The sequence below is a fragment of the Methylobacterium sp. WL19 genome (assembly GCF_008040005.1).
Lineage (GTDB): Bacteria > Pseudomonadota > Alphaproteobacteria > Rhizobiales > Beijerinckiaceae > Methylobacterium > Methylobacterium bullatum.
Window position 1 is genome coordinate 1 of record NZ_VRVC01000010.1, and the last position, 57,671, is coordinate 57,671.

49 protein-coding genes, 1 tRNA gene and 3 pseudogenes (1 of these 53 running past the window's edge) are annotated in these 57,671 nt (G+C 62.2%); 23 read left to right on the forward strand and 30 right to left on the reverse strand.

Annotated features, from left to right (window positions below; genetic code table 11):
- From FV220_RS03735 to FV220_RS25390, 5 genes are all read left to right on the forward strand, one after another.
- On the forward strand, window positions 1-164 hold a 164-nt coding region (locus FV220_RS03735; protein ID WP_147829732.1), incomplete at its 5' end, for a CsbD family protein.
- A gap of 161 nt (window positions 165-325) precedes the next feature.
- Window positions 326-826: a YidB family protein gene (locus tag FV220_RS03740; RefSeq protein WP_056143909.1), complete on the forward strand. Its 501-nt coding sequence runs from the start codon at window positions 326-328 to the stop codon at window positions 824-826.
- Window positions 827-928: 102 nt separating this feature from the next.
- Complete coding sequence (locus tag FV220_RS03745) at window positions 929-2,062, forward strand: chromosome partitioning protein ParA (RefSeq protein ID WP_147829734.1); 1,134 nt, start codon at window positions 929-931, stop codon at window positions 2,060-2,062.
- A 78-nt stretch (window positions 2,063-2,140) separates the two neighbouring features.
- A complete protein-coding gene (locus FV220_RS03750; protein ID WP_147829737.1) occupies window positions 2,141-2,416 on the forward strand; it encodes a 3',5'-cyclic-nucleotide phosphodiesterase in 276 nt (91 codons plus the stop codon).
- A 25-nt stretch (window positions 2,417-2,441) separates the two neighbouring features.
- The gene (locus FV220_RS25390) at window positions 2,442-2,588 is read left to right on the forward strand and encodes a hypothetical protein (RefSeq protein ID WP_156629521.1); all 147 of its coding nucleotides are present in this window, start codon (window positions 2,442-2,444) and stop codon (window positions 2,586-2,588) included.
- A gap of 217 nt (window positions 2,589-2,805) precedes the next feature.
- On the opposite strand, the gene FV220_RS03755 is transcribed toward FV220_RS25390, so the two are convergent.
- The 3 genes from FV220_RS03755 to FV220_RS03765 form a co-directional block, all read right to left on the reverse strand.
- A complete protein-coding gene (locus FV220_RS03755) occupies window positions 2,806-4,200 on the reverse strand; it encodes an FAD-binding oxidoreductase (RefSeq protein WP_147829739.1) in 1,395 nt (464 codons plus the stop codon).
- An 87-nt stretch (window positions 4,201-4,287) separates the two neighbouring features.
- A complete protein-coding gene (locus tag FV220_RS03760; protein WP_018043743.1) occupies window positions 4,288-4,770 on the reverse strand; it encodes a nucleoside deaminase in 483 nt (160 codons plus the stop codon).
- Between the two features lie 58 nt (window positions 4,771-4,828).
- Entirely contained in the window at window positions 4,829-5,722 is an 894-nt protein-coding gene (locus tag FV220_RS03765; RefSeq protein WP_238254145.1) for an antibiotic biosynthesis monooxygenase, read from the reverse strand.
- Between the two features lie 502 nt (window positions 5,723-6,224).
- Here FV220_RS03765 and FV220_RS03770 point away from each other — a divergent pair.
- The 6 genes and pseudogenes from FV220_RS03770 to FV220_RS03795 all read left to right on the forward strand — a co-directional run.
- A complete protein-coding gene (locus FV220_RS03770) occupies window positions 6,225-6,878 on the forward strand; it encodes a response regulator transcription factor (protein WP_147829741.1) in 654 nt (217 codons plus the stop codon).
- A 13-nt stretch (window positions 6,879-6,891) separates the two neighbouring features.
- Window positions 6,892-8,190, forward strand: a complete 1,299-nt coding sequence (locus FV220_RS03775; RefSeq protein ID WP_187273320.1) for a HAMP domain-containing sensor histidine kinase — start codon at window positions 6,892-6,894, stop codon at window positions 8,188-8,190.
- Window positions 8,191-8,456: 266 nt separating this feature from the next.
- On the forward strand, window positions 8,457-9,710 hold the full coding sequence (locus FV220_RS03780; RefSeq protein WP_147829745.1) for a glutamate carboxypeptidase: 1,254 nt from the start codon (window positions 8,457-8,459) through the stop codon (window positions 9,708-9,710).
- Between the two features lie 387 nt (window positions 9,711-10,097).
- Window positions 10,098-10,187: transfer RNA gene (locus FV220_RS03785), tRNA-Ser, on the forward strand.
- A gap of 284 nt (window positions 10,188-10,471) precedes the next feature.
- Entirely contained in the window at window positions 10,472-11,437 is a 966-nt protein-coding gene (locus FV220_RS03790; protein WP_246689374.1) for an ImmA/IrrE family metallo-endopeptidase, read from the forward strand.
- A 452-nt stretch (window positions 11,438-11,889) separates the two neighbouring features.
- Window positions 11,890-12,715 (forward strand): annotated as a pseudogene (locus tag FV220_RS03795) (IS5 family transposase); the annotation flags it as partial.
- Window positions 12,716-12,736: 21 nt separating this feature from the next.
- Here FV220_RS03795 and FV220_RS03800 read toward each other — a convergent pair.
- Entirely contained in the window at window positions 12,737-15,946 is a 3,210-nt protein-coding gene (locus tag FV220_RS03800; RefSeq protein ID WP_147829747.1) for a metallophosphoesterase, read from the reverse strand.
- A 251-nt stretch (window positions 15,947-16,197) separates the two neighbouring features.
- Here FV220_RS03800 and FV220_RS03805 point away from each other — a divergent pair, with 251 nt between their 5' ends.
- Complete coding sequence (locus FV220_RS03805; RefSeq protein WP_147829749.1) at window positions 16,198-16,743, forward strand: recombinase family protein; 546 nt, start codon at window positions 16,198-16,200, stop codon at window positions 16,741-16,743.
- A 147-nt stretch (window positions 16,744-16,890) separates the two neighbouring features.
- Window positions 16,891-17,265 (forward strand): VOC family protein, encoded by a 375-nt coding sequence (locus FV220_RS03810; RefSeq protein ID WP_147829751.1) that lies wholly within the window; start codon window positions 16,891-16,893, stop codon window positions 17,263-17,265.
- A gap of 121 nt (window positions 17,266-17,386) precedes the next feature.
- Here FV220_RS03810 and FV220_RS03815 read toward each other — a convergent pair.
- A pseudogene (locus FV220_RS03815) lies at window positions 17,387-18,170 on the reverse strand (IS630 family transposase); the annotation flags it as partial.
- Window positions 18,171-18,265: 95 nt separating this feature from the next.
- Window positions 18,266-19,414: a serine protease gene (locus tag FV220_RS03820; RefSeq protein WP_147829753.1), complete on the reverse strand. Its 1,149-nt coding sequence runs from the start codon at window positions 19,412-19,414 to the stop codon at window positions 18,266-18,268.
- A 480-nt stretch (window positions 19,415-19,894) separates the two neighbouring features.
- Between FV220_RS03820 and FV220_RS03825 the strand changes: the two genes are divergently transcribed.
- Window positions 19,895-20,842 carry a hypothetical protein gene (locus tag FV220_RS03825; protein WP_147829755.1) on the forward strand — a complete coding sequence of 316 codons (948 nt, stop codon included), beginning with the start codon at window positions 19,895-19,897 and terminating at the stop codon, window positions 20,840-20,842.
- A 654-nt stretch (window positions 20,843-21,496) separates the two neighbouring features.
- Here FV220_RS03825 and FV220_RS03830 read toward each other — a convergent pair.
- The 3 genes from FV220_RS03830 to FV220_RS03840 all read right to left on the reverse strand — a co-directional run bounded on the left by FV220_RS03830 (window position 21,497) and on the right by FV220_RS03840 (window position 23,485).
- Window positions 21,497-22,276: a hypothetical protein gene (locus tag FV220_RS03830; protein WP_147829757.1), complete on the reverse strand. Its 780-nt coding sequence runs from the start codon at window positions 22,274-22,276 to the stop codon at window positions 21,497-21,499.
- A gap of 259 nt (window positions 22,277-22,535) precedes the next feature.
- The gene (locus FV220_RS03835; RefSeq protein ID WP_210245932.1) at window positions 22,536-22,967 is read right to left on the reverse strand and encodes a superinfection immunity protein; all 432 of its coding nucleotides are present in this window, start codon (window positions 22,965-22,967) and stop codon (window positions 22,536-22,538) included.
- The gene (locus FV220_RS03840) at window positions 22,964-23,485 is read right to left on the reverse strand and encodes a DUF805 domain-containing protein (RefSeq protein ID WP_147829759.1); all 522 of its coding nucleotides are present in this window, start codon (window positions 23,483-23,485) and stop codon (window positions 22,964-22,966) included. Before FV220_RS03840 ends, FV220_RS03835 begins: the two co-directional genes overlap by 4 nt.
- Before the next feature lie 171 nt (window positions 23,486-23,656).
- Here FV220_RS03840 and FV220_RS03845 point away from each other — a divergent pair, with 171 nt between their 5' ends.
- The gene (locus FV220_RS03845; RefSeq protein ID WP_147829761.1) at window positions 23,657-23,947 is read left to right on the forward strand and encodes a helix-turn-helix transcriptional regulator; all 291 of its coding nucleotides are present in this window, start codon (window positions 23,657-23,659) and stop codon (window positions 23,945-23,947) included.
- Between the two features lie 17 nt (window positions 23,948-23,964).
- Here FV220_RS03845 and FV220_RS03850 read toward each other — a convergent pair whose 3' ends face one another.
- The 4 genes from FV220_RS03850 to FV220_RS03865 form a co-directional block, all read right to left on the reverse strand.
- Window positions 23,965-24,336 carry a DUF3768 domain-containing protein gene (locus FV220_RS03850; RefSeq protein WP_147829763.1) on the reverse strand — a complete coding sequence of 124 codons (372 nt, stop codon included), beginning with the start codon at window positions 24,334-24,336 and terminating at the stop codon, window positions 23,965-23,967.
- Window positions 24,333-24,959: a hypothetical protein gene (locus FV220_RS03855; RefSeq protein WP_147829764.1), complete on the reverse strand. Its 627-nt coding sequence runs from the start codon at window positions 24,957-24,959 to the stop codon at window positions 24,333-24,335. Before FV220_RS03855 ends, FV220_RS03850 begins: the two co-directional genes overlap by 4 nt.
- Before the next feature lie 310 nt (window positions 24,960-25,269).
- A complete protein-coding gene (locus FV220_RS03860; protein ID WP_147829767.1) occupies window positions 25,270-25,929 on the reverse strand; it encodes a response regulator transcription factor in 660 nt (219 codons plus the stop codon).
- A complete protein-coding gene (locus FV220_RS03865) occupies window positions 25,926-27,332 on the reverse strand; it encodes a histidine kinase (RefSeq protein ID WP_246689375.1) in 1,407 nt (468 codons plus the stop codon). The genes FV220_RS03860 and FV220_RS03865 overlap by 4 nt, the downstream gene beginning before the upstream one ends.
- A 221-nt stretch (window positions 27,333-27,553) precedes the next feature.
- Here FV220_RS03865 and FV220_RS03870 point away from each other — a divergent pair, with 221 nt between their 5' ends.
- Window positions 27,554-29,356, forward strand: a complete 1,803-nt coding sequence (locus FV220_RS03870) for a methanol/ethanol family PQQ-dependent dehydrogenase (protein WP_147829771.1) — start codon at window positions 27,554-27,556, stop codon at window positions 29,354-29,356.
- 335 nt (window positions 29,357-29,691) lie between these two features.
- On the opposite strand, the gene FV220_RS03875 is transcribed toward FV220_RS03870, so the two are convergent.
- From FV220_RS03875 to FV220_RS03920, 10 genes and pseudogenes are all read right to left on the reverse strand, one after another.
- Complete coding sequence (locus FV220_RS03875) at window positions 29,692-30,801, reverse strand: FAD-binding domain-containing protein (protein ID WP_147829773.1); 1,110 nt, start codon at window positions 30,799-30,801, stop codon at window positions 29,692-29,694.
- A gap of 294 nt (window positions 30,802-31,095) precedes the next feature.
- Window positions 31,096-32,796 carry a DUF927 domain-containing protein gene (locus FV220_RS03880; protein WP_147829775.1) on the reverse strand — a complete coding sequence of 567 codons (1,701 nt, stop codon included), beginning with the start codon at window positions 32,794-32,796 and terminating at the stop codon, window positions 31,096-31,098.
- A gap of 183 nt (window positions 32,797-32,979) precedes the next feature.
- Complete coding sequence (locus FV220_RS03885) at window positions 32,980-33,783, reverse strand: hypothetical protein (protein WP_147829777.1); 804 nt, start codon at window positions 33,781-33,783, stop codon at window positions 32,980-32,982.
- A gap of 159 nt (window positions 33,784-33,942) precedes the next feature.
- Window positions 33,943-34,317 (reverse strand): hypothetical protein, encoded by a 375-nt coding sequence (locus FV220_RS03890; protein WP_147829779.1) that lies wholly within the window; start codon window positions 34,315-34,317, stop codon window positions 33,943-33,945.
- 119 nt (window positions 34,318-34,436) lie between these two features.
- Window positions 34,437-35,207: a hypothetical protein gene (locus tag FV220_RS03895; protein ID WP_147829780.1), complete on the reverse strand. Its 771-nt coding sequence runs from the start codon at window positions 35,205-35,207 to the stop codon at window positions 34,437-34,439.
- Window positions 35,185-36,351, reverse strand: a complete 1,167-nt coding sequence (locus tag FV220_RS03900; protein WP_147829809.1) for a site-specific integrase — start codon at window positions 36,349-36,351, stop codon at window positions 35,185-35,187. The genes FV220_RS03895 and FV220_RS03900 overlap by 23 nt, the downstream gene beginning before the upstream one ends.
- A gap of 652 nt (window positions 36,352-37,003) precedes the next feature.
- Window positions 37,004-37,478, reverse strand: a pseudogene (locus FV220_RS03905) (transposase); the annotation flags it as partial.
- Between the two features lie 202 nt (window positions 37,479-37,680).
- On the reverse strand, window positions 37,681-38,103 hold the full coding sequence (locus tag FV220_RS03910; RefSeq protein WP_056143830.1) for a hypothetical protein: 423 nt from the start codon (window positions 38,101-38,103) through the stop codon (window positions 37,681-37,683).
- 68 nt (window positions 38,104-38,171) lie between these two features.
- Complete coding sequence (locus FV220_RS03915) at window positions 38,172-40,367, reverse strand: TonB-dependent receptor (RefSeq protein WP_147829782.1); 2,196 nt, start codon at window positions 40,365-40,367, stop codon at window positions 38,172-38,174.
- Between the two features lie 150 nt (window positions 40,368-40,517).
- Window positions 40,518-41,453, reverse strand: coding sequence for an AraC family transcriptional regulator (locus FV220_RS03920; RefSeq protein ID WP_147829784.1), 936 nt, complete (start codon window positions 41,451-41,453; stop codon window positions 40,518-40,520).
- 832 nt (window positions 41,454-42,285) lie between these two features.
- Here FV220_RS03920 and FV220_RS03925 point away from each other — a divergent pair.
- From FV220_RS03925 to FV220_RS03945, 6 genes are all read left to right on the forward strand, one after another.
- A complete protein-coding gene (locus FV220_RS03925; protein WP_187273321.1) occupies window positions 42,286-43,488 on the forward strand; it encodes an MFS transporter in 1,203 nt (400 codons plus the stop codon).
- Window positions 43,485-44,696 (forward strand): MFS transporter, encoded by a 1,212-nt coding sequence (locus tag FV220_RS03930; RefSeq protein ID WP_147829788.1) that lies wholly within the window; start codon window positions 43,485-43,487, stop codon window positions 44,694-44,696. Before FV220_RS03925 ends, FV220_RS03930 begins: the two co-directional genes overlap by 4 nt.
- Window positions 44,693-44,872, forward strand: a complete 180-nt coding sequence (locus FV220_RS25770) for a hypothetical protein (RefSeq protein ID WP_210245933.1) — start codon at window positions 44,693-44,695, stop codon at window positions 44,870-44,872. The genes FV220_RS03930 and FV220_RS25770 overlap by 4 nt, the downstream gene beginning before the upstream one ends.
- Before the next feature lie 615 nt (window positions 44,873-45,487).
- On the forward strand, window positions 45,488-46,786 hold the full coding sequence (locus FV220_RS03935; RefSeq protein ID WP_056149733.1) for a carbohydrate porin: 1,299 nt from the start codon (window positions 45,488-45,490) through the stop codon (window positions 46,784-46,786).
- Between the two features lie 172 nt (window positions 46,787-46,958).
- Window positions 46,959-48,647 carry a methyl-accepting chemotaxis protein gene (locus FV220_RS03940; protein ID WP_147829791.1) on the forward strand — a complete coding sequence of 563 codons (1,689 nt, stop codon included), beginning with the start codon at window positions 46,959-46,961 and terminating at the stop codon, window positions 48,645-48,647.
- 58 nt (window positions 48,648-48,705) lie between these two features.
- Complete coding sequence (locus tag FV220_RS03945) at window positions 48,706-49,596, forward strand: substrate-binding domain-containing protein (RefSeq protein ID WP_281406070.1); 891 nt, start codon at window positions 48,706-48,708, stop codon at window positions 49,594-49,596.
- Window positions 49,597-50,757: 1,161 nt separating this feature from the next.
- On the opposite strand, the gene FV220_RS03955 is transcribed toward FV220_RS03945, so the two are convergent.
- From FV220_RS03955 to FV220_RS03980, 6 genes are all read right to left on the reverse strand, one after another.
- The gene (locus FV220_RS03955) at window positions 50,758-50,946 is read right to left on the reverse strand and encodes an Rmf/CrpP family protein (RefSeq protein ID WP_018043730.1); all 189 of its coding nucleotides are present in this window, start codon (window positions 50,944-50,946) and stop codon (window positions 50,758-50,760) included.
- 159 nt (window positions 50,947-51,105) lie between these two features.
- On the reverse strand, window positions 51,106-51,318 hold the full coding sequence (locus FV220_RS03960) for a hypothetical protein (protein WP_018043729.1): 213 nt from the start codon (window positions 51,316-51,318) through the stop codon (window positions 51,106-51,108).
- A 100-nt stretch (window positions 51,319-51,418) separates the two neighbouring features.
- Window positions 51,419-52,195: a hypothetical protein gene (locus FV220_RS03965; RefSeq protein ID WP_147829795.1), complete on the reverse strand. Its 777-nt coding sequence runs from the start codon at window positions 52,193-52,195 to the stop codon at window positions 51,419-51,421.
- Window positions 52,192-52,410 (reverse strand): hypothetical protein, encoded by a 219-nt coding sequence (locus FV220_RS03970; RefSeq protein WP_147829797.1) that lies wholly within the window; start codon window positions 52,408-52,410, stop codon window positions 52,192-52,194. The genes FV220_RS03965 and FV220_RS03970 overlap by 4 nt, the downstream gene beginning before the upstream one ends.
- 115 nt (window positions 52,411-52,525) lie before the next feature.
- Window positions 52,526-52,768, reverse strand: a complete 243-nt coding sequence (locus FV220_RS03975; protein ID WP_147829799.1) for a hypothetical protein — start codon at window positions 52,766-52,768, stop codon at window positions 52,526-52,528.
- Between the two features lie 720 nt (window positions 52,769-53,488).
- Window positions 53,489-55,186: a flagellin gene (locus tag FV220_RS03980; protein ID WP_147829801.1), complete on the reverse strand. Its 1,698-nt coding sequence runs from the start codon at window positions 55,184-55,186 to the stop codon at window positions 53,489-53,491.
- Between the two features lie 241 nt (window positions 55,187-55,427).
- On the opposite strand from FV220_RS03980, the gene FV220_RS03985 reads away from it, so the two are divergent.
- Entirely contained in the window at window positions 55,428-55,841 is a 414-nt protein-coding gene (locus FV220_RS03985) for a flagellar biosynthesis repressor FlbT (RefSeq protein WP_026175923.1), read from the forward strand.
- A gap of 216 nt (window positions 55,842-56,057) precedes the next feature.
- Here FV220_RS03985 and mdoH read toward each other — a convergent pair.
- Window positions 56,058-57,671 carry part of the coding region annotated (gene mdoH / locus FV220_RS03990) for a glucans biosynthesis glucosyltransferase MdoH (protein WP_147829803.1) on the reverse strand (this coding region is incomplete at its 5' end). Its footprint extends 441 nt past the window's final position, so 1,614 of the 2,055 annotated nt are shown.

Consider the following 57,671-nt stretch of genomic DNA (forward strand, 5'->3'; position numbering starts at 1 on the left):
AAGCCGTCGGCAACCTCAAGGAGGGTGTCGGCAAGGTCACCGGCAACGACAAGCTCGTCGCCGAGGGCAAGGCCCAGGAACTCAAGGGCGAGGCCCAGCGCACCGTCGGCGAGGCCAAGGACGGTGTCGCCTCGGTCGTCGACAAGGTCACCGGCAAGCGGTGATCCGCCACCGCTGACCGTCCCACGCCGACCCGCCGTCCAGGACCGCCATCCGGTCATCGCATGATGGCCGTCGCCCTGGCCCGGGCCCCATGCCGGGTCAGACCTCGCCGTTGCCCACGCGGCGGTCAACTCCTCCACCTTCCCACCCACAAGGACGACCGATGAGCAAGGGTTACCCCTCGATGACCGCGCTGCTGGGCCTGCTGGCCGTGGCCGGCTACCAGAACCGCGACAAGCTCGCCGAGCTTCTGAAGGGCCACGACGCCCCGTCGGCCCCCTCCCTGAGCCCGAACCATGGCACCGTCCCGCCGATCCCGAGCACCGGATCGAACACCGGAGCCACGGGTGGTTTCGGCAACCTCGGCGGCCTTCTGGGCGGCCTCGGCACCGCCGGCGTGGGTGGGCTGATCGCCAGCGGCCTGAGCGAGCTCGTCGACCACTTCACCAAGGGCGGCCATGGCGAGACGGCGAATTCCTGGGTCAACCAGGGCGCCAACCGCGACATTCCAGAGGCGGACCTCGAACGCGCCATCGGCCCGGACACCCTCGACCATCTCACCCAGCAGACCGGCCTGAGCCGCGCCGCGCTCCTGTCCCGCCTCTCCCGCGAGCTGCCCTCGGCCATCGACCGCTACGCTGCCGACAGCCGCAGGCCGGCCTGACGACACGCGGCCGGTGCCACCGGGCGCCGGCCCCACACGATTCCGGGCGAGCCCGCGCCGGGGTTCGATCCACAGCCTTCCCCCGACCCTCGCGAGACCCCCATGGCCATCGACTACCGCTCGGAACTGCGCCGCCCCTTGCCCTTCAGCCTCGCGGTCGTGGCCGCAATCCTGCTGGTCTGGCTCATCGTCGCCTCCATCGCGGGCGCGCGCCAGCGCAGCGCCCGGGACCACCGCATCGAGGACCTGCAGACCCAGCAGACGGCGCTCCGCGCCGACCTCGAGCGGCAGGTCTCGACCGCCGGCACCCTGACCGCCCTCCAGGCCAAGATCGCCACCGCCCAGCAGCAGGACCAACAGGCGAGCCAGGCCGCCGAGCAGGCGAAGTCCCGTGCCGCGACCCTGACACAGGAGCAGCAGGCGGCCGAGACCAAGACGGACGAGGCGAGGAAGGCGGCCGAGGCCGAGACCCGTAGGCTCACCGAGCTGCAGAGCCAGGTCGCGCAGGCCGAGGGGAAACTGGCGCCCCTGCAGGAGGCCATCACCGGTGCGGAGACATCCGCCGTCGACCGTGCCCGGGATCTCGCCGAGGTGGGACGCCGCCTCGAGGACGCCCGGGTGCAGGAGGCCAAGCTTCGTGCCGATCTCGCGACCATGACCCAGGAGGCGACGGCCAAGACCGCCGACCTCGCCAAGGCCGAGGAACGTCAGCAGAACGCCCGCGAGGCCGCCGCCGCCGCCCAGAAGGAATTGGCCGACGCGCGGGCTGCGACCGAGCAGGCCACCCGGCAGCGCACGGACACCGATCAGGCGGTCGCCGCGTTGACCGTCGGCAAGGACAAGCTCACGTCCGAGATCGACCTCGCCAACCGCGACGCCCAACAGGCCCGCGACGCCCTGGCGAACGTCCGCAAGGAACTCGCCGAGGCCCAGGCACAGCGTGACCGCGTCGTCTCCGAGCGTGGTCAGGCCGAGCAGGCCTTGCAGACGCTCTCCGCCGACCGCGATGCCGGCGCCAGCGCCCTCGATGCCCTCCGCAAGCGCCAGACCGACGCGCAGGGAGAGCTGGCCGCGCTCACCGAGACCCTGGCCACCCGCAACAAGGAGGCCGCTTCCCTCGACGAGCGTCTGGCTTCCGCCCGGCAGGATCTGAGTACCGCCCAGGCGAAGCTCGCCGAAATCCGCCAGCAACTCGCCGCCCCGCCTGCCCCCGCGCCGAGCCAGCCGGCTCGCTGAGGCGATTTCGACCCACGCGGGCGGCCGCTCGCTCGCGTGGGTCGCCCATCCGGCCCCACCGCACGCAAAGATCTCGCGATGAAGCTCCGTATCCTCACCCTCACGGCACTCGCTCTCGCGGGAGCCACGCATGTCTCCCGGCCATCCGTGGCGCAGGAGGGGCCCGAGTTGGAGACCCTCCGGGCGAATTGCGGGGGCGATTACCTTCGCCTGTGCGCCGGCATGAAACCGGGTGGTCCCGAGGTAAAAGCCTGCTTCAAGCGCAATCGCCCGAACCTGTCGGAGGGATGTTCACGGGCCATCGCCGCCTACGAACGCTCCCGCGGCGGATCCTCCGGCGAGGCCGACGACTGACTCATGGGATGAGGAAGGCAGGTGGATGCGCTTGGCCGGCGGCCGGTACACCGCGGTCGGCGACGCCAACCAAGACGAGAGCCGCGACCCGGACCCGATCTGTCCCGGCCAGGTTTCCGTGCTGCCGAGCGAAGACGTCGACGATGCCGTGCGGGACGAGAAGCGCGGCTGAGGAGAATGCACCCATGACCACGTTCACCAAGACCGTCACCTATGTCCTGGCCGCCGCGGCCGTCGTCACGCTCGTCATCGTCGTCCTTCAATCGACGAGCATGCTGGCGAGCTCATAGCCGCACTGACGGAACGAGAGTGTCGGTGACCTCGGCGGTCGGCCCTTGTGAAGGTCGGGCCGCGGGGGAGGACGGTTCGGGCGTCTCGAGCGACGTGCTTCATTCGTCGCCGAGTGCGTCGAAATAATCGAAAAACACGCCCTCCGGATCGTGCTTGCGTCTCAGCGCACACAATCGTTCCCATTTCTCGGGCGTGAAGGCCTGTGGGACGTTCGCGGGCTGCTCGACCGTATTCGTCTCGCCGATATAGTAACCCGTATTGTAGGGGCGCAGCGTCGTCGTGATCCGGCGATGCCACTCGGTGTTGGCGGCGTCGTCCTCGGCCTTCCACCACATGGTCCATGGGCCGCCATAGACCTTGGCGGAGACGGAATAGGCCATGTCCTTCTGCGCGGCCGGGACATCCGGGCCGCAGAAGATGGTCAGCAGGAAGACGGAGGTCGCGGACGGCGCATCGGGCAGCAGGGGCAGGATGGCCTGGACCAGCTCTCCCGGACTGTGATCGGAATAGGTCGCTTCCACGCGCGAGCGGGCGCCTTCCGGCCAGAAGGATCCCGACGCGTCGAAGAGCTGCTCAAAGGTGAGCGGCGTCGCGAAGGACGATGAAAGGGGTGTGATCGGAGAACGCTCCAGCACCTGCAATGCGGTCCTCGCGGCGTCCGGCGTGTCTTCGAACGCCGTGGCCGTCACCATGCAGAGCCAGCCGTTCTCGGCGGCGGCCTCTTCTCTCAACTCCGGCGGAGCCTGCACGACGAACAGGCTCAACTCGACCGAGGGGGAAATGCCGGGGGCCAGCTTGCCGAGCCAGGTCCCGATCGCCGGAGCGTCCGCGAGGCGATAGTAAGAGGTGCTGCCATGCATGGCTTTCGGCAGCGGATGAAGCTTGAGATGGTACTTCGTCACGACACCGAAGAATCCGGACCCCGCCCCTCGGGCGGCCCAGAAGAAGTCCGTGTTCTGCGTCGCGCTCGCCGTGATCAGGTCGCCCTGGGCGGTGACGAGTTCGATGGCCTCGACGCTCTCCGCTCCGGAGCCCCAGACGGTGGGGTTCCAGGCCATGCCGCCGCCGAGCAGATAGCCGCTGGCTTTCACCTGAGGGCAATGGCCGGTCGGGAAGGCCAGCCCGAGGGGATTGAGCGCCTTCTGGATGTCACGGTTGCTGACGATCGGCTGAATCACCGCCTTCAGGTTATCGGCATCGATGGAGACGATCTGCGTGAGTTGCGAGAGATCGATCAGGATGCCGCCGCGACGCAGGCTCGGCTGGCACCAGTTGTGGCCGCCTCCGCGCACGACGACCTTCAGCCCGCTCGCGCGGGCGAACCGCACGGCCGCGACGACGTCGTCCTCGTCCAAGGCCTTCACGATCGCCTGGGGGGCGCGATCCGGGATCAGCCTGTTCCAGAGATTCCCGTGAATCGCCTCGAGGAATTGCGGATCACCCGCAGTGAAGACCTCGCCTTTGCAGGCATCCCTCAGACCGTCGATGTTCATGGCGTCACGCAGTAGGACGGAGGGACCGCCCGGACGACAACGATCCGGGCGGGAGATCTTGCTTCAGGTGGAATCCGAGCCGTCGGTTCAGTAAGGAACCCGGTCCGCCTTCTGGGCATACTTCTTCCAGACCTCGACGGCTTCCGTGCGCATGATCTGCGTTGTCGGAATGGAACGCTCGGAGACATCCTTCTTGAGCTCGGCATAGATCATGCTGTCGTCGAAGCCGCCGTATTCCAATGCGTCTTCGACCTGGGCGGCGTAGTACACGCGCTTGATGCCGGCCCAGTAGGCGGCCGCCATACACATCGGGCAGGGCTCGGCGCTGGTGTAGAGCGTCGCGTCGCGGAGCTTGAACGTCCCTTGTGACTTGCAGGCCTTGCGGATGGCCTCGATCTCGCCGTGCCAGGTCGGATCGTTTTCCGCGACGACGCGGTTGGCGCCCTCGGCGATGATCTCGCCGTCCTGAACGATGACGCAGCCGAAGACGCCGCCGGCGCTCTCGACCAGTGAGGTTTTCTCCGACAAGGCGATTGCCCGAGCCATGAAATCAGTGTGGTCGTGAGCCATTTCCAGTCTTTCTCGTTAGGTGTGGTCAGCTGATGCTGTCACGGGTGTCGATGAATTGTTAAAACAGGTGGGAGAACAAGAACATTTCGAGCCCGTAGAGGACGGCCAGAATCGTCACGCCCAGTGATTCCGTACGCCAGCGCTTCTGCGGATCCGGTTTCAGCCACCAGCCCAGGCCGAAGATCGCGACCGCCATCAGGGGCCACGACACCAGCGAGACGCTGATGGCATTGCCGATGAAGGTGGAGGCGGCCAGGGGCAACCCGTTCAGCAGAGGGCTGAGGAAGCGGATTTCCAGCATGACGACGGGAAACAGGACGAGCAGGACGAGGCAGGTCTGCTTCCAGGCCGGAGGCGGAGCGAGACGCTGCTCGTTGGCGAACCACCCGGCGAACGGGTTGCTCATCCGGTGGCTCTGCCAGGTCGAGACCTGAGGCGTCGATTCGGCCAGGATGGCCTTCCTCTCCGCCGATTGCAGCCAGGCATCGAGGAAGGCCGGGCCTTCGAAGCGCACCAGCGTGGTCCAGTAGGGGACGTCCGACGACAGGGGCGCCTGGACGAGGGTGCCCATGTATCCGGGAAAGCGGGCCTGGACCTGCTGGATGCGCTCGGCCCAACGCCGGAACGCCTCCTCCTGCCCCGCCTTCACGATGGTCGTGATGACCTCCGTGACGGTGGTCGTCGAATGGTAATCCGGTGCCGCCTCGTCGGCACGGGACGTCTTGCCGTCGCCCTCCAGGGCCGCGAGGTCGCCGAGGAGGGCGGTGCGCGCCTCGTCCTCGATCCATCGGGTCAACGCTTCGGGCGAGCGGAACCGTTGGATGATCTGCCATTCGGACGAGCCGGAGAAGGCGGGGATGATCTCCAGGCTGACGAAGTCGTGAGAGGCCGAGACGACCCGGGTGAACTCGGCCTGCCACGCGGCGAAGCGCGCCTCCATGCCGGGCGGCACGGTGAGCTTCGTCGCGACGGCTTTCGTCGCCCCGACTTTTATCGAACGCGACGAATCCCGGCGGGAGCCCGGAGCTTCGCCTGCATTCGGGACATCGATCGCACCCGTTTCGAACATCGTCGACGAAGCCCTTCCATTGGCAGCTTCCAGAATACGCCACCCATGAGGCCGCCCTGTAGGTCGATGACCTACAAGACTTCGATCCTCACGCCTCTTTCGAAGGCACATCGTCAGCTACGCCCAGAACTGTAAACGGACTACGCCGCGTCGGTTCTGATTTATTGGCGAGACGAGCATGATCGCCGTGATGGTAAACGGCTGGTCTGCAATCCATGCCGCCTTGTCCGGCTGTCCTCAGCGTCTCGCTCCCTGTTCGAAGGCTCGCTGTTCATGATCGCGAGCGATGGGCATTTGCCGGAGGCTGCTGTAGGTCGATGACCGACAGCAGCGGCACGGATTTTATGGAACACTACCCTGGTTGGCCGGCTCGCTCGGGGTAGACATGTCCTTCTTTCGGCTGCTGATCGTCGACGACCACCCGATCGTGCTGGCGGGCCTGAAGCTGCTGCTGCGTGGCGACGGCCGTTTCGACGTGTGCGGAGAAGCCCGATCGGCGCAGGCGGCCTGCATCGAGGCCGAGCGGCTGCAGCCCGACGTCATCATCACCGACCTGATCATGGGAGACGGCGACGGCCTCGCGCTGATCGAGGATCTGCGCGCCATGCTGCCGGCCGCCAGGATCGTCGTCTATTCCAGCCGCGACGAGACGGTCTGGGGTCCGCATGTGATCTATGCCGGCGCGCATGGCTATGTCGCCAAATCCGAGCCGCTCGAAACCGTCGCCGTGGCCCTCGACCGGGTGATGGCGGGCGCCATCCATGTCAGCGAGCCGGTGCAGCAGCTGTTGATGGGCGATCTCGCGCGGCGACGCGACCGTCGGACGGAGATCGGCGACCTGTCCGGCCGCGAACTGCAGGTGCTCCGGCTGATCGGCAGCGGTGCGACGCTGCAATCGCTGGCCAAGGAATTGGGATTGAGCGTGAAGACGGTCGGCACCTATAGGGAGCGCCTGAAGATCAAGCTCGGGCTGGACAGCGTCAGGATGCTCGAACGCCATGCGGCGGATCACGTCGCGGGGCGTCTCGATCCGTCATGAAGGACAGTCCGTCATGAAGAGCTGGCTGGCCCGCTGGGATGTGACCCCTGCCGAACAGGCCGGCATGACGTTCGGAGAGGTGCTGACCCTCGTCAATATCCGACGGGTCGAGATCGCCTGCATGCTGGGGCTGTTCACCAAGGCGATCGAGTTCGCCACCGGACTCAGGACCGTTCAGATCGTCGTGGAAATCGTGCTGGCGTTCGCCTTCCTCCTCGCCTCGCTGGCGTTGCGGCGCGGCGGCGGACCGTGGCTCCGGCGCGGCTTCGTCGCGGTCTTTCTGGTCCTGACCCTGCTCGACACCCAAGGGGCGATCGCCGCGATGGGCGCCAAGGGACGGCTGACCAGCGGATATCCGATGATGCTCCTGTCCCTGACCCTGCTGTTCGTGCTGCCGCCCCTGGCTTTCGCGCTGGCCCTGATCCCGCTGCTGGTGAGCTATTGCTGGATCGTGCTCGCCACGGCGACCTTTCCCGCCGAGCAGGTCGTCGCCATCGTCAATGCCGCCATCGTCTCGGTGATCGCCGTCGTGGCCGCGGCGCTGATCCATTCCGGACGGCGCAGCGATTACGAGCAGAAGCGGACGATCCGTCTCCAGAACGATCGGCTGACGGAAAGGAACAGCGAACTCGACACCCTGATGGCGATCACCGCGCATGACCTGCGCAGTCCCCTCTACGGCCTGCGCAACCTGTTCGACCTCGCCGTCCGGCGCGCTCCGCGGGAGCCGGAACTGCCGCTCGTGGTGCTGCGAGAGGCGAAGGCGAGCATCGACGCGATGCTGGGTCTCGCCACGCGTCTGCTCGACGCGCACGCCGCCGAGCATCGGCCGCTCGCGCGCCTCGCGAACGAGGATGTGCGCAGGCATGTGCTCGCCGCCGTCGACCGGATCCAGCCCCTCGCCCAATCGGCCGACGTCCGGATCGAGGTGGATCTGCCGGACCGGCCGTTGATCGCCACCCTCGATTCGGGCGCCCTCTCGCAAATCCTCGACAATCTCCTCAGCAACGGCGTTCGGTTCAGCCCGACGGGCGGCATCCTGACGATCGGCGCCGCACGGGATGGCGGGTCCGTGGCGATCGAGGTCCGGGATCGCGGACCGGGCATCGATCCGGCCGGGTACGCTCTCCTGTTCAAGAAATTCCATCAGGCCGCCGGGGCACGCTCCGAAGGGGCGCCGAGCACGGGCATGGGCCTGTTCATCGTCGCGACCCTCGCCGACCGCATGGGGGCCGCGGTGCGCTGTGAGCCCGCGACGGATGGGGGCGCGGTTTTTGTAGTGACGCTGTCCGCGGGCGGGACCGAGACGTAGAGCGCCCGATGCTCCGCAGGTTCGCATTGGCACGCCAATGCTTCACCCCGCTTCGGCCTTTTGAAGCGTCGCAGGTTTTGGGACGCAAAACCGGTGACCACTTTTGCTGAACCTGCGCAGTTCCCCATCGAGGGCGAGCGGATCGATCCTGCCCATCGAATTGATGCGTCGGCGTTTTGCGAGCAATGATACGCCATCCCCGAGGAACGCGGACCCGGCGCGTGCGGCATGACGTGCCGCGTCGGCCGCCGACGAACAGGATCTCCATGCGTACGATCGCCTCCTCGCTCGCCCTCACGCTGCTCGCGGCCCTGGCGCCGCTTCCGGCCCTGTCCGCGCCGGACAAGGCCGTTCTGGAAGCGGCCGAGGCCCAGAATGGCCCGTATCGCGAGACCCTGAAGGGGCTCGTCGACGTCGACACCGGAACCGGCGATGTGCCCGGCCTTTCCAAGGTCGAAGCGGTCCTGACGAAGCGCCTCGAAGCGTCGGGGCTGACCGTGAGCACCCGGACCGCCCCCGCCTTCGGCGGCAACACCCTCATCGGCACGCGATCCGGCACGGGCACGCGCAAGATCCTGCTCCTGGTGCATTACGACACCGTGTTCGGCACGGGCGACGCGGCCAAGCGCCCCTATACCGAGCGCGACGGCCGCGCCTACGGACCGGGCGTTGCCGATGCCAAGGGCGGCGTGGCGATGATCCTGCATGTCCTCAGCGCGTTGGAGACATTGCGGTTCGACGGCTACGGCACCCTCACGGTGGTGTTCAATCCGGACGAGGAGCGCGGCTCGCGCGGGTCACGCGACGAGATCGCCAGGATCGCCCGCGAACAGGATGTGGTCCTGTCCTTCGAGCCTTCCTTCGCCGAGGCCGGCGTCGATGCCGTCACGGTGGCGACCAAGGGCATCAACTACGCGAGCCTGACGGTGAAGGGACGCGCGTCCCATGCCGGGGGCGCGCCGGAAGCCGGGCGCAACGCGGTGGTCGAACTCGCCCACCAGATCCTTCAACTGCAGGACCTCGGTGACCCGAGCAAGGGGACCAGCCTGCATTGGACCATGATCCAGGGGGGCACCAAGCCGAACATCATCCCCGAGACCGCCAAGGCGGAGGGCGACATGCGCTACTTCGTGCCGACCGAATACGACCGCATCCTGACGGAGGCCCGCAGGATCGTCGGTGCGCATCGCGTTCCCGACACGCAGGTGACCTTCGATCTCGCCAGGGGCCGTCCGCCGCTGCCGCGCAATCCGGCATCGACGTCGCTCGGCGACCGCGCGAAGGCGATCTACGCCGAACTGGGGGCGGACCTCGCGCTGGCCGAGATCGGCGGCGGCACCGATGCGGGCTACGCCTTCCAGCCCGACAGCCCGGCAAAACCCGCCATCCTCGAGTCGCTCGGCATCGTCGGCGGCCACTATCACAGCACCGATGAGTTCGCGGTCCTCGCCAGCATCACGCCGCGGCTCTACCTCGCGACCCGCCTCGTGATGGAGGCGGCGCAGGACACGGGCCGTTGATCGGCCCGGCCAGGGCGTCGTCCCGAGCAGGTATCGCCGACATGGTCCCGGTTCTGATATAGACGCCCGTGACACATCGAAGAGCCTGCTTGGCTGCCGACAGAGGGCGCGACGCCCACCTCCGCCGTTCGCCGAGTGTCTCTCACACAACTCCCGCTTCCCCGTCTGCCGTGAGCGAGAACCGACGGTGACCGGGCGTGGTGTGAGGCGCTCATGATCGCTTTCCGTTAACCCCGGACCCGCTGCCTTGTGTGTGGCCGCGAAGGTTGACGCTGCCCTGCGTGCCGCCATAGACAAGGCGGCCGGACGATCGGGTCGCGATCCGGTAGCAAGGGCGAGAAACCCAAGCATCGGCAAAGGCAAATTATTCAGCCTTTGCACCAGCTTGGAAGGGTGGCCGAGTGGTTTAAGGCAGCGGTCTTGAAAACCGCCGTGGGGGCAACTCCACCGTGGGTTCGAATCCCACCCCTTCCGCCAGCGATCTGTCATAAGTCATTGTTTTCAATGAAGAACCCAGCTTAGTATTAGGTTGCCGCCCTCAATTTGCCCCACATTTTGTATCGGCTTGTGTCGGCTAAAGTTGGATCGCGCTGGACTTCGCCTCGCGCGCGCGAGGCCGAGCGCTTGGGGTGCATGAAGCGTTCTGATCAACGCGACTTTTCTCACCAGAGGCGCTGATCCCCGGCCAGGAGGTCTCGTTTGAATGGCGAGCAACCGCTCGAGGCACGCGCCTACATCGGATTGCTGCCTGTACGAACTCCATGCAGTTCGGTTTCGGAATCGCGGGTGCGTGGCAGCCTGATGAATCGGCTCAGGGACGGGAAGGGGCTGCGCGGATGGCGATCAGCAGGATAGACCTTGGGGGCGCGGGCTCGCCGGAGGCGCTCGTCAAACGCATCTTACAGGCCGAACCGAACCTGCCGGTGCCCGTGCCGATCCAGCAGCTATACGCGCGCCTCGGAATCCTGAGGATCGACGACCTCGACGCCGATGGGTTCGAAGGCGGCCTCGCGACCGACGCGAAGCGGTCCGAAGGGATCATCCTCGCCAAGCGCGGAGGCGAACCGCGTCGCCGCTTCATCATCGCGCACGAACTCGGCCACTTCCTGATGGCGCACCATGTCCCGGATCAGCCCGGCCGTTTCCAGTGTAAAAGTTCTGACCTGCTGCGCGTTGCGGCGAAGGAGGATGACCAGCGGCAGCGCAGGGAGGTCGAGGCCAACCGCTTCGCCTCACTCCTGCTGATGCACCCGCACCTTCTGCGAGGGGCCATGGCGGCCTTTCGCGAGCCCGATCTGCAGCACGTTCTTACGCTCGCACGCGACTTCGCGGTTGGTAGGGAGACGGCGGCTCGGGCGTACGTGCAGTACCACCCCGAGCGAATCGCCATCGTCGTGGCGGGCAACGGCCGGGTGCAGCGGTGCTACCGCAGCCTCTCCTTTCCGACCATCATCTGCGGGGTTGGCAGCCTAGTCCCGACACGCTCGCGCTATCACAGCAGTTCGCATCGGCCGAACATCGCGGGCGACATCGCCGCGTGCAGTCCCGATCTTTGGATCGATGTGAAGCGGGACCTCCGCGCGCCGGCTCTTTACGAGCAGGTGTATCTCCAGCAGAACGGCTTCGCGATGATCTTGCTGCGTCTGGAAGCCGTCCCGGAGGAAAGCGCGGAGGAGCGCAAGTTGGAGGAGGGCTGGCGCTACCGCTTCCACTCGGGGCGACGGTAGCTGAGAATTATCCAGGACCGGATTGGGCGGGGCGCTGGTTTCTGGCAATTTCGCGTGGCTTGATCGGCCTCTCGTGGGTGTGCGTCTACCTAAGGCGCCCGGTAACGACCTGAAGCCATCATCATTAGCCCCCGTGCTGTTAGACGTGCCGGAGCGACTTTTGTCCCCAGTCGAGGGGCCGCTACCGGCGGCTCCCGGCTAAAACCCAGCGCCCGTATCGTTTGGCCCGATGCTGTTCGTCGTTCCAGATTTCGTAGCCCCTGAACCGCATTCGGCAACAAGGGCGGCCGATCCCAGAGGTGGAAATTTCAACCCTGGGCACCTGGACCCAACGGCAGTGACGGATGGAAACGGGAAGTTCGAGGAACGCGGTGGTAAGGTTCCGATCACGGGGCGAACCATACGGTGAAGCCACATCGAGCTACCGTGCCTGCCACACCCATGTGCTCGGCATGCAACGCTACGAACTGACCGACGGGCAGTGGGAGCAGATCGCCCCGCTACTGCCTCCGCAAAAGCCACATACGGGCCGGCCTGCCGAGGATCACCGTCAAGTCTTGAGCGGCATGCTCTAGATCCTGCGTACAGGTGCGCCCCGGGTCGATCTTCCGGCGCGCTACGATCCGGTTGGGACCATGTCGAACCGGCTCTACCGCTGGCGGCAAGCTGATGTGTTCGAAGGGGTGCTGTGGTGTCTGCAGGCGAAAGCCGATGTCCGGGGCGACCTTGACTTGGGACCTGCACTTCGCTGACGCCACAGTGGTCCGCGCCCACCAACATGCAGCCGGCGAACGCCGGTCCGGCATTATCGGTGGGTAAGAGCACGGTCTAAGGCGTCGGGGAAGCGCTGGGCCATTGTCAGGGTGGGTTCTCGACCAAGCTTTACCTGCGCCTGGAAAGCGGCGGCAAACCCATTGCGGAGGTTCTGTTGGCGGGCGAGAGCCACAAGCAGTTCGCCCTGGATACGCTGATGGACAAGGGAGCCGTACCGCGGAAAGGGCGAGGCCGCCCGCGTCTGTGTCCCTGCCCGACGGCCGGGCATTGGGGCTACTCAAGCCCGCCCGTCGCCTCTTCAGCGCAGGATCTAGCCGGCCATTCCGGTCCGCAAAAAACAACCACATCAGCCCAACACCGACACCGTCGCTTACCGGTAGCGCAACTAAAATCGAGCGGCTGATCTCACACCTCAAGGAATATCACCGCGTAGCCACCCGCCACGAGAAGCGGGCGGCATATTACCTCTTCGTGGTCACGCTCAGCATGACAATGGTCTGGATCAGGAGACATTGTAGAGACGAATTAGAATCGGCCACGCACCTGAGTGAGAGTTGCTGCTTTCTCAACGGCTTGTCTGCTAGTACGCTTCCGAGAGTTTACATCACCGAACTTACCCATGAGGTGATCAACCACACTTGTAATCTGCGCTCGACGGGTATCAGGCTCGTACCGAGTATACAAATCATGCCAAAGCCTGTCAGTAACAAGGTCAAGCATAAATGAGCTTTCATTCAAATCAATCATTTCTTTCAGTTTTTGCACCCAGCCTTCTTGATTAATATCGTACATCAATAGGGCTATAAACAGCCTAGCTACAGATGAATTGAGCGGGTTATCGACAAAATCTCTATAGGTAACTTTTAACTTCTCGGTTGCTAAATCGTCGGTTATCTTTAGCGTCGAGATTGTTGCAAGCACTTTTTGCATTACGATGAGCATTTTGCCCTTAATCGCATCACGCTCGGTCTGGGATAAAGTAGTTGACGTTAATTCGGTATAATCACCAAAAGTATCATTGAAAAACTTCGAGACTAAATCGGCCATAAGTTGTGAGATAAAAACTTGGAATTGAAGCATTCGTTCCATATAAAAGTGAAGGGCCGCGTCTTTAATATCTCCATCATCGAACTCGGAATTTTTGATGATTGAGCCAAAAAGACTTAATTCGTTCATGAATTCTGAGATCGAACGGACATCCGTTTTCGGTTTTTCTGTTGCAGCGCCCGGTTCAGCCTTTTGTGCGGCGATCTCACGCTTGCTCGGAGACGCGACCTCCGTCTCAATCTCTTTTTCAGCGGCATCAAGCAAGTTATCGACTTGATCCGTAGACATTTTTTTTGTTTTAATCGTCGTAAGTTTTTTATGCGATGACGGATCAAAAACGTTCTGATTGGCAATTGTCGAAAATTCCTCACTAGAAATGGAACTTAATCGACTAGGAATATTGGTTTCGAGTCTGTTTTTGAGCCGAATTAATAGATCGAAATTTTTCCTTCGGAGGCCACTCAAGAGGTACAGTTCTCTTGAGTAATTACCCGCACGATGTTCAACGATTTGATCACACATATTTGTATCGTCACGTAGTTTTACAGCGATAAAATATTCTTGAAAGCATTTATACTTAAATTGTATGTCATTGCCACGTTTATTCAATACGCCACAGGTAATGAGTTGATTTATTACATCGATTGCATTAAAGTCTAAAGCCTTTTTCTTAAAAAAACTCAACACAAATTCGTTCAAGCTGTTCATTGAGGATATGTTGTTAGACTCACGAAGAAAAACCGCAATTTCTTGCAAGGTAATTTCAGCAGAAATCGGATCGAATTCCTTTCTTGAAGCCTTTGTAAAATCAGCTTTATTAAGCAAACTATCAATTACAGCGTTTAATAGGAAGGCTTCATTGATCCGTTCCATCTTCTTTTGTTTTTGGTAGGCCCAAATTAGAAGAGAAATCATGTAACCAGTGCGAGGAAGCTGATTTTCTTTCAACTGCTTTACGATAAAGTCATTCGTTTCTGCGTCATTTGTGCCAGTAATTGAACACCAACGGCGCGTCATCTCGCGGATCGACCGCCGAGGAAGCGACTTGACATAAATTATTCGTAGTAGGTTTGATAGGGATTCGCGAGAGGGGTCACCCAGCAGCTTGGAACTATCGGCTAATAAAATAAAGCGCGTTCCTGGATATGATTCGAGTGATTCGAGCAATTTTTTCTCAGCGTGCTGGTCTCCTAAGATCACATCGTCCACAAGTATGAGCAGATCTCCTTGAGCCAATAAATTTGAACAATTCATTTTAAAATCGCTATTTTTGTAATATGAATTGAATTCTTCATAGATGCCATGCCTGCCCTTGTTGAGGTATTGATAGCCTACAATGACTGGCACGCGGTCTTTATCGGACAATCCCTCCGACACTAGAACAGCTATGTGATTTGCTAGACTAGTTTTCCCACCCTCCCTTTGAGCAACAATCAATAGGTTTTCGGAACTGCGAAGCAAGTCTTCAAGCTCGACCTCTTCTGACTCGGTTTCAACTATTGAACGTGTTGATTCAGTGCTGTCTGCAACTGCAGAATGCCGCCGAGTATTAAGCGGAGGACAAACAAAGGTCGTTCGAGCATCCGCATTTAGAGAAGATAGGGCGCCGCCTATATCCAGATGCGATGACTCCTTGCCCCTTATCAATAAGCCAACTTGACGTAAATATCGCCTGATCTCATCATTGTGTGATGTTTTTTTTCGCGCAAAAAAATCGCAGACCAACTGTCCAGATGCGTTTACGTTGATCGCCGCGTCAAAGGCTCGGCGAGGTGAATCATAAAATGTCCTCATGTGTATGACGGCTTGCGATGAATCTGTGTCAACTTCAATTATTTGGTAGCTATTAGGATATTCTCGGCTGTTATATAAGCTTCCAGCTTGGCTGATAATTGCAGATCCAGATGTTGTATGGCGAAGTTCTGGAAGAGACTTATGAATGTGCCCGTGGGTGATTAAGTCAAATTCCGAATAGAGCCTACCAAGAACCGATGACTGATCAAAGTCAGAAAGCCAATCTGTCGGATGGTGAAAAACAGCGATTTTGATATCGCACCCTTCCAGCGCGCTCAGCCCCTGGTCAATATTTCTTTCTCCAATTATTAAGCTATTTCTATCTGCGTCGTTTGCTGCACCGGTGCAACGCCATGCGGAATTGTATAGAGCGATACCAACTTCTTCTCCTGAAACATCAAAACGGAATGCTTGAACCATTAGATTGGAAAGAACATTAGGGGGCTTGTATACCTTGGTACGCATGAATGAGTTGAAATTTTTGAGGCGTTCAAAAGCTACTTTATTAGGGGTGCTGCCCTTGTTTGTTTCGTCGATGAATTGATTTGTCGAATTGAGATCTTTCAGTGAGCTTTTTAAGCCATTTTCCATAAATTTAACAACTTGATTTCGGTCAATATCATGATTTCCAGCGCATATAAAAAGTCTCTCCTTTGGCACTTTTGCCGCCTTAATCACGGGAGCGAGTGTTAGTTCAAAAGCTTTTTCAAAATGCTTGATATCCGTACCGGACTGAACTAGATCTCCGGAAAATATAGCAATATCAATCGATTTATTTTTACTTTTAAAGTCCTCTATATCACGCAGCATGGCATTTATGACAATAGATATATCATTTTCACTATTTGGGTGCCAGTGAATATCAGAGAAGTGTAGTATGGTTATCTTTGTCATGAATTAATATGCCTTACGATGTGCGTCGCCTGCCGCGCTTCTGGCAAGATCATACAATCTTTGCGCCGCGTGGCCAATGCGAACCATATTGCGATTCGCCTCATTAAAGCGGGGCATTCATAGGTGCTCGTTACATCAGGGTATACCCTGCTGTGACGTAACATAGCCGCCGCCGGTCATCGTAACATCTGGGTTGACACCGGCTATTTGTGACAAGGTAGCCTTGGGCCTAAAGCTTGAGGTTACAAACTATGGCCCGCATCGGTTACGCCCGCGTCAGCACGCTTGATCAGGATCTCGATGGGCAGGTCGCCCGGCTGAGGGCCGAAGGTTGCGCGGTGATCCGCTCGGAGAAGGTTTCAGGCGTTAGCCGTGGCGGTCGTGCTGAGTTGGCGACCGTGCTTGAGTTCCTTCGGCCCGGCGACGAACTCGTGGTCACGCGCCTTGACCGGCTTGGCCGTGATACTCGAGACGTTCTCAACCTCATTCACGAGGCTGAACAGCGCGGTGCGCATGTCACCGTACTCGACCCACACGTCTCAACACGCGGCGAAATGGGGCACGTCGTTTTGACGGTGCTTGGCATGGTCGCCCAGATGGAACGCCGGTTCATCAAAGAGCGCCAGCGCGAGGGCATCGAGCGCGCGAAAGGCAGTGGTGTGTATGCCGGTGGCAAGCGCCGCCTGGACCGTGATCAGATCAAGGCCATGGCGTCTGCAGGCAGCGGGGCCGCAGCAATCGCTGTGGCCTTGGGCTGCTCTCGTATGCAGGTGTATCGGGTACTACGAGAAGCCTGAGCGCCCAGCTGTATCAGGCTATGCCGATTTCCTGGGTCGCTGATAAGCGGTTGAGAGTTGCCCGGTACATGCGGGTATGCCATCGGCAACGGCTCGTCGTCGCGCTCTCCCACGGCTATCCCGTGCTGCCCTCTAAGGAGAGAAGGTATGTTCACCCACGTCATGATCGGCAGCAATGATCTGGATCGGGCTCGGAGCTTCTACGATGCCACATTCGTCGCGTTAGGAGGGAAGCCCGGCGTGATGGACCCCAGAGGCAGGCTGATCTACGACCACGAGGGCGGGCGACTGATGATCACGAAACCCATCGATGGCAAGCTAGCGACCGCAGCCAACGGCGGAACCATCGGTATAGCCGCAGTGAGCCGCGAGCATGTTCTGGCGTGGCATCAGGCCGGCACCGCGCATGGTGGCACCGCCAACGAAAGCCCTCCCACAGAGCGCCCGAACGGGTCCTTTGTCGCATATCTTCGCGATCCGGATGGAAACAAGCTCACCGTACGGACCCAGGCTACGGAGTGACAAAATCGTGGGCGCCACCACCCTGTTCGACCTCGCAACTGAGGGCAAGGGCTTATAGTGAGCGTCTGCTAGAGGGGGGACGCTGTCTCGATGGGATTGAAGTCGCTACGCGGTCCTTCGGTTCGGGACTGTAGGGCGGGAGGTAGAGAACCCGCGCGCCGACTGCCTCGATGGCCTCACGCACCCCGGCGACCTTATGGGCGTTCAGATTGTCAAAAATGAAGGTGTCGCCGGGCCTGAGCACGGGGACCAGGGTGTCGGTGACGTCGGCGCGGAAGCGTACGCCATTCGTCGCTCCATCGAAGACGGTCTTGGCGATCAGTCCCGTAGCGCGCAGGGCGGCGGTGATGGTGGTAGTCTTGATAGTGCCCGTGAGGCACGGCGATCCGGCAGCGCTGGCCACGCGAAGCGCGATCCGTAGCGGCGAGCCATCTTGGTCGTGGCGGCCATCTCGTCGAGGAAGACCAGGCGATCCGGATCGAAATCGGGTTGACGCTCGAACCAGTCCTCTCGTGCAGCCTTCACATCCGCCCGCTCCTGCTCGGCCGCGTGAACAGCCCCTTTTTACGGGTGATCCCATGCCGGGCGAAGAAGCGTGACAGGCTGCTCGTGCTTGCCCGGACGCCGCGTTCCGAGAGAGCATCGCGGAGTTCACGCAGGAAGGATTGCGGATGCTCCTCGTGGATCCGAAGGATCAGGGCCGCCTGCACTTCCAGGCGCTGCGAGTTGCGGTCGCCGCCCATCGGCCTGGGCGCGATCTGCCCGTCCTGCCGGTAACGCTCGCACCATCGGATCGCACTGGCTGCCCCGACCCCGAAGCGTTTGGCCGCGTGACGCCGCGATGCGCCCGCTTCAATCGCGGCAACCACACGCTTGCGCAGATCGGCCGACAGGGCTGAAGGCATGGCAATCCTCCCTCATAAGCCCGTCCAGTGAATCACACACGATCCAAAACACCTACCCCAAACGATTCAAACCGCCAGGGTACGGCTCTAATATGCTATTCACAATTCCCAGCAAAAGCTTTTTCGTCATTTTTGCCAATACGAATTTGTGTTGAATTGATCGTCATCTCGATCCATCCGCGCTTTCTATCATAAAACGGGCCGCTCACTAAGCTGTAGTTCAAAGACAATGCTTTCCCATCCGGATTTATGATTGGTTTTGGGTATGTCAACTCAGGGGGATTAAGGCTGACATGTCCGACCGAGTCAACACTGTCGAATTTATATCCAGCACGAGCGGGGATAGTGTCAGAGTATGAGTTGGTTGTATAGCTAATATCATGCGTATTTTGTACTCTACTTAGAACATCCGTGACATGTATCTTTAATCCGTCATTCTCGGACTTATCTTCTCGCTTTCCAGTAGATATATTGTTTGGTAAAAAATCTTTCAATTCTGAGGCCGCAATTGCGAATTTTATGCCATTGACCGGCCCCTCCTCGGTTGCAGTGATACCCCCATAGACAATGCCCATTACACAACCATTGGCATCAACGACTGGACCTCCGCTATTACCTTTTTCAACTAAAGCATTCGTCGTTATATTTTCACCTACGACACTGCCAATAATTCCATCAATAAGATGTGTATTCGGCAAGCCCAACGGGTAGCCTAAAACATATAAATCCTCTCCTACATTAGGCTTTGCGTTGCGGAGAGGTAATGACGTGGCGCCACTGATAACATTAGAGGGTCGAAGGAGTGCCACATCATGAATAGGATGTTTCTTTATTAGCAACAAGGATATTATTTTTGACTCAGCTGTACTAGGCCCAGCTTGGGCGGTGATAATCAGGTCTTTATATTTGGATCTATCCAAGATAACATGGCCTGCGGTTAAAATATCCCCCTCGGTTCCAATAAAGAAGCCAGTTCCTGTTGAGCCTTCTATAGAACCATCATATTTTATACCATAAACCTTTATAAGCAAAACGCCTGATGCATATTGCGCATAAATTGAAGGTCCATTTTGCGCCACCGCTGCGACGTGGCATAACGACAATATAATCATAATCTGCGCAGCGACGGAAAGCATGCGTAACTTCATAGCAAGCGTTTCTTTCTTTTTCAGAATACAATTTTTGCGGTCATTTAATGTTCCAAGATCGCCCCGATTGTGCCACGATTGTCGATTCAAGTTCACTGTGCTTTTATTGACTTCAGAATATTAAATGACAATCCACAGGACCAAATCATCGCATCTGTGCCATAATTAACACGCAGCCTGGAATATAGAGAATATCCCTGGGCTCTGCAATATCCAATTATTGACATCTGGATGGACATCTCGATATCAAATTTCCAACTAATGGAGCCTGAAATGACGGATCAGCGAAACTTGTTCGGATGCGTATTCATCATTGCTTCTATTTTAAATGTTGCGCCGGCTGTTTCGCAAGGCGCAGAATCATTCTGCGAGCGCTGTGAGAAAGCTGGCGGTCACTGTCATGGTGACAATCCTAAGCAGTGTCTTAATACCTTCCGTAATAGAATTCTCACCGTAACCACGCCTGATGGGCAGGTTAGTGTGAGCTCGACAGCCCCAGTTTCGCCAGAAGAGTTGAAAAAAGTTTTGAGTGATATCGAAAAGACTACTAATACTTTAGTTGGCAGATAACTCTTATTGCATCAGCGTTTGGGGGATAAAACAATGGGGCATAAAATATGCATTACTATTGGATTTTATTCCACTCTTATTGTAGTATTATCTGCATGCGGCACCGTTGTTCCCGCTCTCAACGAAGCCTGGGAGCCCGCCGCTGTGAGTGACCAGCTCGTTTATCGAATTAAAAAAAGCATCTATTGCGAACTGACTACAGCAGTCAGGGAGCTTGATCCGGAACTAACGTTCCGTAGTGGGCGTATTATATACAAGCTTCCCGCGAACTGGGGTGCTCAAATGACTATCAATTTGCAAGTTGATGAAACGGGGTCGGTCAATCCTTCTGTATCGCCAAATGACTACTATAAATACGGAGCAGCTCCGTTCGTCGGCAAAGTTCCCCAGTCATTAACTATTCCATTGGCCGCGCAATTGTCATCGCAGGCTACCAGGATTGATATTTATTACTCGTATTATTCGCTTAATCAATTGAGAAAGCGACCGTCTGAGCTTGATACTAGCTGTAGTGAATACAATGAAACCACTGGTAACTTTGAGGATCTGAACCGTGCTGGGTCGTCGCTTCTGATCTCTGGTAAATTGGGGATAAGAGATTGGCTGAAAGGCGCACTAGATGCACAAAGCAAAATTCCATCAACCGAGTTAGTACCGAAGTCTATCTCGACGAAATTGGATGTTTTATCGTATAGTGTAAAATTCACTACTATAACATCAGGCTCGATTAATCCGTCTGTGAAGCTTGTTAGCTTGTCAACTGGTGGCGCCTTGCCTTTGCTGTCTGCGAATAGAACGCGGGCGCATACTCTAACACTTACGTTGGGTCCGGGGGAGCAAGTTGGTAGCCAGATTAATATAGGTCCGTCCAGATCTGCAGCAAATGTTCACTTCAATCAAGATCTTCAGCAGACAATTACAAACGGGTTTAGATCTGCTTTGACGGCGCCGTAAGCAAAAAGTCGGCTTCAATGCTTCTTAAATTTGTGCCAAACATTTTGCGCTAGGGGTAACAAAGTAACGGTCTTACCCGAAAGAGCAGACGGACCGCTTTCGGTAATTTCAGGTCGATCAGCATCAGTTCGCCAGCTCTGAGACGGCCCTTCCCAGCGCCCACTTTGGGTCGGGTCCATACGGTACCAGTCACCTGATCTTCACCGGAAGGTCCCTCTGCTCAGTCGTGGGCGTGACTTTCGAGCCCTCAGCGGCATTGAACCTACATCGCTGTGGTGCCGATCCCCCTTCAGTGGCCTGAGCAGCCGTCGTGGCTTCGACGGCGAACCACCGATTGGCCGGCACGTTCTCACACGTGCCAACCTGGACCGCGGTAAGGCCGGCCTGCGCAATCGTCGGCGCGTGTACGAGGTTGGCATGCAAAGGTCGCTACCGGCAGGTGTCATTCGGACCCGGCTACGCAAGTTGGGGGCATCGTAGCGGGAGCGACTGACTCGACGGCCCTGGCAGTCTGCGTCGGAAGGAATGCCCCGGCCATAGCGACCGAGAGAAGCGCGATCTTGTCACGAGCCGATATGACAGTGACCCCGTGCATCCTGTGCAGGGTGTGCGTCACGACCACCCCGACGCCGTCTCCGACCAAGGCGATGCGCATCAGAAGTCCTTTTTCACGGTGGGGCTGTCGGGGTAGAGATCGCCGTATCGCTCGCGCAACCAGCCCACGGCTATCGCGCAGAAACGGCGCCCCTGTTCGGTGTAGGTCCGCTCCTTGACGTTGCCACGACCGGTGTAGACCAACTCGGCGATGTTGTCGTTCGCTGCAGCCTCCTCGCGATTGGCAGTCTCCCAGCGTTCGTCGGTGGCGAGGCTGGGCTCCTTCTGCAGGAGCGCCGCTTCGATGCCCTTCACCTGCGCTTTCGCCTCCTCCATCTGCTGGGGCGTGAGATAGACGACAGCGAAGCCGACACGGCTATCGAAGCACTGCCGGGCGGCGAGGTAGTTGCGGTAGGCGTTCAGCATCATCGTCGTGGGCTTGGCGGCTTCTGCAATAGCCGCCTCAATGACGCGTTGCTGCTCGGCCTGATTCTCGCGCATGAGCCGCATGATATCGGCCCCGCTCGGTTCCTGAGACGCAGCCTCAGCACGCTCTTTCATCTCGGCTTCGCGCGCCTTCCGATTGGCCTGATGATACTCGTCGTAGACTTGCCGAACGGCGTCGTTCGAGGCCTGCTGCTCTTCGGCGTTCCGCTTGCGGCTCTCGGCCTGCTCTGCGTCAGGTTCGCCAACACCGCTCCAAGGCGCGGAAAACAGGCATCGACGGTTGCCCGTGGGAGCGTGCGGATCGCTGCCGTGTCGGCTGGCGAGGTCAGTTCCGGCCTCAAGCTGCTGACAAGCTGATCGCGCAAATAGTCGAGCGCGCCCGATGAATTCCATTGTGATTGCTGCCGTTCGAACCGGTCAGCCGTGCGATCCGCGACCCGACCCGCCCGCGCGGTTCGCAGGAACGGCGGGCACGATGCGGCTCCGGGCGATCCATTTTCGGGTGACGGGATTTGCTCTGCCGAAACGGCGGACATCGCGGCGGCCAGCACGACGATGGACGTGAGCGCAGCGGTGGTGTGACGGCGCATGATTCAACTGTCCTACTCATCTCGTATTGGAAAGGGGGCGGCCAACGAGTTTGCCGGGTGGGCTACAGTCCGCGAAGCACCGCGCTTTTCAGGGCGCGGTGTTCGGTGTCGTCGATGTGGCCGGCGGTACGTAGATCTGCGAGACGTTCGAGCTCTCGCACCGCATCGGCGGGTGACAGGGGCGCACTCGCGTGTCCGCCCCCGTCCCCCTGAGGGGCCGCCACGAGGGCGACCCGCCGGGTGTCGTTGACGAACAGATTCAGCCCCGACTCGCCGCCCTGCGAAGCGCCAGTCTGATCAGGCCGATGCACCGCGTGCAGCGCCCAGACCAACGCCACGACCCAGCCCACGAGCGTCCCACCGAACAGGGCATTGACCGCCAGGATGACCCAGCGGTTAGGATGGTGCCGATGGAACGCGATGATCGACGGCAGGCCGTAGACGGCCACGCAAACGGTGATCGCGACCAGCACCCATGCGGTGTCGTCGTTCACGCGCCGCGCGCCTGCGACAGGGCTCGCGCCTTCATCACCTCGAACTCGGCCTCCGACAGGCTGCCGCCGGCGCGAAGCTGCGCCAGCCGCTCGATCTCGGCGATCACGTCACGCTGTGGCTGCGCGAGGGGTTGAGCCGGCACAGGGCCTGAGGGGGCAGCGCCAATTGAGGGGGGCACGGCACCGGCTTCCGGCGGCGGACCGAACCGGTTCGGCCCCGGCGTCCCGGCAAAGCAGGCGAAGACCAGCGCGACGGGGCTGAGTAACAACCACCAGCCCGAATGGTCGGTGTCGTGCATCCGCCGAATGCCGGCGGCCACCTGGGGCACGAGGTGGATCAGGTGAACAAGGCCGATGAACAGGCCGCCATCCTTGTTGCCCGTGGCGAAGGCCGCATCGAGCATCAGGGCGATGACCGCGATGCCGAGGTACACGAGAATGAAGCGCCAGTAGTCGCCGCGCGAGGTGCGGCCGGTGAAGTCGCGAAAGCTCCGCATCGCACTAAGGTACGAGTTCATTTGTCCTGCTTTCTGAAGGGGCTGGTGGATCGGCTGATCCACGCGATGGGTAGCGGACGGCCGGGTTTCGAAGGGCACAGCGTAGCCGGGTCACGCGCAGTGGTTGCGCTTAAATAAGGGACTGTCAGTCCGTCGATTGTCAAGCCGCTGATCTGGCCTTGTCGCGTCATCATGGACGCTCGAGCGATCATCGGCTGGAACCTACGCGAGCTACGCGTCTCGCAGGGCTTGTCACAGGAGCGTCTCGCGCTCGCGGCTGGGATTGACCGCGCCTATATCGGGCGGGTCGAGCGTGGTTCGGAAAACGTGACGATTGCGACCTTGGAGGCCGTGGCGCAGGTGCTGAAGGTGTCGGTTGCTGCCCTGCTGACCGAACCGGACCAGGGGGCACTTCAGCCTGCCCCCCTTCGCGCTGGGCGCCGGCCCAAAGCAGCCGGAACAGTCCCGCCACGAAAAGCCTGAGCGCTGACGAACCATCATCAGTACTCCTCAGCGAGCATGATGGTGAGGATGCGCACCGTCACCGCCGGGTCGGCCGGGTCAGGCGAGTGCCCGACCATGGCGCGGTCGTAGGTGTCGATCTTCCAAAAGCACCGGTGTCCAGCGAGATCGAAGGCGCCGAAATCATGCTCGCCATACGGATCGTCGTTCGCACCGAATGCCGCGAACGATTTCACCGCCACCTCGGCCTCGCGCCGGTGCTCCTCTGGCAGGGTGGCGATCCCGCGCGACAGCATCACATGGCCGCCGGCAAAGCTCCGGCGGAAGGCATCGTTGAGGCCACGCACCCGGTCGGTGCGGGTGGTCGAGGCGGGATCCGCCTCGACGCTGTTAGGGGCAAGCCGACTCATGCCCCTGGCTTTGCGCCCTGAACCGCAACGGGCGGGAGCAAGCCAAGCTCGCTGCGATGCCGGGTGATCAGCGGATCGTCGGGCCAGTCGCGCCACTGAAGCTCGAAGGCGTCGTCGGCCTTCGTGTACATGATGATCGCCTCGAACCAGCCCTCCGACGGGCCGGCGCAGGCCAGCACGAGGCAGCCTCGTTCGATGTCGGGCCAATCGGCGGGCGCCTTGAAGCGGCCGCCAGGGCCTCCGGCGCCCGCAGCGCCACTTGCCCCGCCCCCCGACGCCGGAGGGGCGCCAGTGGCCTTGGCCGAGGCCCTGACGGGCACGGCAATATCGGGCAGGCCCGCCGCCGCGACGAGCTGGTCGAACACCTCGGCTTTGACGAACGGTACGAAGGCTTTGCCACTCCCGAACAGGCGCCCCAGCGGCAGGCCGGCGGCGAGGCTGTGGTGGGTGTCATTGCTGATCTCGAGCACATGCATGCCCATCAGGTCGGCGGCGCGCTCGGCCTCGGCCTTCTCCCCGGCGGCAAATCGTGAGGCGTGTGGGCGGTGCCGTTCGTCGCGGCCGAACAGGATCAAGCCGGGGGGCACGGCGGTGGGTGTGCTGGTTGCGGTTTCCAGGGTCATCAAACAGCTCCAGAAACGACGAAGGCGGCCCGGAGGCCGCCTTGCGTTGAGTGTGAGGGGGAGGATGCACCCGCCTGCTGTCGGTGAGGCTCGGGTAGTGGCAGGCGTCGCAACAGCAGGGGCATCGGGGGCATCCGGTTAGCTGCGAAACAGCCCGCAGCTAACCTCACATTATAAGATTATCGTCCTAATGTCAAGCTTAGGTTTGTTTTCAGCTGGCGCAGCTGCCTATGAGTTGTACGGCCGTGTCTCTTTGATAATAGCGAAGCAGTGGCAGCAACGAGCAAACTCTTGTCGTTCTGCTTGTGCGTCAGGCTTTGTCGGGTAATCCACTCGGTCGGATGAGGCCCGCGGCAATTGCCAGCCAGACGAGATGCGCGTCATTGCGGGCACCCAGCTTCGCCTTGATGCCATAGTGGTAGTTCTGAATGGTTTTGGGGCTCAGGTTGAGTGCCTTGGCGATGGCCTCCGTGGCCATGCCGGATGCCACGAGTTGAAGCACCTCGACTTCCCGGGGGCCGAGCTCGTCGAGCGGCGAGCGCTTGCCGCTGAGACGTTCCGCTGCAAGCTCCTGTGCGATATCGGCGCTGACTGCCTGTCCGCCGCGTGCCACGATGGCCACCGATCTAACCAGTTCCTCGGGGGCGCTGCTTTTGGTGACGTAACCCGAGGCTCCCGCCTCGAAGGCCTTCAGGGCGTAGGCCGCCCCCTGATGCATGGTGAACACCAGGATGCGGGCGCGCGAGTCCCATTGCCTGATGTGACGGACCCCCTCCAGGCCGCTAGGCCCCGGCAGCGACAGATCCATGATCACCAATGTCGGTTTCATGGCCTTATATGCCCGGTAGGCGTCGGATGCGGTCTCCGCCTCGGCCACGACACGGTATCCAGGTTGACGCTCCAGTAGACGACGATACCCTTCCCGAACGACAGGATGGTCATCGACGAGGAGGATGCCGGTCTCGCTCATGCGGCCAGCCCTTCCAGCTTCATTTCGGGAGGGATCTTCCTATCGTTCCGTGGGCTTGAATGATCGGCCTCCGACGGACATGGAATCGTCGCTTCGATCCGTACGCCGCCTTGGGCGGGGACGATGGCCAGAGTTCCGCCGAGAGCCCCGATCCGCTCGCGAATGCCGAGAACGCCGTGGCCGCTGCCGGTCTCCACCAGCGCCGCGTCGCCACCGCCGTCATCCACGATGCCGAGCGTCACCATGTCCGGCGTCCGAACAAGGCTCACATTCACCTGAGTCGGCTTTCCGTGACGAACTGCATTGGTAAGGCACTCCTGCACGATCCGGTAGATGCTGAGCGCAACCGGTGCGCTCAATGTCGAGAAGTCACCGGCGAAGCTCAGGCTGAAAGCGGCGGGCTTCGCGCTTCGTCCCTCCCATGTCGAGACGAGGCGGCGGAGGCTGTGTTCCAAGCCGAACTCGTCGAGGTCGGGGGGCCGCAGGCGTGCCAGCGCCCCTTTCAGCGTGCCCATCATATGACGGGTGATCCGGCTGATCGAGCGGGCGTCGTCACGCAACTCCGAACGTTCGCCAGCCTCGGCTTCGATTGCGCTCGCCAGGGCTCCCGTGGCGGTCAGACATTGTCCGAACTCATCATGAAGCTCACGTGCGAGTGCACGGCGCTCTTCTTCCTGAACGGCAAAGAGGCGCCGGGTCAGCGCCGTCCGCTCGGCCGTAGTGCGCTGGAGACGCTCGCTCAGGGCATTCACGGCACGCGCGATGCGGTCGAACTCCCCGGCTCGGAACGGGGGCAGGCGGGTGGAATGATCGCCCCTCTCCATCTTGCCGAGGCCACGGGTGATCACCCGCGCCGGCTGTAGTGCGACACCGATCACGAAGGTGGCCAGGATAGCGATACCGCCAGCCATGGCGGCGGCGGCGGCCATCAGCACCCGCACTTGTCGCCAGACCTGGCGCACGGCCGCGCCCCGGTCGGGCGTAGTGACCACGATCCCCGCTTCCCTACGATTCAGGATCACCGCGCGGCGGATCGGCGGGATCACTCCGAAAGCCTCGCGATACAACGTTTCGAACCACGCCGGAGCGGGCCTACCCGCGGTCTCCAAGCCACTGCATTGCTGAAGCGTGGCCTCGCCCTCCCATGTCAGGGCGACGCAGTTCCCGGGGCTGATGAATCGCAGGGTGTGCGAGCTGCGCCAATCCGGAAAGGCATATTTGGCGGAGCGACCGGCGCTGCCGCGCCAGGTCAGTTCCCGCCAGGCGAGTTCCTGCGCTTCACGGACCACCCTGTCGGCGGAGGCCGCGGTCTCCTCTCGGATGCCTTGGTGCACCTCGGCGACGACCCAGGCTGTGGCACAGGCCAAGCAAAGCATCACTACGCCCAGGACGCGCAGGATCAATCCGATGAGCAGACCCATGCCGTGGTGTTCCCCGCATCCAGCGAGGGAGAGGGACGCAACTGCCGGATGCTGGCAAGTGGTCAAGGTCACGATCAGGCAAAATGCCCGACTGCCGACGGGGATCCTGCCCTACCAGGGGACCGGGCGGGCCAATAGCGTTTCCGTCGTCGGGCTGCTCCGCGAGACAGTCGAAGAAGGCAGCCGGCGACGGGAGGAATTCCATGAAACATGCTTGCCTTCTCGGCTTGGGCCTCGCGGTTGCGAGTGCCACCGCCGGGCTCGCCAATGACGACGTGCTCAAGCGCAGCCAAGACCCCAACCAGCAGGTGCTGCAGACGCTCGACTACGCCAACACCCGCTACTCGAAGCTCGACCAGATCAACGCCGGGAACGTTAAGAACCTGCAGGTCGCATGGAATTTCTCCACCGGCGTCCTGCGCGGCCACGAGGGCTCACCGCTCGTCATCGGTGACATGATGTTCGTCCACACTCCCTTCCCCAATATCGTCTATGCCCTCGACCTCAACAACGAGGGCAAGATCCTCTGGAAGTACGAGCCGAGGCAGGATTCGTCCGTGATCCCGGTCATGTGCTGCGACACGGTCTATCGCGGCCTGGCCTATGCGGATGGCGCCATCATCCTGCATCAGGCCGACACCACCCTGGTCTCATTGGACGCCAAGTCCGGCAAGGTGAACTGGTCGGTCAAAAACGGGGATTCGAAAATCGGCGAGACCAACACCGCCACGGTGCTGCCGGTGAAGGACAAGATCATCGTCGGCATCTCCGGTGCCGAGTACGGCATTCGCGGCCATATCACCGCCTACGATGCGAAGACCGGTAATCGCGTCTGGCGCGGCTACAGCGTCGGATCCGATGACGATATGATCGTCGATCCGGCGAAGACGACGTCGCTCGGCAAACCGATTGGTAAGGATTCCTCCCTGAAGTCCTGGGAAGGCGATCAGTGGAAGACCGGCGGCGGTGCGACCTGGGGCTGGTATTCTTACGATCCGAAGCTCGACCTCGTCTATTACGGCACTGCCAACCCCTCGACTTGGAACCCGAAGCAGCGCCCGGGCGACAACAAGTGGACTATGGCGATCTTCGCTCGCAATCCCGATACGGGCATGACCAAGTGGGTCTACCAAATGACCCCCCACGACGAATGGGACTACGACGGCATCAACGAGATGATCCTCACGGATCAGAAGATCGACGGCAAGGAGCGCCCTCTCCTGACCCACTTCGACCGTAATGGCTTCGCTTACACCTTGGACCGCGCCACGGGTGAGGTATTGGTGGCCGAGAAGTTCGATCCGGTGGTGAACTGGGCCTCGAAGATCGACCTAGACAAGGCGTCGCCTACCTATGGCCGCCCCCTCGTCCAGGCCAAGTTCTCCACCGACCAGAACGGCGAGGACACCAATACGAAGGGCGTTTGCCCAGCCGCGCTCGGCACCAAGGATCAGCAGCCCGCTGCATTCTCGCCGAAGACCCAGCTGTTCTACGTGCCCACCAACCATGTCTGCATGGACTACGAGCCATTCCGGGTGAGCTACACGCCGGGCCAGCCCTATGTCGGTGCAACCGTCTCGATGTACCCGGCTCCCAACAGCCACGGCGGCATGGGTAACTTCATTGCCTGGGACAACCTGAAGGGCCAGATCAAGTGGTCTAACCAGGAGCAGTTCTCGGTATGGTCGGGTGCTCTCGCCACCGCCGGTGACGTGGTGTTCTATGGGACCCTCGAAGGCTACCTGAAGGCCGTTGATGCGAAGACCGGCAAGGAACTCTACAAGTTCAAGACGGCCTCCGGCATCATCGGCAACGTGATGACCTACACCCACAAGGGCAAGCAGCACCTCGCCATCCTGTCAGGTGTCGGTGGCTGGGCCGGCATCGGCCTCGCAGCCGGTCTCACGGACCCGAATGCCGGGCTCGGCGCGGTGGGTGGCTACGCTGCCCTGTCGAGCTACACCAACCTCGGCGGTCAGCTGACGGTCTTCACGCTGCCGAACTGACCGACCTCAACTCGATGCATCCGCTCTGTCGGGGCGGATGCAAGCACTGTTCTCCCGCGCAGTGACCGCTGTCCGGAGGAATGGCGTGTCGCCCTCGCGCCAACGACGAAGAGGGCTGTTTGCGACAGTAACTGATCCGAACCTGCGTGGGGCGTATGTCCTTCACTTTGTCGTCGTACGGTAATGGATCGGCGGGCTTTCGGGCCCGCCATTTTTTGGCTGAAGCCAGACGCCCAAACGGGCAGCGGGGCGCAAAGGCACATAGCAGACACCAACTACCGTTTGCATAAGCGAACTCTATCACGCGTCTCCGCCAACCGATCTGCGGATCGCTGTTATATGAGCCGAGGGATGGCTTTCCTCAGCCGGGAGTAGCCGCCGGTGGCCAACGGCCACGCCTGTTCGTCCCAGGCCCGGCGAAGGCGCAAACACCCCTGTGGCAGCACCATCGCCGATGGTCCGACCGGGGCCCATGCGGTCACAATCGGCAGGCCGCCGAACCAGTCCTTTTCGATCAGGGATGCCGGGCATCCGAAATAGGCTTCGGCTCGCACCAGGGCATCGGCCATCGCAGCCTCGTCCGCAGCCCTAACCAGGTCAGACGCGCCGTCCGCATGGGCAACGAAGCCGCCGACGCAGGCGACCCGCGCGGCGCCGAGGGGCAGGCTTTCCGGGTGCAGATCGTCGAGGTGCAGGAGGAGCGCAACCTTGCCCTCCGGCTCGGCATCGCCGGCCGGCGGAAGTGCCACTTCTCGCGGCGGCATCGGCTCGTCGAGGGCGTCGGGGTACTCATCGAGGCCGACCGGATCGAAGCGCCCATCGGTGTAGCGACGGATGTTCTCGGCGCGGGCGACATAGTGCTTGCCCCGGGTGTGCAAGCCAGCGACCCAACGCCAGGACAACGTGTTGCTGGCCGGATCTCCATCGACGAGGTGGCGCATGAAGAAGTCAGCACCGAGGGCCCAGGGCAGGCGCAGGGTGAAGATCCAAATCGAGGCGAACCACATGCGCGCGTGGTTATGGAGCCACCCTGTCTCAACGAGTTCGCTCGACCAGGCGTCAAAGCAATCGATGCCGGTCCGCCCCTCAATCGCAGCCGCGTAGGTCCGCCGCAGGCCCGGTTCGGCAGCGAGCCGCTCGTGGCCCTCGGCGGCCAGTGCGAGATAGTCCGTCCAGGCGGTGGGATGGGTTTCCAGGTGCCCCTTGAAATAGGTCCGCCAGAATATCTCGCTGACGAACCGCTCGGCCCCCTCGTCACCGAAGGCAGAGATGGCCGCTGCAACGACCTCGGCTTCGGTGATCAGGCGCCGACGAAGGTAGGGTGAGAGAGCCGAGGTCGTGGACCTCCCTTCGGGTCCGAGGTCGAAGTTGCGGGACCCGGCATACTCGGCTGCTCCATCGTCAAGGAAAGCAGCGAGGCGTTCGAGTCCGGCGGCACGGGTCATGGGGAAAATGCGATCCATGACCGTGAGCTAGCGCGCGACTGGGAGAAGCCGATGCGACCGATTCCCGAGGGTAACGGGCACCCACATCAGAGCCATACCCTTGGGAGCATGACATTTGGCTCAGGTCGGCCATCTTTGCCAAAAGCTATGTGTTTGGTGCCGATGTAAGATCTTAACCCCTGCGGCTGCCGCGCGGGGCAGTAGCGACTGCCGCGGCGGGGTTGCGCTTACATACAAAAATACCCCCGGCGCCGCTTACGGCGCCGGGGGTCCGTAATCAGTCTTAGATAAGGCTTAGAACGCCCGCTCCAAATCAGCGAAGCCGCCGGGCAGGTAGACGCTGATCGAACGCTTGCGGGAGGTATCAGGCCAAGTCACCTGACGCTGAGCCCACTCAATCGAGCGGCCAGTGGTCCGGTCCCGGCCGTGGTTCAAGAACCCCTCAGCGTCGAGCCATTCGAGGACCCGTTGCCTCCGCAATTCCGACCGAAACCACCGCGTGAAAACCTCGGATCGAACCACGAACTCGAGACCTTCATTCTTGATCTGGCGAAAGCCATCCGCGTTGTGCATGAGTCGCAACTGCTTGCGAGTGCACGTCTCGGTATCCAAAACGCTGGCGCCACTAAGCTTGGCCTTCAAGGCCTTCAGGTCGGCAATGAGCTCAGCTTGCGGATTGGGGATCTCCGCAAGCGCCGCCAAACATGCCCGCTTCAAAGCCGCGCCGAGTCGTTTCATGTCCAGTGGAAGAACACCCGCAGCGATTGCCAAAAGGCCGCCCGCATAAAGGACGCCAAACTTCGCCACGATATCACGTTCAACCGGTGACATCGTTGGCCGCGCTACGGCCACTTCGAAGTTCGCCACCAGAATTCGAACCACCTCTTCGACAGCCTTGTGTTGTCTAGCGAGCCATTGGGTATAGGTGCTGAAGGCAAGGCCGCGGAAGTTAGGCAGGCCCTCCCGCAAAAGCTGAAACTGCTTCTTTTCCCAGGCGGCGAGATTCGACCCAGTGAGGGTCTTGGGCGCCAAATCGAAGATGGTTTGGGATCCGTTGAAGAGCACCGGGACGCCAATGAGCCGAGCCGTCTCCCCCTCATCGCGGGTCTCGCCCTTCCGCGCCGCCCAAGCGTCGGGCGAGTGCTCGGAGGACATAAGTGGCAGAACCTGGAAGGTTGCCGTCGCCCCACCATCACTACCGGCCCAACTCGGGTGACGGATGATGTCCTGCCCGTTCATCAGCCCATAAGTCGTCTCGCGAACCACCTCATAGACATTGTTCTTTCCACCTCGTGCGGTGCCGATCTCGTTGATCGGGATCGCGTGGTCATTGAAAGCGACCGCAACCGACAGAAGACCGCTGACCGTGGCATTCAGACTGGGCAGATCCTCTTCCTGCCCATAGCCTAAGGCTGATGCACCAGCGAGCTGAGCCGTGGATTTCCCCGAACGGCTGGGGCCGAAAAGCACAAGCCCAAAGTTCGGGCGCAGCGCGATCTTGAGGAGCGGCGCTGCGAAGATGGCGGCCAGTGCGATCATCATTGCCGTCGAGAAGCGCGCGATCTTGATCAGTGCTCGCCACCCGTCGAGGTCACCGCGATCCTGCATGTGACCGGTGCTCCCAGCGTAAGCTCCGGTCGGCGGCAAAATCGCTTCGGCGTCGTCGCGCCCTGACACAACGGAACGGTGTGTCACGAACGTGCTGGCGTCCCGCCAGCCGTTGCGAGCGGCTCGACGAACGATGGGGGCATCGGCCGCGATGGCGAATGCGATGATACCCTGACGCTCGGTGGTCGAGGGTCGCTGCGCGCCCTTCGCAAGCAAGTAGCGAGCGACCGCTGCAACACTCTGCTCCTGACGGGGAACAGTGGCCTGTATGACCGCCCCCTCGATGCCCGGCGCCTCGTAGATGTCGTACCAGGCCTGTTCGCCCTCGTCGTAAAGCTGATTGATTTTGCGGATGCCCGCGGTGGTCGTGGGGTTGTCGGTTGACATGATGGGTCCTTCGATCTGGTGGTCGGACTGATTTTCGATGTTGTCGGGTCAGCTCACGCACGGGATGCACGGGATGCACGGGCTTTTCGCTGACAGGGTGGGGTAGGCGCCGGGCACGCCATGGAAGACGGCGCCGTGGCAGGGCGGACGGGGGTTGCAGTTCCCCCTCCCGCCTAACCGCCCCTAGGGCCCGTCTCTCACCCAGTTGAAGCCACCCAGAGCCCGCTCGACGGCATCGTCATCGATTCCGCACCCGATGACCCGGCCAGCCAAGCCGAGCTGATGCTCAACCATGGCCAGCTCATCGGCCTGAACCGCCCGCAACCCACGGGGAGTGGTTTTGGTGCTGGGACCGCCGCTGGCGTTCAGCCGGTGCTCGTCCCAGTGGGTCACCCGCCGGCCGCGGTCGGGCTTGAGCGCGTAGCGCTCGGCGACCCCGCTGGCATCGATAGGTTCAAACCAGACCGGTCGCTTCACCCAATCGGATCGCGGGAACGCAAAGCGAAAGGGCGCTTGCTGAGCCTGGGAGAACCAATCGACGGCGAGCCCGGCCGCGTGCACGCACCAGTGCGGCGGGGGACCCTTGCCGGTCAGATCCTCATTTAAGGAGATGTCGAGGCTGAAAATGCTGGGGGTGATGCCGCTGGCCACAGCGGCAGCCCCCACTTCAGCCAGAACCCGCCGACAAACGGCCACATCCAGCTCACCCGGCAGGACGCAGCCCCAGCTGGGCACCACCGTGATCATGGTCATCCGGCCGCGCATTGCCCGTGCGGGCCCGCGAACGAATCGGTCAGCCAGATCCAGGGCAGCGAGTTGGAGACGGCCGCCGCACTCGGTGCAGGCACCGCTCAGGCAGGGATCGGCTTCGGTGCAGGCAACGAGGCTCGCAGCGAGCTGGCGCTCAGCGTCGCTGCCGTTCTTCAGCCGGCCGATCAGTCGCCGTCGGTTCTGGTGCCGAGCCGTAAGGTAGTTGGGTTCAGGCATGCGGGATCCTTGGCAAAAGCTGCCCTGCCGGCCGGGAGGCCGGTTGCTTTGGGTGCGGGTGGTTTCAGGGGGAGTGGGGGTAGAGCTGCTGGCAGGTTTCGGGTTGCCAGCGTGCTCGATGTTACTTGTGCGGTGCAGGTTTACCTGCCGTAAGGCGGACTACTCCGCCGCCACCTTGGTGGCCTCGCGGGCCGCGCGCTCGTAGTCGAGGATGTCCTGAACGCTGAACCGCATCGCTCGCGGGCCGATGCGGACAGGCATCGGCAACTGGTTCTTCTTCTGCTTCAACCAGGAGTGCATCGTGCTGTTGCTGATTTGCAGCCTCGCCTGCACCTGCTTGTAGGTGGCGTAGCCCTCGGCCGGGAACGCAATGGGCTCGGGCTTGGACTTCGGCTTCACCGGCTTGTGCGGGGCGGAGCCCGCCTTCACGGTCTTCAACGGTGCCGTCGCGACCTTCGGCGGCTCGTAAACAACGTAGCCGTTGGGTAAGAAACCTTGGGGCTTGGGGTTTTCGGGCTTGGCGTTGTGATCCATCGGACCCTCCAGCTTATTGGACAGGGTCGGACATCAATCACCGCACATGACGGTTTGCGAGCGAATCCTAGGACACGATTGAGCATGATTTTGATGGCTCATTGTGTCTTCGTTCAGCGTTATAGCCGCTCCTTGCCCTCGCCGCGCCCTTCTGCTTGTTCCTTCTCCCACGCGAACCACGCCCTCAGGCCCGTTTTGATTGGAGGTAACTCCAACGTAGGATCAATGGCTTGCATTGCCGCCTGAACAAACAAGGCATCGAGGGAGGCAAACTCGTTTTTTCCGGCTGTAAACTTGCTGTTTGCACCACGTTCCGTTTCCCCATAACTGCGCAAGAAAGGTTTGTTTGTAAGCCGCTCCCGAACACTGACGATGCCGCCGCAAGCATTGCGTATTGATGCTTGCGTTCGTTTTGATGCTTTGCGACTGACGAGTAGATCGATACTCGTTTGAATGTCTTTTGCCGCAAGTAAGGCATCATTGAATGATCGCGGGGATAATGGCCGCTTCAGTATCTCACTGACAATTTTGCCGCTAAGCCCTCTTCGGGCAACGGGCGAGAGGCTTTCCATCCCTTGGACCAGGGCATCTGCATGAGCTTTGAGCTTGCCAAGCTCAGCTTTGATGGAGCCGGCAGTTGCCCTGTCATCATGCTCCTTTTCAGACCAATAGCGAGCCGATGTATGACATAAACCTTGCAGGGTCAGCTGTCGATTATCTCGCCATTTATCCTGGGTAGCCGCAGAGTTTTCATAGCTGACAAAACCTCGAAGAACAAAGTAAGCCCGGCGCGTGCTCGCCTTTTCCGCGGCCCTATCGCGAAAGAGCTTGAGGCCTAAATTCGGCTGTAGCTCAGGGAACGCATCGCTAAGCTGTTTTTTGTTGGTCATGAGAAATCGTAGCGCCAGCTATGTATGCCGCCCAAGCTTCCATCATCTCGCGCCGCTTAGCCAGCAGATCACCTCGCCGGTAGGCCGCCTCGACCCGGTTCTCCACGGCATGGGCGAGTGCCATCTCAGCGACCTCGCGAGGCAGGTTCGTTGCCTCAGCTGCCCAGTCGCGAAATGACGACCGGAAACCATGGGCCGTGATCGGCACTGCCATCCGGCGTAGCGCCATTAGAAAAACCATGTTCGATAGCGGCTTGGTGCCCGAACGACCCGGGAAGATGAGGGCACTGCCGCTGCCCAGGGCTTTCGACCGTGCCAGCACCTCAACCGCCCGACTGCTGAGTGGAACCCGGTGCTCGCGTCCCGCTTTCATGCGGGTTGGCGGCACCGTCCACAGTGCCTCGCCGTCGTTGACCTCGGACCACGCGGCACCGAGCACCTCACTGGTCCGAGCCGCCGTCAGAATCAAAAACTCGAAGGCCAATCGTGCAATTTCCCCTTGCTCGCTCGACTCTCGTAGGCGAGCGACAAAGGCGGGAACCTCAGCATAGGGCAGCGCCGCATGATGCTCCTCGCGCTCACCTTGCTTCGGCAGCCCACGGCTAACCCCGTCAATCGGATTGTCGCCGCTGCGATAACCGGCGGCCTTGGCCCAATCGAGCACGGTGCCTATGCGCTGGCGGACCCGCCGCGCCGTCTCGGGCTTCGTTAGCCAAATCGGTGAAAGGGCGCGAAGCACGTCAGGAGTTTCAACCTGATCGACCCGTCGGCTGCCGAAAAAGGGATTCGCGTAGGTTTCGAGCGTGGTCTTCCACTGAGCGGCGTGCTTCGCGTTGTTCCAAGAGGGTTTGTTGTCATCGAAAACCCGAATGACCGCTTCGGCAAAGGTTGGGATCGTCTCGACAGGCTTGCGCCGTTCGGCGAGGGGGTCGCCGCCGTCCCGAGCCGTTTTGCGATAAGCGAACGCCTTTTCGCGGGCTTCGGCCAGCGTGACAAGGCTGGCCCCGCCTAACCCGATATCGCGCCGGGTGCCCTGGATAACGATCCGCAAGAGCCATCGTTTTGAGCCGGATGGCTCGACAACAAGGTAGAGGCCATGGCCATCTGCGTACCTGCCTGGAGCCTTAAGCGCCCGAACCTGCAAGGCGGTGAGCGCCCTTTCAGGATGGCGGCCTTTTCGCTTTCCTGTAGTGTCCGTCGAACTCATGGCACCCACATTTTCGACCACACTTTATGTGGGGTATAGGCGGATAGCAATGGACAAGCTAGGATATTGGTGAAAGGCTAAAGCATTGATATGTCAATGCTAATCGTACCGTGTCGGCTAATGCTGTATATCGATAGGGCGGTCACCCCTTCCGCCAGATATCAGAGCTGCAAGGTCGTCCGTGGTTTTCCGGGTTGTCGAACCCGTTGAGCTGACACCATATTCCGCACTGACGTGGTCGCATCGGGGTGCGCCAGGACTGCCAAGGGCACACGTCGTGCTTGGGCACTGTCGTGCAGGGGCCGGACCGTGCCCACCATCAACAAGTTGACTGCCAAGCAGATCGCGACGCGACCCCTCGGCTTGCACAGCGACGGTGGCAATCTCTACCTTTCGGTGCGTCCAGGCGGATCGCGCCAATGTGGCCTGCCCCCATGCGGTGGCCGAAGTTCGAAGTTAGGGCATCGTCGGTCGCGTGACGATGGCGGGGTGAGCGAGCGGCGCTGATCCGCTCGGTTCCGTTGGCCAGATGACGACCTCCGGCGCAGGTGGCTGGTATCCGAGCGAGGAGTGCGGACGGATGCTGTTGTAAGGCCGTGATCCGACGGTAGCCGTAGCGTTCATACTGCCAGAGCGAGGGCGACGATGGCGGTCGTCGGTGCGACCTCGACCGCGACGGCAGTCCTGCGCTGCGTCGAACGATGCCGGCCCAGGACACGGCAGGCGAAGCGTTCCGACACGCCGCGCTCGGCAACGACGTAGTCGACACAAGCCTGGCGGCGAGCCGGGCTCAGAAGTTTTGCTGGCGCTGCCCTTTGGGTCCCGAAGCCGCCTCCGTGAGAATGAGCGTCTCCAGGGTCAGGTCGGCGATTGCCCGACGAAGTCGTTGGTTCTCGGTCTCCAGGGACTTCAGCCGCCTGACCTGATCGCCCTTTCAGGCCGCCGTACTCGGAGCGCCAGCGATAATACGTGGCGTCCGTCACCTCGCTGGACCGAATTGCTTCAGCGACCTTGCGGCCTTGCGAGACCAAGACATCGACCTGGCGCAGCTGAGTGTCTCTCAAAAAACTCCCGCTGCGCTGTCGTGCGCGGAGCGAGAACCGACCGTGGTCGGGAATTTTGTGAGGCACTCTTAGCGACAATTTCTTCAGCCGTATGATTCCTCCGCCCCATGATGACATCCTCCACACGGTGCGAAGCCATACTTCAGGGAGGACCACTTTTCAGGTGGCAGGCCAATATACGTCGATGGAGTACAATTCGCGCTCACCGGCTTGTCATGAATTTATATGCTTGAGCAACGGCATGGTCCTTCGACTCTGCGAAATACATCGGGATTGGAAACGCCTTCGAGAGCTTGTCTGCTTGCTGTCGAAGCACAGCACGCCGTGAAACATCGGGTTCAACGATGAAGTACGCGCGGCAGACCTGGGCAAACTCATGGAGATGCACCTTGAGCCATGCGGCCTGGGCCGCGCGTTCCTCCGCGGTCTCGTCTCCGCCTGAGGCGGTCGTGACGATCGCGAACGCCCTCTTGTCTTGGATGAGACGGTCGAGCGCATCATGCTGCGAGCGCAGCCGGTCGGGGGTGCCCGGTGGCGGCAGGTCGAGCACGACGACCGGCGGCGCATCGAAGCTTTGACCCAGATCGTCTTCGGTCGGCACGGAGGAGCGTCGTCCTTCGGTCATTCCGTTTTCCCGTCAGAATACGATGTCTCGGCGGCGCGTCGCATTGGCTGCCTGGGCCTATCCCGGTGTCAGAATTTGAGCCGAACCGAACCGCCAACCATGAGAGGGGGAGCGATGGCGACCAAAGGACCGAAGCCGACGTCGAGAGCAATGCTGCGATAGCGCGTGTCGGTCAGATTCGTGCCGAACAGGCTCAGCGCATAACGCTCGTTCTCGAACGAGATGCGCGCATTGAGCAAACCGTATCCCGGTTGCCGCAGCGTATTTTCCGCATCGAAGTAGAAACCCGATTTTGCATTGTACCATACATCGATGGTCCCGGTCAGATTGTCGTAACCTGTCTTCCATGCATAGCTTCCGCCGATGGAGCCGTTATATTTCGAAACGTATTGCTGCTGGTTGCCGCTTGCGTCGATCGCGACCGAGCGCCCGGTGGCGATGGCATTCTTGAAATCTTCGTAGGTCGCATCGACGTAGCCCACGCCGGCGCGGACCGACCAATGCTCGTCGATACGGAACCGGCCCTCGGCCTCGGCACCATAGGATTGGCTGCTGAGGGCATTCTGGATCGGGGTCGACTGGGTCGCGATGTTGTTGACCTGGACCTGCTGGTCGCTCCAATCGTTGAAGAAGACGGCTCCGTCGATGGACAGCCGGTTGTCGAGAAGCTGCGCCTTCCATCCGGCCTCGTAGGTCATCAGAGACTCGGACTTGTATGGTCGGTCGTCACCCACACTGACGAATGCCGAGTTGAATCCGCCGGATTTGTAGCCCCGGCTGACGCTCGCATAGATGTTCACCTCCGGATTCAGCGCGAATTGGAGTCCCGCCCGCGGGGTCACGTAGGCCTCCGACAGGGTATTGCGGAACGAGGACGCGAAGGCGGCGGTGAATCCGAGGGCTGCGAAGGACGGGTTGTCGACGCTGAAGCGATAATCGATGTCCTTCCAGTCATGTCCGACCCGGGCGCCGGCGAAGAGCTTGAGACGTTCGGTCAGGGCATAGGACCCGTCGACGAAGCCCGCGACGGCGGTCGTCGCGATGTCGGCTTTCGACGCCAGGCTCACGCTGTCGCCCGTGAGGAAGCCACCGGGTGAGAACGTGCTCTTGAGGCCGTAGGTGCTCGAGCCCTTGCTGTGCTCCACATAGGCGCCGGCCAGCCATTTGAACCGGTCGTCGGCATCGGAGATGTAGCGGTATTCCTGCGAGAACTGCTGGTAGCTGCCGCGGAACGGATTGTCGGTACGGTAGCGAAACCCGGCGATTCCGAAGGCTTGATACTGCGCCTCCAGCGGCGCGAAGTAGCCGCGGGGAAAGGTGTTGCCGCGATACTCGTTGTTTCTGTCCTGGAAGCCCGTGATCGAGACGATCCGGTCGCCGTTCTCGCGCTTCAGGGTGAATTGGGTGCGGGCCGTCGTCGTGTCGAGTGTGCCGTGGAAGGGGTCGAGGATATCGACACGAGCGCGGCCGGCGCGGAAATCCTGATCCCGCTGGAAGGCCGCGTCGTAGCTGCGCTGGCTCTGGCTCTCGACGCTGCCGATGAATTCGAGCGTGTCGGTGATGTCACCCTTCACGCTGAAGCGCCCGTGAAGGTCTTCGAGCGAATTCAGATCGCGGTGCGTGGCGAGATTGGGCGTGTATCCGTCGTTCCGGCTGCCCGATAGCGCGCCGCGGACAGCCCAGCCCGAGTCGCCGATCGGCATGTTGACGATGCCGAAGCCGCGCAACTGGTTGAAGCGGCCGTACTCGATCCCGACATCGCCGAACACCCGGGCAGGATCGGGCAAGCTCGAGATGACGTTGATCGCTCCCGCGAGGTTGTTGCGGCCGTAGAGAGTTCCCTGCGGGCCCCGCAGGACCTCCACGCGGTCGACGTCGAGCAGCCCGCCCGAATAGCCCTGAGAATTCCCGACGGACACGCCGTCCTTGTAAAAGCCGACCGCCGGGTCGGTGTCGATGAGGCCGGAGCCGATGCCGCGAATGGCGGTGAAGTTGGTGTAGAGGCTCCCGCTCAGCGTCCCCATCTGGGCATTCGGAATTTCGTTGATCGCTTGATCGGCGCGGCGGATCTCATGACGGTCGAGATCGGCCGCTGTTCGCAGACCGAGGCTGATCGGCACGTCACCGGCCCGCTCCGGCCGGTGTTGCGCCGTCACGCTGAGTTCATCGAGGGTCACGGCGCCCGCCGGTGCGGCGACCTGTTGAGCGAGAGCCGGGGACGCGGCGGACGCAAGAATGAGGGCAAGGCTGCCGCGGACGATCATGATGACACTCGGAGGGAAGAACCGGGTGCCAGTCTCTCAAACGACAACGGCCAAGGTTACCGGTATCCCGTTTGCCGTTTGACAAAAGGCCTATGCGAAGGCTTGGCGCCGCCGCGAAGGGTGGTCGGGCGACGAGTTCGGGATACGGTCTCAGCTGCGCGCCGCGCTCGGGGGATGGCCGAATCGGCGCTTGAACGCCGTCGCGAAGTTCGCCGGATGCGCATAGCCGGCACGATAGGCCGCCTCCGACACGGTGAGGCCCATGGTCTGGATGAGCTCCCGCCCGTAGTTGAGCCGGCGGTCGGAGATGTAGCTGCCGATGCAGACCCCGAAAGCGACGCAGAAATCCTGCCGGAGCTTGCTCGGGCTCATGCCGAACTCACTCGCCAGGGACACGATCGAGGTCGTGCCGCTCGGGTTGCCGTCGATCCACTGGCGTACCGCCATGATGCGTTCGATCGATTGGGCGCTGAGGGAAGGCGCCTTCGGTTTGGGATCGACGTGGTCGAACTCGTCCGCCAGGGCGCTCAGGAGATCGAGAGCCCGGCTCTGGTAGTGCAACGCGATGAGGCCGTCGGTCCGCGGCGGATGGTGGACCGCCCAGGCGATGCGTTTCAGGCGCGCATCGAGGGGGCGGCGCCGGACCGATGTCGGGCCGTTCAAGGCCGCCCACATCCGCATGAAAGGCGGGTCCTTCAGGAAGCGCTGCTCGTTCCGCTCGAACCATTCCGGCAGGACGATGAGTTCGACGGTCCGGACCGGGAGGTCCGGCATGATCACTTTCTGGATGTGCATGCGCGCGTTCGAGGTCGCGACCCATACCTCGTTCGGTGAAAAGCCGGCATCGAACCCAGCCGTCTGCCCCTCGGCGCGCCCATCGAGGACGATGCTCATGCACACGCAAGGGAAGGTCTGCGCCTCGACGAAAATCGGCTCGACCGATTGGAAGTTCGTGGAGAGCAGGGTGACGCCATCCTCCTTGAAGACGACATCGTACTTCGCCGATTTTCCGCTGAGCGTCTCCGGTGGGTGGACCGCCGTATCCGGATTCTCCCAATCGCAGATGGCGTCGCAGCGACACTCCATGCCATTCCGCCTTCCATGCCGACCGCGCTCCAAGATACGCAACAGCTCCCGTGCACTTGAAAGCGTGAACAGTCTTTACGATGTAGAACTATTACAATGACGATGTTCTATCGCGCCGAAACTCAGTCAATCGCCGTGCTAGCAGCGCGCCTTGCCGGAAACAAGAATTTTTGACCCCACGCTGTGTTGTGGCAGCCCCTCAACCGACCGCTTATGGGGCGGCCTGAGACTGCAGGGCGAGATCGAAATTCTTCCAGTTTGGACGATCGCAGCAAAGATCTTTTGACGAATCGCAAATGCGATCTTTCGCGCAACGGCCCTCGCAATGATGCATAGGATTTGCCGTCCAGGCTTCGGAAGTGCGGGGCAGTCATGTGCATTACTGGAACAATTCCAGATTATGCTTTTGTCCGCCGGGTGAGATCACATTTTCATAACAAGAATTCGGGTAAGCTCTTCCCTTATGTCATGATCGAATGCGCTGTTTCCTGCGCGGCGGCCGGGCCGTGTCTCGCTCCGCGCGAAGGACTCGGCATCGAGCGTCCGGAGATGCGTGTCCGCATCGGCGAGGACCGCCTCTCCCTCTTCGCCACATAATACCAAGCGGCGCTGATCCCGACCGATGGTCGTCCTCAGCGCATTCGGCGGACGCCCGCCGCCGCGCAGTCGCGCGCGCGGCCGACGATGAGGTCTCCTCATTGTCGGCCGTTTTCAGCCTGCGGGTCGAGCGCCCCGCCATGGCCGGGACGCGCGCACGAATGGCCCGATGAAGGTCTGCTCCGCGTCAAACCATCATTCGTCTTCGCGCCATCGCGACCCAGGAGATCGCTGCATGAATTCGTTGTCCCGTAAGACGTTGGCCACCATCCTGTTCGGATTGATCGTGTTCGGGATCGGCCAGACCGTGCTGTTCGCGATGCTCGGCCCTGTCGCCCGCGATATCGGCCTCGACGTCGTCGATGTCGGTCTCGTCGTCACGGTCTCGGCGCTTGTCGTCGTGGTCGTCTCACCGTTCTGGGGGCGTGCCGCCGACCGCTGGGGACGAACGCGCACGCTGACACTGGGCCTGGCCGGCTACGCCGTCACGACCGCGCTCTTCGCCTATGTGCTGCATCTTGGCCTCATCGGCGACATCTCGGTCTACGTGGTCTTCGGACTGATGCTCGCGAGTCGGGTTCTCTACGCGCTGGTCGCCGCGGCCATCCAACCCTCCGCGTCGGCGATCGTCGCGGCCGCAACGGACGAGGCGGGGCGTGCCTCCGGCATGGCACTGGTCGGCGCAGGCTTTGTCTTCGGAACCATCCTCGGCCCGGTGATCGGAGCCGGTCTCGTCGGCTGGGGATTGCTGACACCGCTCTTTGCCACCGCCGGTCTGGCAGGCCTCGCGGCGATCGCGACCCTGGTGTGGGTCGAATCACCGATGGGACCCGAGACGAAGGCAGCCAAGGCCGCGGTGAAACCCAGCGATCCGCGGCTATGGCCGACCCTGCTCCTTGCCGCGCTCGCCTTCGTCACGATCGCCATGACCCAGCAGACCCTGTCCTTCTACGTCCAGGACCTGCTCGGCCTCGATTCTGCGGCTGCGACGCGACAGGTCGGCTTCGCCCTGGCCGGTTTCGCGTTGGCCGCCCTGGCGAGCCAGATCCTCATCGTCAGACAGCTCTCGCCGACGCCGCGTACGATGCTGAGACTTGGGGCGGCGGGACTACTGACGGGTTTCGTCGCCCTCGGCTTGGCACAGAACCTCGCCCTCATCGTCGCTGGCTGCATCGCCTTGGGCGTCGGCTACGGCGTCATCATGCCGGGTCTGCAGACCACGGCCTCCCTGGCGGTCGGGCAGGCTGAGCAAGGCGCCGCCGCCGGACTGGTCTCCGCCGCCATGGCTCTCGGATTCGTGGTGGGGCCGATCCTCGGCACCTCCCTCTATTACGTCGAGCCGCGTCTCCCCTTCCTCATGGCCATCGGCCTCAGCATCGGCCTCCTGGCCGCGGTCGCATCGGATCGCCTCGCTCCCGTCGCCCGGAGGATCGGATGATCACGCGCCCGATCTCCCTCGGCAGAGCGACGTTTGCGGTGCTACCGCTCTACGTGGCCTTCGGCGCGGTGCTGGGCTTCATCCAGACCGCGCTGCCCGCGATCCTGCAACGCGAAGGTGTCCCGCTCACCCTCGTCGGCTTCGCCACGCTGCTGTTCCTGCCCTTCGGCCTGTCCGCGTTATGGGCTCCCCTCGTGGATCGCTACGGTTCGGAGCGGTTCGGCCGCCGGCGAGGCTGGATCCTCGTCTGCCAAGGGATCGTCGTCGCGGCGCTGCTGATCTGCGCCGCTCTGGAACCCCATACGGCGATGCTGCTCCTGCTGCCCATGGGGGTGGCGGCAGCGACCATGGATGTCGCCCTGGACGGCTTCCTCGTCGAGACGGCCCGCGACGATGCCGAACGCGCCTTGCGTGGACCGCTCAAGGCCGGCGGAGTGTATGGCGGCATGCTGATCGGTTCGACCGCCATCCTGGCGATCTACGAACGGCTGGGATGGACGAATGCCATACTGGTTCTGGCAGCGCTTGCGCTGCTTGCACCCCTCGGCTTCGCTCGAGACTGTGAGCCGAGTGGCGACGATCGTCTCCACCGGCCCTGGCCGAAGCTCTCCGCACTGACGCGACGTCCCAATGGACTGCGTCTCGTCGTGTCGAGCATCGCTCTGGGAGTTGCGCTCGGTCTCGGCATCAGTGGATTTCGCCTGCTTCTCGTGGCCATCGGCCTTCCCCTCGCCAGCATCGGCGTCGCTTTCGGAGTGGCAGGGGGATTGGCGGGAATCGTTGGAGCGGCATTCGCCGGGTTCCTGGGCCGGACACTCGGTTCGAGTGCGACGCTCGCCGTAAGCGGTACCGGCCTGGCCTTGCTGCTTTCCTTGGCTGCGGCAGCGGGCACGGCCTTCCCGGCTACGGGACTGATAGCCTCCGCCTTCGTCGCGGCGTGCTACGCAGCCTATGCGATCCTCTACTCCGCCCTGTGCGCCCTCGCGATGCGGACATGCGCCTCCGATCAGGCGGCGACGGACTACGCCATTGTCCAGTCGGGCTGGACCTTGGCCGGAATCGCCGGCGGCGTCCTGAGCGGCCTGGCCGTCGCCGCTCTCGGCTGGCCCGCGGTCTTCCTGGTGGCGGCTCTGGGCGTCGCGACCTCGGCTCTGGTCGCGTCCACCACCAGATCCGCCCCCCCTGCCGTGGAAGGGGGCCGACCATGATCGACGCCGGCATCGACCGGTATGCGCCCGAGACCGTCCTCCGCGAGATCATCGAGGGGTTCGGCCTCATGGCTCCATCCTCGCAAGCGTCGGGGCCTCCGGAAAACCCGGCGCGGTCCAAACCCGCCCGGTCCGCCTTATCGAATCACAACGGCTCCGCCGAACAGACCCCGTGAGTCCCCCTCATCGCCGATTGGCATAAAAGGCCTCCATAAGATTCGCGGCCATCCTCATCGCCATGCGATAGACCAGCTCGTTCTTTCCAGCGTTATCGATCCCGTATTCTGCGATAAATTTCCCGAAACAGCATTACTTTGTGATGATTTTACTATCGAAGGGCTTTGTATGATATTTTTCGCAATTACTCATGTCATTTTGTTATATTCGTAAATACATAAACTGAAAATATGAGACAAGTTCGAACTTTAAGCAGATATCTCATCGTCATTAAGCGTTTTTAAACCAAGTTACGGACAATTATAAAGGAGAGGTATTCTGCATCTCTGATAAAGCAGATTTTTAATTCTACCCCGTCTTTGCTCATTCAGTTGCAGACGGGAAGGTGCAAGGGTGCAAATATGCGGCAAGCGACATTCTCGTACACGCGTACAGTCGCGGTTCTATTTGCAACTCAAGCCTGGGTCTCGTGGGATCAGTCGGCCCTAGCACAGGATCTACTGGCTCCACCTCTGCAAGTTTCGAGTTCGCAGGCCGAACGTCTGGACTTAGTGCCTGCCCGAGAAGCCTCGGCTCGCCGTCGACGAGATCGGCGTGCAGCGCGCCGTCCGTCGGTGGCAGGCGCGATCTTGGCCCGGCCCTCTACCGCCGTCCCCATCAACACGGCACCGGCCGGCAGTCTCGACACGCTTTCAAGCGCTCCGAAATGGGGGCTGCTCGGCAATCTCGGCGGCATCCGCGATGACCTGTTCCGCGCCGGCATCCGCGTCGACGCCAGTTTGGACTACCAGTCCGCCACCAACATTCAGGGCGGTCTCTACGGGCAGTCCCTGCGCGGCGCCGGGCAGTTTGCTCTTCGTTCCGCCATCGATATGGACCGCCTCGCCGGCATTCCAGGCGGTACCGTGAACGTGGTTTTCACGAATCGCTTCGGTCGCAGCCTCACTGCCGACCAGGGCCTTCAAGTCCTGCAGCAGACCGAGGAGGTCTTCGGCCGTGGCCGGATGCCCCGTCTCACCCAGTTTTCCTACGATCAGCGCTTCGGCGACTTCGTGGATCTCAAGCTTGGCCGCCTTCCGGTCAGCGCCGACTTCGCCGGCTTCGCCTGCGAGTTCCAAAACCTGACGTTCTGCGGGAACCAGCCCGGCAACCTCGTCGGGAATTACTGGTACAACTGGCCGGTCTCCCAGTACGCCGCCCGTCTGCGCCTCGGGAATCTCGAGACCGGCTACCTTATGGCAGGCGTGTATCAGGTCAATCCGCGCGACCTCGCTGACGGCTTCAACTTCGACCCGTCCGGCGCGACCGGAGCGTTGGCGATCGTCGAGGCCGCTGTCTTCCCCACGTTGCCGCTGTTTGCCCACCGCGGCAGTTACACTGTGGGCGCTTGGTATCAGACCGGCAATAACTCCGACCTTTATTTGAACGGCAGCGGCTTGCCCCTCAGCGTCGATGGCGGTGCTCCCATGGCGAACCGGGACCGCAGCGGCGTCTACGGCGTGGCGGTGCAGGAACTCTACCGCCCCGATCCGGCCAACCCGCTGTGCAACTTATCGGTCTTCCTGCGTGCGACCATAGCGAACTCGTCGACCTCGGCTATCGACGACCAGCAGACGGTCGGCTTCGTCTACAAGGGGTTCTGGTCCGAGCGGCCGTTCGACTGGATCGGCATCGGCATCGGTCAGTCGCACGCCAGCAGCGCGTTGGCCCAAAGCATTCATGCCGCCAATGCCATGGACGGCGGCATCCGTCCGGTACCGGGCTACGAGCGCGCGATCGAGGTGTTCTACAGCCTCGCCCTTCACCCCGACGTGGTGATCCGGCCCAACATCCAGCTCATCAACCGTCCGGGCGGCTATGCCGGGCGCACGGATATCGTCGTGTTCGGGGTCAAGAGCGGTCTCACGTTCTGACGGTCCAGGCAGAGCTTCGCCGTAAGAGCCGAGCTTATCAAATATAACATCGCCAAGCGCGAATCAATCGATCGCAAGATCGATTACTACTTTCATGAATATGGCATCGATTCTGTCGAATATTGGCGGAATTGAAATAAATGATCCGTATCTCCGATCCTTAGGATAGAAAATGTCACGCATCAATCTGCGATCCATCCGGGCGAAGATCGGCTTCGCTTTTCTGGCTCTGGGCCTGTTCTCGGCATGCACCGGCGGCTTCGCCATTGTGAAAGTCGATCAGGTCTCTGCAATCGGCAGCGAGTTGGCCCATCACGTCCGGGCGGTCTCGGTCCTAGGCGATCTCGGACGTATCAGCCAGCAATTGCGAGCCCTTGCCGTACTCAGGCATTTCGCCGGTACGGACACCGAGCGCGTCAGCTATGAGCAGGAATCCGGGCCGGTACGCATCGCCTTCTCGAAAGCGTGGAGCGATTATTCGAGCCTGGTCAGCGCCGGGCGCGAAGCCGAACTCGCGGCAAGCCTGCGCGTGGCTTGGCAGCACTTCCTCGCCGTCGACGAGGAGATCACCGTCCTCGACCGGGCAGGCCTCCATGCGGTCGGTACCCGTGTCGTATCGTCCGATCTCCGTACGGATTCGGAACGCTTCTACAAGGCCGTGCGGGATATCCAGACCTACCGCCAGGAAGCCGTCGCGCAGGCGATACAGTCCTCCGGGGAGATCCAGCGCGACTCGCGTTTCTGGATCATCCTCGCTCTCACCGGCCTCATTGCCTTCTGCACGCTGGTCGGCTGGGTCCTGACGGTCACGATCTCCAAACCCATCGCCCGCATGACGGCGACGATGGGACGCCTGGCGGATGACGACATGACCGCCGAGGTGCCGGATCGGCTTCGTCGCGACGAGATCGGATCCATGGCCGCCACTGTGCAGGTCTTCAAAGACAACATGATCCGCAACAAGGCTCTGGAGGCCGAGGTCGAGGCGCAGAAGGCAGGTGTGGAGGAGCAGCGCCGCATCGCGATGCGCCAGCTCGCGACAGAGTTCGACAAATCCGTCGGTGGAATTGTGAGCGCGGTATCGTCGGCCGCCGAAGAGATGCAGGCCACCGCACGCCAGCTCACGGTCTCAGCCGAAGAAACGCAAACACGGTCCATGGCCGTTTCCGCGGCCGCCGAGGAGGCTTCCGTGAACATCAACACGATCGCGGGCTCAGCCCAGCAGCTCGGGGCGTCCGTGGTCGAAATCGGCGTCCAGATCGAGCGCTCGTCGCAGATGTCGATCGACGCGGTACGGCAGGCCGACGACACCGTCGCGCTGGTCGCCGAACTGACGAGCGTCGCATTCAGCATCGGGGAGGTGGTGGATACCATTGCCTCCATCGCCGCTCAGACGAACTTGCTGGCTCTGAATGCGACGATCGAGGCGGCGCGGGCCGGACCCGCCGGCCGCGGCTTCGCTGTCGTCGCGGCGGAGGTCAAGGAACTCGCCAACCAGACGTCCCGCTCGACCGGGGACATCACCGCGAAGATCGGAGCGATCCAATCGTCGACCCAGCGCGCGGCGACGGCGATCGACCGGATCTCCGGATCGATCCGGGCGGTCAACGAGACGACGACGGCCATCGCGTCCGCCATCGAAGAGCAGGGCGCCGCCACGCGGGAGATCGTGCAGGCGATCTCACAGGCGTCCATCGGAACCGGGGAAGTCACCTCGAACATCGTCGGGGTCGCTCACACCGCAGAGGAGACGGGCGCTGGCGCCACGCAGGTTCTCGGAGCCTCGGGCGAACTCGCGCAGCAATCCGACTATCTGAACCGTCAGGTCCAGGTGTTCCTGGCCAACGTCAGAGCCGCCTGAAGCGCCCCATCCCCTCCGCATGCGAGAGATTGTCATGACCCGTCTTGCCGCCATCCTGATGACGACCCTTCTGGCGACGCCGGCCTTCGCCGAATCCAAGATCTCCTTCCTGGTCGCACAGCGCGGCGACCCCTTCCAGGACCTCATCGTGACCGCCGTGAGCGGCGCGGCGCAGTCGGATCCCACGCTTTCGGTCTCCGTCGAAAATGCGGACAAGGACCCCGCCCGCCAGATCGCGCTCGGACAGGCTGCGATCGCTGCCAAGGCCGCTGCCCTCATGATCATTCCGGTGAGCACCGAAAGCGCAGCGATCCTCGCCGAAGCCGCGGGAAAAGCGGGCGTCCCGCTCGTCTTCGTGAACAATCGTCCGCAGATCGGGCCGAGCGGCGGAAAGGCCGTCTTCGTGAGTTCGAACGATCTCGTGGCCGGTCGCGTTCAGATGCGCCTGATCGTCGACAAACTCGGTGGTCAGGGCACGGTCGCCATCCTGCGTGGCACCGACACCGAGACGGCCTCCGTAGAGCGCACCGCGGGCGGAAAAGAGATCCTGGCATCGTCGCCGGGGATCACGCTCGTCTCCGAGGCAAGCGCGAACTGGAAGCGTCAGGAAGCGCAGGAGCAGGTCGCTGCTTGGCTGAAGGGAGGCCGAAAGATCGATGCCATCGCCGCCAACAACGACGAGATGGCTCTTGGGGCGATCGCTGCGATCAAGGCTGCGGGCTTGTCGGGACGTATCCTCGTGGGTGGCGTCGATGCCACGAAGGAGGGAGTCGCTGCCGTCGGCAGCGGCGACATGCTGCTCAGCGTCTATCAGGACGCCCGGATGCAAGGCTCTCAGGCGCTGGCCGATGCCGGAAAACTCGCAAAGGGCGAGTATGTCCAGCGATATGATTGGGTTCCGTTCGAACTTGTCATCGCTGAGAACGCCAAGCACTATAGCGCAAGGTAAGTCAGGGGCGCCGGGGATCTTTTGCTGTCGTTCCCCTCGCATCCATGAAGTGACCGGGACAATGCGCCGGTTGAGCAGATCGAGGCCCGCGCATCCATAGCGTTGGCGCTCGATCTGCTCGATTCGTCTCCTGCTCCGAGACTTATCGTGTTTTCGATTTTCGGAGCCGACGGTTTGGGGGGAAGCCGGGGTTGGCGGTGGCGCTACAGCAAGGCGAGCGTCATTCGACCCTGACCCAGCAAACTGGTCCACGCTGAGCGCAGGTTTTTCGGGTATTGGAGTTGACCCCGTTTGTGGTCGCCGCTGGATCATCGCTGTGTATGGGGCGCTCCGCTGACGGATCACGCACGGTGTGAAGGCGGCCCGCCAGTGATTCTTTCGCCGGCATCCGTGTTTGCCCGCTCAATCACGGAAAGAAAGAAATCACGCCGGGGCGCCTTCGCTGACGACCATGAGTGTTCGCTCGTTTTCGCGTCCATGACTTGGGTGGAAACCTGGGTCGGCTGGAGCGGCGGAATGCGTTCAAGGTCGATGTCCCCCGAACCGACGTGATCGCCCGCCTCGAGGGCCGGATCGATGCCAGGGTGACGTCGGCGCGGGGCGTGAGGCTGAAAGCGTTCTTCGAGCGCCCGCCCCGTTGGCGGATCGCCACTGATACCCTCGCCGGGCCGCCTCCGGGTCGGCAATGCCTGAGCGACACCGAAAATTTTGTATTTTCGTCTGAAACCGGAGCAACGATTCGTCCGTTTCGGCGCACATGACGAAAGCGAAAGCCCGCCCGAGGCCCGCCCCCTTCTTATCGGTTACAGCAAGCCGTCTCCATGCTGCCGACGCGGCCTGGGCTGCAGAGCTTGCGGCATGGTTTGGCGACGAGATGGTCAATGCAGTCTCGAACCAACCGGCGGGCCGTGGGGAAGAGGGAACCAAACTTCGGGCTCTCTACGATGCCCGAAGCCGTGAGCTGACCGATTGGCAGCGCATCCGTGGCCTGAGCTAGTCCCGCGAACCCTCTCCTCCGAGATATCTGCCAAACCGAAAGCCCGGCCGCCGTGATGGCGCGCCGGACTTTAATGCGTTCACAGGAGCGTTCGAGCAGCCCCCGTCTCGAATGTCATCCCAGTCTCGGTCCCTGGCCGGACAGCCATCTGGTCTGAAGGAAGCTCAGCGGCGGCTCTCGCCGGATGGCATATCGGGCCCATCCTCACGCGGCGTACCGTCGTAGCCCTCCATCCAGGAGGTCCGATCTTCGCTGTCGCGGGGATAGGGGCAGGCATCCTTGGGGTGACCGTGGATCCGCGCCTGGGCGCCCTGCTCGATGGGATCGGAATACGCGTGACGGATGTCGGCCATGAGACTGGCTCCGGGGTGTGGCTGTCATCGATCAACCCGCCCCTTCGTCCGATGATCCCGCGGCCAAAAGGTTCGGGCAGAGTCCAGGACGGTTTCGCAGACGTGGCACCGGTTCTGCGATGAAAACCTGCGACACATCAAAGAGCTAAGCAGGTTCGCTCACTTCGACCGCTTGGCCGGGGGCTTTGCTGCGGCGGCATCCGCGGCATCGCGCTCGAGACGCTGAGCCTTCAGGCGAACGATCTGATCGTCACGCGCCGTCTCCCGGCCTCTCACCTCTTCCCAGACCTGACCGGCGATGTCCGCGCGCTCCGCGGCCTTGGCCGCCTTGGTGTCCTTGCGATCCTGATGGCCGGCCTTGTCGTCCGTCACTTGGATTCCTCCGATTGGCACGGCGCCCCACCGCGCTGCTATCCTCGACACCACGGCACCCGATGGGCGGGCGCGATCGACATGTTCTCCGACACGTGGCTCAAGCCTGCGTCGGGAGAAGCATCAGGCCGTCCGACTCCACATCGAGGGACACCCCAGACACGAGGGCACGCCGTTGATGCGCCCTCTCGCCTGCCTCCGTGCTGCATTTCTCCACGTGAACAACGCGGTTGACGACCTGAAGGTTCGGCGCTCCCCAGTAGGCCAGGAGTTTGGGCCAAGGGGTATCGCGGTGCTCGCGCCAGACGCGATAGAGCGGCGTGCGATGGTCGATTTCGGCCGTCTTCAGCAGGCGCTTCCCGGAGGCGGCGCAGCGATGGCGCTGATGCGCCTTCAAAACCTTCACCTGGTCGCTGGGCGCGGCCCAGAACTTCCAGGCCGTGACGCAGGCCGAATGCCAGCGGGCGTTCTTGTTCGGCGTGCCGGCGCCCCACAGATCCCTGTGCCAGCCGAAGCGGAAGACCGGCTGTCCGCAGATGCAGCAATGGCCGGGGCCGCGGGCATGCGCGGGCTCGCGATAGGGAGAGGGCGGCATCCGGAAGGTGGCGGCGAGGCCCGAGCCTTTCTCCGAGCCGAGACGCCAGGTCCATCCCTCCGGCTGGCCCGAGCGCGTGGCCAGCGCCCGCGCCAGGCGATCGGCCCGGTGGACGTGGTTGCGCCAGTAGCTCTCGACGGCGAGCCGTGGTGTGGGCGGCAGCAGCGGCCGGGACAGCGCGTGCCGAAGGACGGGCGCGGGGAAGACGGCCGGGAGCGCCCGTTCGAGCCGGGCGCGGGAGCGCTCGTTCCGCTCCGCACGCCACTCCGATGCGGCGGTCACGCCGGGTCGAGGACGCGAGCGCGGGAGACCGCAGGCGTCGGGGCCGGGGCCGGTACGCCCGCGATGGCATCGGCGAGTTGGTTCAAGCGTAGCGCGAGGTCGCTCACCTCGTTCAAGGCGATGGCCTTGTCGCCGCTCTTCACGGCCCGGGTGATGTCGCTGATCTGCATCTTCGCCATGCGCAACAATTCGGCGGAAAGCTGGTCCCTGGTCATCGGTATCCGTCTCGGTTCGGCGGTTTCAAGCCTAACGAGGCCTAAAGCCGGAGGGTTACCGGGCGGTTTCAGCCGGCGGAAAGCGGGCGTGCCGCCGGCGCCCGATCCGCGACTGTCACGGCCGCGGTGCGGGAGCGGGGTTCTGCTGCGTCGGCGCTTGCTGGGTGGGGCTCTGCGGCGCCGGCGACGGCTGTTGCGGAGCCGGGCCGGGGGCGGCCTGACCGTCCGACAGCGTCTGGTTCGCCTTGGTCTGCAGCTGATCCGCCGTCTGCTGGTTGATGAGCCCATAGGACACGGCAGCGGCGAGGGCGACGGCGATGACGGCGCCGATGATCGTCTTCGTGAGTTTGCTCTGCATGGACATGCCTCCTGCGGTCGCCTCACGCGAGGCGTCCTCCACAAGAGCAAAGGTGGCGGCTCTCAGGCTGGTTCCGCTCCGGTCTTTCGTCCCCTTGAACGAAAGGAGCAGCCACGTCGGGCGCCCGCTTCCTCAGCCTCACCCCCGGCCCTTCAGCTCTTCCTCCGCTTCGAAGTGTGAAATCGTGTCGGTCGATCCTTGCGCTGTCTCGGCACGCTCTCGGATGCCGACCCCCAGCGAGGCACGACCCCTCCATCCACGCCCGAATCCAGGCCACCACCATCTCCCGCGAGGTGTTCGAGCGCCTGTGTCCGCGCAGGGCAGCGTCGAGCGTCGCGGCATCGCGGCATCGCGGGAGAGGACAGATGCCGGAATGTGCCGGCCGCTTTTGCGCGATCCCGGTCTGCAGGATCGCGGGAGAGATGCCGGGCAGTTGTGGCGCAGGCCGTGGACGCGCGTTGCGGGGCAGGGTGGCCGATGGGGGCGGGGAACCGCGTGAACTCGGGCGTCCGGCCGTACAGCCGGCGCGTCGCCCCAGCATGAGGACGGCGTCGTCCGACAGGCGCATGCCGAGCTGGAGACGCTCCGCAGCCTGCCGAAGGCGGTGGCGGCTCGGTTCGTCGCCGGCAACAAGAGGTACGCGCAGGGGAGGGACGGTCTACGCATAAAGAAACGGCCGGGGTTTCCCCCGGCCGCTCATCGTCGTGACGGCTGATCCGCTTAGCGGAGAAGCTGCAGGATGCCCTGCTGCGCCGTGTTGGCGAGCGAGAGGGCCGAGATGCCGATGGACTGGCGGGTCGACAGGGCCTGGGAATTGGCGGCTTCCTCGTTGAGGTCCGCGTTCGTCAGATTGGCAGCACCGGTGTCGAGGATGTTGATCAGGTTCTTCGAGAAGTCCTGACGGTTCTGCACCACCGAGAGGTTGGAGCCGAAGGTCGAGGACTGGGCGCGAAGCTGGCTGGTGGCCGCCGTGATGGCCGTCAGAGCCTTGTTGATCTCATCGTCCGACTGGAAGCCGCCGGTGACCGAGCTCAGGCCAAGGCCATCGGAGTCGAGCTTGGCCCCCTCAATGTTCAGGGTAGACGAACCCGTCTCGTTGAAGGTGACCTTCAAGGAGTTTTCCTTGGCATCGGTGCCCGAGCGGTACAGCAGGTTGATGCCGTTATAGCTCGAATCCTTCGCCTGCTGGGTGATCTGATCCAGCAGGGTGTTGAACTGCTTGGCGAGCGAGGTTCGGGTTGCGTTGGTTCCGCTGGCAGAACCAGCACCGCTCGCCACCACTGGCTTTGCAGTGACACCCGCACCAAAACCGATATCCGTATCGGTCGCCGCGGAAGAGGCATCGATCGTGATCTTCTGATCTGACCCCGTCGCCGTCGAAGTAAAGGTCACCTTACCAGTCGTATCATCACCAACAGCAGTGACCTTACCTTTGAAGCCGGTATCCGCATTCAGCTGCTTGTTGATGGCCGTGGCAAGGTCCGTCGCTTTCGCATCCGTCAGAGCGCCGAGCGTTGCATCCGCAGCGGTGTTCAGCTCGATCTTTTTGGCCGGGCCATCGCCGAGCTTGATGGTGAACGACGCATCGGCTGCGCCAGTGAAGTCAGGGCCGGTACCAGCGGTGGCCAGACCAGCGACGGCTGCACCTTCTGCCGCTGCAGCCGTGGCGCCGTTCTTGGCGTCGGCACCCTTGGCTGTCTGAGCAGTCGTGGCAACTCCAAAACCAAGGTCGACTTCGTTGTTGGCCGCGTTGGTGACCGTTGCCGTTGCGTCCTTGCCGGTCGCGGTCGACGTGAAGACAATCCGGCCATCGGTCGTCTTGGAAGCGGAGACCGCGGCAGGGTTCGTCGTATCGTTGGCCAGCTGGTTGTTGATGGCCTTGACCACGTCGTCCGCAGTGGCCTTGGCGACGTTGCTGGTCACGCCGCTCAGCGTCGAAGCATCAAGAGTGATGGTGGTGGTGTTGGTGCCATCGTTCACCGTGAACACAGCATTGCGGGTGCCCGAGAAATCCTGCGTGCCGTCGGTGGCAGCCGTGGAGGTGCCCTGGAAAGACGTCCCTGCCGAGAGGATCGCGGCCGTTGCCGGCGTGCCGCTCGTGACCGCGCTCTTGTCGGCCAGCGCCTGGTTGGCGGTGGACTTGGCCGAGTCGACCAGCTTCTGGATCGAGGTGATGCCCTGGTTGGCGGCCTGGATCGTCTGGACGCCGTTCGAGATGCCGTTGAGGAGCGAGCCGAGATCGCCCGAGCGGCCGGACAGGGACTGCGAGGTGAAGAAGCTCGTCGGATCGTCGAGGGCCGAGTTGACCTTCTTGCCGGTGGAGAGGCGGTTCTGGGTCTGCGTCAGGAGGTCGGCCGTGCCCTGCAGCGAGAGCAGGTTCTGGCGAGTCGCAGCGGTAAGGGTGATGCCTGAAGACATGAGGTTCGATCCATTCTGATCTGGAAGCACCCTTTTTTGGGTGCGACGTCACAGAACCACGAGGACGTTGCGAACGTCTTAAGACGAACGGTCAACGAACCCTGAGTGAGATCCGACGTATTCTCCCTATCTTCGTGGTCTCCGAGGGAGATGCCGTATTCCGCAAGCAAACCCTGCCATGGTGGTCATGTATTGTTAACCGCCCGGATCGATGATCCCACCCGAACCCGAAGGACCGGTCATGCCCCTGAAGATCGAACTCAAGCCGTTCGAGCGGTTGCTGATCGGCGGGGCCGCGATCCGCAACGGGTCCCGGCGGTCGAGTTTCGTCATCGAGACGATGACGAAGTTCCTGCGCGAATCCGACATCATCACGGAGAGCGAGGCCGATACGGCCTGCAAGCGCCTCTACCTGACCCTCACGGTACTCTATCTCTCCGACGACGTGTCGGAGATCGAGAACCTGTTCGTGGCCCAGGCGAGCGAATTGCTCGAGGCGGTGCCGAGCACGGCCCCCTATGTCCGGGACATCAACGCCCATGTGGCGGCGCGGGACTTCTACCGGGCGATGAAGCGGGGCAAGGACCTCATCCAGTACGAGGCCTCCCTGGCCGACCGCCTCGCCCAGGCGCCCGATTCGGGAAGCGCCGACTGATTCTTCGAATCGGCCGCCGAGCGGGCAGGGGGTTGGCATCGGCAGTCCCGATGCGGCAGGCTCTCGTGGAGCCCGGCTCCGGGTCCGGACGCCCCCCCGGTCTCAGGCAGGCTACCGGATTCACACATCTGCTCTCGTAGGCAGGTCGCGTCCCTCTCCCCCTTGCGGGGAGGAGGGCTCGTCAGCGCATCCCGCGACATGCGTGACTGTTGTAGCTCACGCAGGCGCGAGGCGGGTGAGGCGGTCGAGGAGGGCGCGGTCGTGGAGGAGGGCCATGCGCTCCTTGGGGCTGAGCCACTCGGCGGCCTCGGCGACGGTCTCGGCTTCCACCACCTTGGCCTGGGCGAGGGCGCGGTCGGTGTCGATCACGCCGCGGGGGCGTTGGGGCATCTCCGGCAGCATCAGGGCATGGGCCTCGGCGAAGCCCGCATCGGCGTGGAGGGCGCGGATCGCATCCGTTTCGTCGAGGCCGGCCTCGGCGTTGCGGGCGGCGATCGCCCCGGCGCTCGACGCGATGGCGGGCGGGTCGCGCTCCTCCGGGGTCATCAGCAGGCCGAGGCGCTTCAGCGCGAGGCCCCAGGAGAGCTGGCCGCTCGCCCAGGAGATCGGGATCGCCAGGACGAGGCCGAGGATGGTGGGCGACATCCAGAGGAACAGCGAGGTGGCGATGGCGAAGGCGGCGATACCCGTCACCAGCCCCAGCACCATGTGCCAGCGGTGGCGGCGGACGATGTCGCGCAAGGGTATCGAGCCGTCGTCGCGCCGCTGCGGGTTCCAGCCTGTGTCGCGCCCCACCAGGATCTCGAAGACCGAGCCCGACTGGATCAGCATGGCGATGGGCGCGATGAGCGCGGAGAGGATCGTCTCGATCAGGCTCGACAGGACGAGGCGGATGGCCCCGCCCGAGGCCCGGCGCACCGGCCCGTCGATCAGCGCCAGGATCAGCCCCAGGAGCTTCGGGGCCAGCAGGATGCCCATGGTGAGCCCGAACAGCTGGAGCGCGCGCACTGGGTCGAAGCGCGGCCAGACCGGGTAGAGCCCGAACTCGCTCGTGAAATATTCCGGCCGCACATAGGCGGTCTGGAGCACCAGGGCGATACCGACCACGAGCTGGCCGAGCCAGAGCGGGGAGGCGACGTAGCCGGCGATGCCGGTGGCGAAATGCTGGCGCGAAGCCAGCGTCAGGCCCGCCGCCCCGATGACGCGGCTGTGCTGGAGGTTCCCTTGCGCCCAGCGCCGGTCACGCACCGCCACGTCGATGAGGGAGGGCGGGCTCTCCTCGTAGGAGCCGGGCAGGGCGGGCAGCATGGTCACGCTCCAGCCCGCCCGCCGGATCAGCGCCGCCTCGACGAAATCGTGGCTGAGGATGTGGCCGCCGAAGGGCGGTTTGCCCTTGAGGTCGGGCAGGCCGCAGGCCTCGGCGAAGGCGCGGGTGCGGATGATGGCGTTGTGGCCCCAGTAATTGCCGTCGCGGCCCGACCAGACGGAGAGGCCGGTGGCGATGACCGGGCCGTAGATGCGGGCGGCGAATTGCTGGACGCGGGCGAACAGGGTGTTGCGGTTGATGATGAGCGGCAGCGACTGGACGATGCCGGAATCGGGGTCCGCCTCCATGGCGGCGGCCAGATGCACCACGCAAGGTCCGGTCATCAGGCTGTCGGCGTCGAGCACCAGCATGTGGTCGTAGGCCCCGCCCCAGCGCGAGACGAAGTCGCCGATATTGCCGGCCTTGCGGTGATGGTTCTTCGCCCGGTGCCGATAATAGAGCCGCGCATCCTCGCCCCAGCGCGCGCGCAGATCGAGGAAGGCACGCTCCTCGGCGATCCAGGC

Excerpts from the sequence above, each read along its gene's own strand:
- FV220_RS03740 (WP_056143909.1), top strand. The coding sequence starts at position 326 with ATGAGCAAGGGTTACCCCTCGATGACCGCGCTGCTGGGCCTGCTGGCC.
- FV220_RS03745 (WP_147829734.1), top strand. The coding sequence starts at position 929 with ATGGCCATCGACTACCGCTCGGAACTGCGCCGCCCCTTGCCCTTCAGC.
- FV220_RS03750 (WP_147829737.1), top strand. The coding sequence starts at position 2,141 with ATGAAGCTCCGTATCCTCACCCTCACGGCACTCGCTCTCGCGGGAGCC.
- FV220_RS25390 (WP_156629521.1), top strand. The coding sequence starts at position 2,442 with ATGCGCTTGGCCGGCGGCCGGTACACCGCGGTCGGCGACGCCAACCAA.
- FV220_RS03755 (WP_147829739.1), bottom strand. The coding sequence starts at position 4,200 with ATGAACATCGACGGTCTGAGGGATGCCTGCAAAGGCGAGGTCTTCACT.
- FV220_RS03760 (WP_018043743.1), bottom strand. The coding sequence starts at position 4,770 with ATGGCTCACGACCACACTGATTTCATGGCTCGGGCAATCGCCTTGTCG.
- FV220_RS03770 (WP_147829741.1), top strand. The coding sequence starts at position 6,225 with ATGTCCTTCTTTCGGCTGCTGATCGTCGACGACCACCCGATCGTGCTG.
- FV220_RS03775 (WP_187273320.1), top strand. The coding sequence starts at position 6,892 with ATGAAGAGCTGGCTGGCCCGCTGGGATGTGACCCCTGCCGAACAGGCC.
- FV220_RS03780 (WP_147829745.1), top strand. The coding sequence starts at position 8,457 with ATGCGTACGATCGCCTCCTCGCTCGCCCTCACGCTGCTCGCGGCCCTG.
- FV220_RS03790 (WP_246689374.1), top strand. The coding sequence starts at position 10,472 with ATGCAGTTCGGTTTCGGAATCGCGGGTGCGTGGCAGCCTGATGAATCG.
- FV220_RS03800 (WP_147829747.1), bottom strand. The coding sequence starts at position 15,946 with ATGACAAAGATAACCATACTACACTTCTCTGATATTCACTGGCACCCA.
- FV220_RS03805 (WP_147829749.1), top strand. The coding sequence starts at position 16,198 with ATGGCCCGCATCGGTTACGCCCGCGTCAGCACGCTTGATCAGGATCTC.
- FV220_RS03810 (WP_147829751.1), top strand. The coding sequence starts at position 16,891 with ATGTTCACCCACGTCATGATCGGCAGCAATGATCTGGATCGGGCTCGG.
- FV220_RS03830 (WP_147829757.1), bottom strand. The coding sequence starts at position 22,276 with ATGGAATTCATCGGGCGCGCTCGACTATTTGCGCGATCAGCTTGTCAG.
- FV220_RS03840 (WP_147829759.1), bottom strand. The coding sequence starts at position 23,485 with ATGAACTCGTACCTTAGTGCGATGCGGAGCTTTCGCGACTTCACCGGC.
- FV220_RS03845 (WP_147829761.1), top strand. The coding sequence starts at position 23,657 with ATGGACGCTCGAGCGATCATCGGCTGGAACCTACGCGAGCTACGCGTC.
- FV220_RS03850 (WP_147829763.1), bottom strand. The coding sequence starts at position 24,336 with ATGAGTCGGCTTGCCCCTAACAGCGTCGAGGCGGATCCCGCCTCGACC.
- FV220_RS03855 (WP_147829764.1), bottom strand. The coding sequence starts at position 24,959 with ATGACCCTGGAAACCGCAACCAGCACACCCACCGCCGTGCCCCCCGGC.
- FV220_RS03860 (WP_147829767.1), bottom strand. The coding sequence starts at position 25,929 with ATGAGCGAGACCGGCATCCTCCTCGTCGATGACCATCCTGTCGTTCGG.
- FV220_RS03870 (WP_147829771.1), top strand. The coding sequence starts at position 27,554 with ATGAAACATGCTTGCCTTCTCGGCTTGGGCCTCGCGGTTGCGAGTGCC.
- FV220_RS03875 (WP_147829773.1), bottom strand. The coding sequence starts at position 30,801 with ATGACCCGTGCCGCCGGACTCGAACGCCTCGCTGCTTTCCTTGACGAT.
- FV220_RS03880 (WP_147829775.1), bottom strand. The coding sequence starts at position 32,796 with ATGTCAACCGACAACCCCACGACCACCGCGGGCATCCGCAAAATCAAT.
- FV220_RS03885 (WP_147829777.1), bottom strand. The coding sequence starts at position 33,783 with ATGCCTGAACCCAACTACCTTACGGCTCGGCACCAGAACCGACGGCGA.
- FV220_RS03890 (WP_147829779.1), bottom strand. The coding sequence starts at position 34,317 with ATGGATCACAACGCCAAGCCCGAAAACCCCAAGCCCCAAGGTTTCTTA.
- FV220_RS03895 (WP_147829780.1), bottom strand. The coding sequence starts at position 35,207 with ATGACCAACAAAAAACAGCTTAGCGATGCGTTCCCTGAGCTACAGCCG.
- FV220_RS03910 (WP_056143830.1), bottom strand. The coding sequence starts at position 38,103 with ATGACCGAAGGACGACGCTCCTCCGTGCCGACCGAAGACGATCTGGGT.
- FV220_RS03915 (WP_147829782.1), bottom strand. The coding sequence starts at position 40,367 with ATGATCGTCCGCGGCAGCCTTGCCCTCATTCTTGCGTCCGCCGCGTCC.
- FV220_RS03920 (WP_147829784.1), bottom strand. The coding sequence starts at position 41,453 with ATGGAGTGTCGCTGCGACGCCATCTGCGATTGGGAGAATCCGGATACG.
- FV220_RS03925 (WP_187273321.1), top strand. The coding sequence starts at position 42,286 with ATGAATTCGTTGTCCCGTAAGACGTTGGCCACCATCCTGTTCGGATTG.
- FV220_RS03930 (WP_147829788.1), top strand. The coding sequence starts at position 43,485 with ATGATCACGCGCCCGATCTCCCTCGGCAGAGCGACGTTTGCGGTGCTA.
- FV220_RS25770 (WP_210245933.1), top strand. The coding sequence starts at position 44,693 with ATGATCGACGCCGGCATCGACCGGTATGCGCCCGAGACCGTCCTCCGC.
- FV220_RS03940 (WP_147829791.1), top strand. The coding sequence starts at position 46,959 with ATGTCACGCATCAATCTGCGATCCATCCGGGCGAAGATCGGCTTCGCT.
- FV220_RS03945 (WP_281406070.1), top strand. The coding sequence starts at position 48,706 with ATGACGACCCTTCTGGCGACGCCGGCCTTCGCCGAATCCAAGATCTCC.
- FV220_RS03955 (WP_018043730.1), bottom strand. The coding sequence starts at position 50,946 with ATGGCCGACATCCGTCACGCGTATTCCGATCCCATCGAGCAGGGCGCC.
- FV220_RS03970 (WP_147829797.1), bottom strand. The coding sequence starts at position 52,410 with ATGACCAGGGACCAGCTTTCCGCCGAATTGTTGCGCATGGCGAAGATG.
- FV220_RS03975 (WP_147829799.1), bottom strand. The coding sequence starts at position 52,768 with ATGCAGAGCAAACTCACGAAGACGATCATCGGCGCCGTCATCGCCGTC.
- FV220_RS03980 (WP_147829801.1), bottom strand. The coding sequence starts at position 55,186 with ATGTCTTCAGGCATCACCCTTACCGCTGCGACTCGCCAGAACCTGCTC.
- FV220_RS03985 (WP_026175923.1), top strand. The coding sequence starts at position 55,428 with ATGCCCCTGAAGATCGAACTCAAGCCGTTCGAGCGGTTGCTGATCGGC.